This is a genomic window from Geotalea toluenoxydans JCM 15764 (genome assembly GCF_001311985.1).
GTDB classification, from domain to species: Bacteria; Desulfobacterota; Desulfuromonadia; order Geobacterales; family Geobacteraceae; genus Geotalea; species Geotalea toluenoxydans.
Genome location: NZ_BBCJ01000022.1, coordinates 1 through 57671 on the forward strand (window position 1 = coordinate 1; position 57671 = coordinate 57671).

General features: G+C 53.8%; 50 protein-coding genes, 12 pseudogenes and 1 riboswitch. Of the genes and pseudogenes, 39 read left to right on the forward strand and 23 right to left on the reverse strand.

Annotated elements, in window-relative coordinates; genetic code table 11:
- The 18 genes and pseudogenes from fliN to JCM15764_RS23940 all read left to right on the forward strand — a co-directional run.
- Positions 1 to 354, forward strand: a 354-nt coding sequence (gene fliN, locus JCM15764_RS14235) for a flagellar motor switch protein FliN (protein WP_279384468.1), incomplete at its 5' end; no start/stop codon positions are given.
- A complete protein-coding gene (locus JCM15764_RS14240) occupies positions 351 to 830 on the forward strand; it encodes a FliO/MopB family protein (protein WP_054696864.1) in 480 nt (159 codons plus the stop codon). The genes fliN and JCM15764_RS14240, both read left to right, overlap by 4 nt.
- Positions 827 to 1581: pseudogene (fliP, locus tag JCM15764_RS14245) on the forward strand (flagellar type III secretion system pore protein FliP). Before JCM15764_RS14240 ends, fliP begins: the two are co-directional and overlap by 4 nt.
- 79 nt (positions 1582 to 1660) lie before the next feature.
- On the forward strand, positions 1661 to 1930 hold the full coding sequence (gene fliQ, locus JCM15764_RS14250; RefSeq protein ID WP_012645607.1) for a flagellar biosynthesis protein FliQ: 270 nt from the start codon (positions 1661 to 1663) through the stop codon (positions 1928 to 1930).
- A 1-nt stretch (position 1931) separates the two neighbouring features.
- Positions 1932 to 2714: a flagellar biosynthetic protein FliR gene (gene fliR / locus JCM15764_RS14255; protein WP_054696867.1), complete on the forward strand. Its 783-nt coding sequence runs from the start codon at positions 1932 to 1934 to the stop codon at positions 2712 to 2714.
- Between the two features lie 4 nt (positions 2715 to 2718).
- Positions 2719 to 3783, forward strand: coding sequence for a flagellar biosynthesis protein FlhB (gene flhB, locus JCM15764_RS14260; RefSeq protein ID WP_054696870.1), 1065 nt, complete (start codon positions 2719 to 2721; stop codon positions 3781 to 3783).
- Between the two features lie 337 nt (positions 3784 to 4120).
- Entirely contained in the window at positions 4121 to 4612 is a 492-nt protein-coding gene (locus JCM15764_RS14265) for a hypothetical protein (protein ID WP_054696877.1), read from the forward strand.
- 64 nt (positions 4613 to 4676) lie between these two features.
- On the forward strand, positions 4677 to 5972 hold the full coding sequence (locus tag JCM15764_RS14270; RefSeq protein ID WP_054696879.1) for an HNH endonuclease: 1296 nt from the start codon (positions 4677 to 4679) through the stop codon (positions 5970 to 5972).
- 156 nt (positions 5973 to 6128) lie between these two features.
- Positions 6129 to 7157 carry a methylamine utilization protein MauJ gene (mauJ, locus tag JCM15764_RS14275; RefSeq protein WP_054696881.1) on the forward strand — a complete coding sequence of 343 codons (1029 nt, stop codon included), beginning with the start codon at positions 6129 to 6131 and terminating at the stop codon, positions 7155 to 7157.
- Positions 7158 to 7280: 123 nt separating this feature from the next.
- Positions 7281 to 8285, forward strand: coding sequence for a phospholipase D-like domain-containing protein (locus JCM15764_RS14280; protein ID WP_054696882.1), 1005 nt, complete (start codon positions 7281 to 7283; stop codon positions 8283 to 8285).
- A 186-nt stretch (positions 8286 to 8471) separates the two neighbouring features.
- A complete protein-coding gene (locus tag JCM15764_RS14285; protein WP_054696884.1) occupies positions 8472 to 8669 on the forward strand; it encodes a hypothetical protein in 198 nt (65 codons plus the stop codon).
- 432 nt (positions 8670 to 9101) lie between these two features.
- Positions 9102 to 9704, forward strand: a complete 603-nt coding sequence (locus JCM15764_RS14295) for a hypothetical protein (protein ID WP_054696892.1) — start codon at positions 9102 to 9104, stop codon at positions 9702 to 9704.
- Between the two features lie 105 nt (positions 9705 to 9809).
- Positions 9810 to 10553, forward strand: a complete 744-nt coding sequence (locus JCM15764_RS14300) for a hypothetical protein (RefSeq protein ID WP_054696895.1) — start codon at positions 9810 to 9812, stop codon at positions 10551 to 10553.
- Between the two features lie 53 nt (positions 10554 to 10606).
- Positions 10607 to 11185, forward strand: a complete 579-nt coding sequence (locus JCM15764_RS14305; protein WP_054696898.1) for a hypothetical protein — start codon at positions 10607 to 10609, stop codon at positions 11183 to 11185.
- A gap of 97 nt (positions 11186 to 11282) precedes the next feature.
- A complete protein-coding gene (locus JCM15764_RS14310; protein ID WP_054696902.1) occupies positions 11283 to 11639 on the forward strand; it encodes a hypothetical protein in 357 nt (118 codons plus the stop codon).
- A gap of 761 nt (positions 11640 to 12400) precedes the next feature.
- A complete protein-coding gene (locus JCM15764_RS14320; RefSeq protein ID WP_054696907.1) occupies positions 12401 to 13732 on the forward strand; it encodes an ATP-binding protein in 1332 nt (443 codons plus the stop codon).
- Between the two features lie 108 nt (positions 13733 to 13840).
- Positions 13841 to 14056: a VF530 family protein gene (locus JCM15764_RS14325; protein ID WP_054696910.1), complete on the forward strand. Its 216-nt coding sequence runs from the start codon at positions 13841 to 13843 to the stop codon at positions 14054 to 14056.
- A gap of 272 nt (positions 14057 to 14328) precedes the next feature.
- Positions 14329 to 14448: pseudogene (locus tag JCM15764_RS23940) on the forward strand (EscU/YscU/HrcU family type III secretion system export apparatus switch protein); the annotation flags it as partial.
- A 91-nt stretch (positions 14449 to 14539) separates the two neighbouring features.
- On the opposite strand, the gene JCM15764_RS14330 reads toward JCM15764_RS23940, so the two are convergent.
- The 4 genes and pseudogenes from JCM15764_RS14330 to JCM15764_RS14345 all read right to left on the reverse strand — a co-directional run bounded on the left by JCM15764_RS14330 (position 14540) and on the right by JCM15764_RS14345 (position 19004).
- Entirely contained in the window at positions 14540 to 15151 is a 612-nt protein-coding gene (locus JCM15764_RS14330; RefSeq protein WP_054696917.1) for an acetate uptake transporter, read from the reverse strand.
- A gap of 58 nt (positions 15152 to 15209) precedes the next feature.
- Positions 15210 to 16802, reverse strand: a pseudogene (gene scpC, locus JCM15764_RS14335) (succinyl-CoA:acetate CoA-transferase ScpC).
- 77 nt (positions 16803 to 16879) lie between these two features.
- A complete protein-coding gene (locus JCM15764_RS14340; RefSeq protein WP_054696920.1) occupies positions 16880 to 18193 on the reverse strand; it encodes a citrate (Si)-synthase in 1314 nt (437 codons plus the stop codon).
- 106 nt (positions 18194 to 18299) lie between these two features.
- Positions 18300 to 19004: a GntR family transcriptional regulator gene (locus tag JCM15764_RS14345; protein ID WP_054696923.1), complete on the reverse strand. Its 705-nt coding sequence runs from the start codon at positions 19002 to 19004 to the stop codon at positions 18300 to 18302.
- A 281-nt stretch (positions 19005 to 19285) separates the two neighbouring features.
- Here JCM15764_RS14345 and JCM15764_RS23945 point away from each other — a divergent pair, with 281 nt between their 5' ends.
- From JCM15764_RS23945 to JCM15764_RS14375, 7 genes are read left to right on the forward strand one after another with little or no spacing between them, the layout of a single operon-like run.
- Entirely contained in the window at positions 19286 to 19444 is a 159-nt protein-coding gene (locus JCM15764_RS23945; protein WP_243689045.1) for an AfsA-related hotdog domain-containing protein, read from the forward strand.
- A 14-nt stretch (positions 19445 to 19458) separates the two neighbouring features.
- Entirely contained in the window at positions 19459 to 19827 is a 369-nt protein-coding gene (locus tag JCM15764_RS14350; protein WP_243689053.1) for an AfsA-related hotdog domain-containing protein, read from the forward strand.
- A complete protein-coding gene (locus tag JCM15764_RS14355; RefSeq protein WP_054696938.1) occupies positions 19824 to 21593 on the forward strand; it encodes a hypothetical protein in 1770 nt (589 codons plus the stop codon). The genes JCM15764_RS14350 and JCM15764_RS14355 overlap by 4 nt, the downstream gene beginning before the upstream one ends.
- Before the next feature lie 8 nt (positions 21594 to 21601).
- Positions 21602 to 22075 (forward strand): NAD-dependent epimerase/dehydratase family protein, encoded by a 474-nt coding sequence (locus JCM15764_RS14360; RefSeq protein WP_054696940.1) that lies wholly within the window; start codon positions 21602 to 21604, stop codon positions 22073 to 22075.
- Positions 22045 to 22527 carry an NAD-dependent epimerase/dehydratase family protein gene (locus JCM15764_RS28575; RefSeq protein ID WP_369412340.1) on the forward strand — a complete coding sequence of 161 codons (483 nt, stop codon included), beginning with the start codon at positions 22045 to 22047 and terminating at the stop codon, positions 22525 to 22527. The genes JCM15764_RS14360 and JCM15764_RS28575 overlap by 31 nt, the downstream gene beginning before the upstream one ends.
- A gap of 45 nt (positions 22528 to 22572) precedes the next feature.
- Positions 22573 to 23334, forward strand: a complete 762-nt coding sequence (locus JCM15764_RS14370) for an MBL fold metallo-hydrolase (protein WP_054696944.1) — start codon at positions 22573 to 22575, stop codon at positions 23332 to 23334.
- Complete coding sequence (locus JCM15764_RS14375) at positions 23331 to 24044, forward strand: HAD family hydrolase (RefSeq protein ID WP_054696946.1); 714 nt, start codon at positions 23331 to 23333, stop codon at positions 24042 to 24044. Before JCM15764_RS14370 ends, JCM15764_RS14375 begins: the two co-directional genes overlap by 4 nt.
- A gap of 21 nt (positions 24045 to 24065) precedes the next feature.
- Here the strand turns inward: JCM15764_RS14375 and JCM15764_RS14380 are convergent, their stop codons facing one another.
- The 5 genes and pseudogenes from JCM15764_RS14380 to JCM15764_RS14400 form a co-directional block, all read right to left on the reverse strand.
- The gene (locus JCM15764_RS14380) at positions 24066 to 24398 is read right to left on the reverse strand and encodes a helix-turn-helix transcriptional regulator (protein WP_279384469.1); all 333 of its coding nucleotides are present in this window, start codon (positions 24396 to 24398) and stop codon (positions 24066 to 24068) included.
- A complete protein-coding gene (locus JCM15764_RS14385) occupies positions 24338 to 24694 on the reverse strand; it encodes a hypothetical protein (protein ID WP_054696954.1) in 357 nt (118 codons plus the stop codon). The genes JCM15764_RS14380 and JCM15764_RS14385 overlap by 61 nt, the downstream gene beginning before the upstream one ends.
- Positions 24695 to 25255: 561 nt before the next feature.
- Positions 25256 to 27817: pseudogene (locus JCM15764_RS28580) on the reverse strand (glycosyltransferase family 1 protein).
- 37 nt (positions 27818 to 27854) lie between these two features.
- Positions 27855 to 29219: a sigma-54-dependent transcriptional regulator gene (locus JCM15764_RS14395; RefSeq protein WP_054696956.1), complete on the reverse strand. Its 1365-nt coding sequence runs from the start codon at positions 29217 to 29219 to the stop codon at positions 27855 to 27857.
- Positions 29220 to 29245: 26 nt separating this feature from the next.
- Positions 29246 to 30690: pseudogene (locus tag JCM15764_RS14400) on the reverse strand (sensor histidine kinase).
- 190 nt (positions 30691 to 30880) lie between these two features.
- On the opposite strand from JCM15764_RS14400, the gene JCM15764_RS14405 reads away from it, so the two are divergent.
- Entirely contained in the window at positions 30881 to 31087 is a 207-nt protein-coding gene (locus JCM15764_RS14405; protein WP_012645631.1) for a hypothetical protein, read from the forward strand.
- Here the strand turns inward: JCM15764_RS14405 and JCM15764_RS14410 are convergent.
- Entirely contained in the window at positions 31072 to 31923 is an 852-nt protein-coding gene (locus JCM15764_RS14410) for an HDOD domain-containing protein (protein ID WP_012645632.1), read from the reverse strand. The genes JCM15764_RS14405 and JCM15764_RS14410 overlap by 16 nt on opposite strands.
- Before the next feature lie 172 nt (positions 31924 to 32095).
- On the opposite strand from JCM15764_RS14410, the gene yihA reads away from it, so the two are divergent.
- From yihA to JCM15764_RS14470, 11 genes and pseudogenes are all read left to right on the forward strand, one after another.
- Positions 32096 to 32719, forward strand: a complete 624-nt coding sequence (gene yihA, locus JCM15764_RS14415; protein ID WP_054696959.1) for a ribosome biogenesis GTP-binding protein YihA/YsxC — start codon at positions 32096 to 32098, stop codon at positions 32717 to 32719.
- Positions 32720 to 32760: 41 nt separating this feature from the next.
- Positions 32761 to 32951: riboswitch (cobalamin riboswitch) on the forward strand.
- Positions 32952 to 33032: 81 nt separating this feature from the next.
- Positions 33033 to 33554 carry a bifunctional adenosylcobinamide kinase/adenosylcobinamide-phosphate guanylyltransferase gene (cobU, locus tag JCM15764_RS14425; protein WP_054696964.1) on the forward strand — a complete coding sequence of 174 codons (522 nt, stop codon included), beginning with the start codon at positions 33033 to 33035 and terminating at the stop codon, positions 33552 to 33554.
- Positions 33555 to 33605: 51 nt separating this feature from the next.
- Positions 33606 to 34669, forward strand: a pseudogene (gene cobT / locus JCM15764_RS14430) (nicotinate-nucleotide--dimethylbenzimidazole phosphoribosyltransferase).
- Positions 34669 to 35411: pseudogene (gene cobS, locus JCM15764_RS14435) on the forward strand (adenosylcobinamide-GDP ribazoletransferase). Before cobT ends, cobS begins: the two co-directional pseudogenes overlap by 1 nt.
- Positions 35408 to 36010 carry an alpha-ribazole phosphatase gene (gene cobC, locus JCM15764_RS14440; RefSeq protein WP_054696967.1) on the forward strand — a complete coding sequence of 201 codons (603 nt, stop codon included), beginning with the start codon at positions 35408 to 35410 and terminating at the stop codon, positions 36008 to 36010. Before cobS ends, cobC begins: the two are co-directional and overlap by 4 nt.
- 1 nt (position 36011) lies before the next feature.
- The gene (locus JCM15764_RS29990; RefSeq protein WP_439645302.1) at positions 36012 to 36800 is read left to right on the forward strand and encodes a cobyrinic acid a,c-diamide synthase CobB; all 789 of its coding nucleotides are present in this window, start codon (positions 36012 to 36014) and stop codon (positions 36798 to 36800) included.
- Positions 36751 to 37404, forward strand: a complete 654-nt coding sequence (locus JCM15764_RS29995) for a hypothetical protein (protein WP_439645303.1) — start codon at positions 36751 to 36753, stop codon at positions 37402 to 37404. Before JCM15764_RS29990 ends, JCM15764_RS29995 begins: the two co-directional genes overlap by 50 nt.
- 18 nt (positions 37405 to 37422) lie before the next feature.
- Positions 37423 to 38729 (forward strand): annotated as a pseudogene (gene thiC / locus JCM15764_RS14450) (phosphomethylpyrimidine synthase ThiC).
- Positions 38730 to 38866: 137 nt separating this feature from the next.
- Positions 38867 to 39931: pseudogene (locus JCM15764_RS14455) on the forward strand (energy-coupling factor ABC transporter permease).
- Positions 39897 to 40652: a cobalt ECF transporter T component CbiQ gene (cbiQ, locus tag JCM15764_RS14465; protein ID WP_054696972.1), complete on the forward strand. Its 756-nt coding sequence runs from the start codon at positions 39897 to 39899 to the stop codon at positions 40650 to 40652. The pseudogene JCM15764_RS14455 and the gene cbiQ overlap by 35 nt, the downstream one beginning before the upstream one ends.
- Positions 40645 to 41493 (forward strand): energy-coupling factor ABC transporter ATP-binding protein, encoded by an 849-nt coding sequence (locus JCM15764_RS14470; RefSeq protein ID WP_054696975.1) that lies wholly within the window; start codon positions 40645 to 40647, stop codon positions 41491 to 41493. The genes cbiQ and JCM15764_RS14470 overlap by 8 nt, the downstream gene beginning before the upstream one ends.
- On the opposite strand, the gene JCM15764_RS14475 is transcribed toward JCM15764_RS14470, so the two are convergent.
- Positions 41494 to 42945 carry a transglutaminase-like domain-containing protein gene (locus tag JCM15764_RS14475; protein WP_054696979.1) on the reverse strand — a complete coding sequence of 484 codons (1452 nt, stop codon included), beginning with the start codon at positions 42943 to 42945 and terminating at the stop codon, positions 41494 to 41496.
- A 360-nt stretch (positions 42946 to 43305) separates the two neighbouring features.
- Here JCM15764_RS14475 and JCM15764_RS14480 point away from each other — a divergent pair.
- A pseudogene (locus JCM15764_RS14480) lies at positions 43306 to 45567 on the forward strand (sigma 54-interacting transcriptional regulator).
- A gap of 302 nt (positions 45568 to 45869) precedes the next feature.
- Positions 45870 to 46055 (forward strand): hydrogenase expression protein HypE, encoded by a 186-nt coding sequence (locus JCM15764_RS14485; RefSeq protein ID WP_041267297.1) that lies wholly within the window; start codon positions 45870 to 45872, stop codon positions 46053 to 46055.
- A gap of 82 nt (positions 46056 to 46137) precedes the next feature.
- On the opposite strand, the pseudogene cysS reads toward JCM15764_RS14485, so the two are convergent.
- From cysS to ispF, 12 genes and pseudogenes are all read right to left on the reverse strand, one after another.
- Positions 46138 to 47619 (reverse strand): annotated as a pseudogene (gene cysS, locus JCM15764_RS14490) (cysteine--tRNA ligase).
- An 87-nt stretch (positions 47620 to 47706) separates the two neighbouring features.
- Positions 47707 to 48078: a response regulator transcription factor gene (locus tag JCM15764_RS14495; RefSeq protein WP_054696982.1), complete on the reverse strand. Its 372-nt coding sequence runs from the start codon at positions 48076 to 48078 to the stop codon at positions 47707 to 47709.
- A gap of 5 nt (positions 48079 to 48083) precedes the next feature.
- On the reverse strand, positions 48084 to 48797 hold the full coding sequence (locus tag JCM15764_RS14500) for a CheB methylesterase domain-containing protein (RefSeq protein WP_243689047.1): 714 nt from the start codon (positions 48795 to 48797) through the stop codon (positions 48084 to 48086).
- Positions 48734 to 49072 carry a response regulator gene (locus JCM15764_RS23955; protein WP_369412341.1) on the reverse strand — a complete coding sequence of 113 codons (339 nt, stop codon included), beginning with the start codon at positions 49070 to 49072 and terminating at the stop codon, positions 48734 to 48736. The genes JCM15764_RS14500 and JCM15764_RS23955 overlap by 64 nt, the downstream gene beginning before the upstream one ends.
- A 71-nt stretch (positions 49073 to 49143) precedes the next feature.
- Positions 49144 to 49623, reverse strand: a complete 480-nt coding sequence (locus JCM15764_RS23960; RefSeq protein ID WP_243689048.1) for a response regulator — start codon at positions 49621 to 49623, stop codon at positions 49144 to 49146.
- The gene (locus tag JCM15764_RS23965; protein WP_243689055.1) at positions 49568 to 49936 is read right to left on the reverse strand and encodes a chemotaxis protein CheW; all 369 of its coding nucleotides are present in this window, start codon (positions 49934 to 49936) and stop codon (positions 49568 to 49570) included. The genes JCM15764_RS23960 and JCM15764_RS23965 overlap by 56 nt, the downstream gene beginning before the upstream one ends.
- 53 nt (positions 49937 to 49989) lie before the next feature.
- Positions 49990 to 51198 (reverse strand): annotated as a pseudogene (locus JCM15764_RS23970) (chemotaxis protein CheA); the annotation flags it as partial.
- Positions 51199 to 52935 (reverse strand): methyl-accepting chemotaxis protein, encoded by a 1737-nt coding sequence (locus JCM15764_RS14510; RefSeq protein ID WP_054696985.1) that lies wholly within the window; start codon positions 52933 to 52935, stop codon positions 51199 to 51201.
- 44 nt (positions 52936 to 52979) lie between these two features.
- Positions 52980 to 53525, reverse strand: coding sequence for a chemotaxis protein CheW (locus tag JCM15764_RS14515; RefSeq protein ID WP_054696988.1), 546 nt, complete (start codon positions 53523 to 53525; stop codon positions 52980 to 52982).
- A gap of 13 nt (positions 53526 to 53538) precedes the next feature.
- A complete protein-coding gene (locus tag JCM15764_RS14520) occupies positions 53539 to 55389 on the reverse strand; it encodes a CheR family methyltransferase (RefSeq protein WP_054696991.1) in 1851 nt (616 codons plus the stop codon).
- Positions 55390 to 55431: 42 nt separating this feature from the next.
- Positions 55432 to 57132 carry a glutamine--tRNA ligase/YqeY domain fusion protein gene (locus tag JCM15764_RS14525; protein ID WP_054696997.1) on the reverse strand — a complete coding sequence of 567 codons (1701 nt, stop codon included), beginning with the start codon at positions 57130 to 57132 and terminating at the stop codon, positions 55432 to 55434.
- A gap of 6 nt (positions 57133 to 57138) precedes the next feature.
- Positions 57139 to 57654 (reverse strand): 2-C-methyl-D-erythritol 2,4-cyclodiphosphate synthase, encoded by a 516-nt coding sequence (gene ispF, locus JCM15764_RS14530; RefSeq protein WP_054696999.1) that lies wholly within the window; start codon positions 57652 to 57654, stop codon positions 57139 to 57141.
- Positions 57655 to 57671 lie beyond the last annotated feature (17 nt).

A 57671-nucleotide genomic window follows, 5' to 3' on the forward strand; every position in this document is an offset into this window, starting at 1 on the left:
GGGGCAACAAGGCGGTGCAGATCAGTCGGATTTTTCAGGGAGGGACGCGTGGTGACTGAAACAGGCGAATTGGAAGAGCAGAAGAATGCTGAAATGAAGAATCTGGATTTCATTCTTGATATTCCATTGCAGCTGACCGTGGAACTTGGGCGGACCAAGTTGCTGGTCAAGGACATATTGCAGCTGAACCAGGGGGCGGTGGTCGAGTTGTCGAAACTGGCGGGAGAACCGCTGGACGTTTTCGTCAACTCAAAGCTGGTTGCCCGCGGTGAAGCGGTGGTCATCAACGACAAGTTCGGCATCAGGCTGGTGGATATCGTCAGCCCCAACGAGCGGGTGGAAAAGGCGCTATGAGAGCCCTGGTGTTGTCAGCCCTTTTTTTGTTTCCGGCCAGTGCAGTTGCCGCTGACAGCGGCAGCGGCGAATTCAGCCTGGTGGCGGGCTTTTTCCAGATGCTGGGATCGTTGGCCCTGGTGCTGGGCCTCATTTTTCTCTTTTATCACCTGTCCAGCAAGTGGCTGAAGATCGCTCCGGCCGGAAAAGGGGTCGCACGCTATATCCGCGTGGTTGAGAGCCGCTTTCTGGCGCCGAAAAAATCCCTGATGCTGGTGGAGGTGGGGGGCGAGTATCTGCTGCTCAGCAACTGCGGTGACCGACTGCAACTGGTCAAACAGATCGACATGGTGGAAGAGATAGAGGTGGTGGAGGAGCGCCGGGATGTGGCCCAATTCTCCGCCCAGATGCGCGAGCGGTTGGCCGCCATCAAGGAAGGAGTCCCCGGCCTGATGCGCCTGGCTGCCCTGCCGAAAAAACGGAGTGAAGCACTGTGAGTGGCGGCAAAATTCTTAAACCCTTATTGGTGATCGCCTTTCTTCTCACTGCGGCTTCGGCCTTTGCCGAGCCGGTCGCTCTGCCCACGGTGAGTGTCGGCATGGGCAAGGTGTCGAAACCCGGCGACGTGGCTGTCGTTCTGCAGATCTTCTTCCTCATGACAGTGCTGTCCCTGGCTCCCGGACTTTTGATGATGACCACCTCCTTTACCCGCATCGTCGTCGTCCTCTCCTTTCTGCGCAATGCCCTGGGTACCCAGCAGGCTCCCTCTAATCAGATCATCATCGGTCTGTCGCTGTTTCTGACCTTCTTCATCATGGCGCCCGTGTGGCAACAGATCAACGTTCAGGCTCTCCAGCCCTACCGTGCCCAGACCATCACCCAGGACGAGGCCCTGAAGCGGGCGGTGGCGCCGGTGAGGAAGTTCATGCTCTCCCAGGTGAGGGAGAAGGACCTGGCGCTGTTCATCAACCTGTCCAAACTGCCCCGGCCGAAAAATGCCGATGACATTCCGACCATGACCATCATTCCTGCTTACATGATCAGCGAGTTGAAAACCGCCTTTCAGATCGGCTTCCTGGTTTACATACCGTTCCTGGTGCTGGACATGGTCGTCGCCTCGGTGCTCATGTCCATGGGGATGATGATGCTGCCTCCGGTGATGATCTCCCTGCCGTTCAAGATCCTGCTCTTCGTCCTGGTTGACGGCTGGGGCTGATTATCGGATCACTGGTGAAAAGCTTTGGGTGAAAACGGTGATTGGTGATTGGTGACGGGTGACTTCGAACCTCGAACCTCGAACTTCGAACATAGAATTTAAGGAGTATTTATGACTTCCGACCTGGTTGTCCAGTTGGCGCGCCGCAGTTTCGAGACGACGCTCCTTTTATCCGCTCCGCTTCTTACCTTCAGCCTGGTGGTGGGGCTTCTGATCAGCATCTTTCAGGCAATCACCTCCATCAACGAGGCGACCCTCGCCTTTGCACCGAAGATTGCTGCGGTAATGGTCGCTCTCATCATCTTTTTCCCCTGGATGATGAGTTACATGAGCGACTTTACCCGTGAGATATACAACATGATCCCCAACATGAGGCACTGACGTGTTCGCCATCCCCTTTGCCACCATCAGCGACTTCACCCTCTTTAGCCTGGTGGTGGGGAGGATGGCCGGTCTCTTTTCGGCAATTCCGCTCTTTGGTGGCAAGTCGGTGCCGATGCGGATCAAAATGGCCGTCATCATGTCAATGGCGCTTCTGCTCTTTCCCATCATCAAAATGCAGGTGCCGCCGCTGCCCGGAGACTCCATTTCCATCGGCCTGCTGGTGATTCGTGAAACCCTGATCGGTCTGACCCTGGGAATCATTTCCCAGGCGATCTTCGCCGCCGTAGAAATGTGCGGGCAGATAGTCGGCATGCAGATGGGCATATCCATTGCCGCTCTCTTCGACCCCAACACCCAGTCCAATGTGCCGACCATGTCCCTCTTCCAGGGGATACTGGCCATGCTCCTCTTTGTAGCCCTGGGGGTGCATCACATTTTTATACGGGCCATAGTCGAGAGTTACCAGGTAATCCCGGTGGGGGCCTGGCACATGAGCGGCGAACTGATGCAATTCTTCATTACCAGCATCGGCGCTGTCTTCATCCTGGGGGTCAAACTGGCGGCGCCGGTCATGGTCGCCCTGTTGGCGACCAGTGTCGCCCTGGGGATCATGGCCAGGGCATTTCCCCAGATGAACATCTTCATGGTCAGCATGCCCCTCAATATCGGCATCGGTTTTCTCGCCTTGGGCCTCTCCCTGCTCGCCTTTCTCCGCACCCTGGAGAACTCCTTCGGCGGCATCGACAGGCAGATAAAAACTCTCTTCAAGCTCCTGGCCTAGCACCATGTCCGAAGAAGACAAACATTCCAAAACAGAACAGCCAACCAGTAAAAAGGTCTCGGAAGCCAAGGAGAAAGGTAACATACCCCGTAGCCGGGACCTTACCTCGACCCTCTCCCTGACCAGCGGTATCATTGCCCTCTATGTGACCGGCGGCTTCATGGCCTCCAAGCTGAAAAGCAGCAGCGCCGAAATTTTTGCCAGCCTCAGTACCAAGGAATTCACCGAGGCAGGCATCTATATGCTGATGCTCAAGCTTTTCCTGACCATGACCCTGGTGCTGGCGCCTTTCCTGCTGATCGTCATCGTTGCCAGCCTTGCGGCTGAAGTCAGCCAGGGGGGCATCTCCACCTCCTTCGAAAAAATCGGCTTCGATCTGGACAAGCTGAATCCGGTCCACGGCATCAAAAGGCTCTTCAACAAGGATGCCGTGGTGGAGATGCTGAAATCCTTCCTCAAGATCATCATTGTCGGTTACATGGCCTACAAGGTCATGCGGGACGAGGTGGACAGCGTCATTTACCTGGTGGACATGGATATACCGGCCATTGCCGAATTTGTCAGCCACATCTCCTTCAAACTGGTCATCCATACCTGCGGCGTTCTGTTCATCCTGGCGGTGCTGGACCTGGCCTTCGTCAAGTGGCGCTTCATCGAGAACCTGAAGATGACCAAGCAGGAGGTTAAGGATGAGAACAAGGATGCGGAAGGTGACCCCCATATCAAGGGGAAGATCAAGCAGAAGCAGTACGATCAGGCAAGAAGAAGAATGCGGCTCATCATTCCCACTGCCGACGTGGTTGTGACCAACCCGACCCACTTTGCCGTGGCCCTGAAATACGACCGGCAGAAGATGGCCGCGCCGGTGGTGCTGGCCAAGGGGGCCGATTTTCTTGCCCAGAAAATCAAGGAAATCGCCCGGGAGAGCAATATCACCCTGGTGGAGAACCGCCCCCTGGCAAGGGAGCTTTTTGCCCAGGTGAAAGAGGGAGAGGAGATCCCCGAGGCTCTCTATGCGGCGGTGGCGGAGATTCTCGCCTATGTTTACAAGCTGAAGGGGAAGGTGTGAAGATGTGATATGTCAGGAGGGAATGTACTTTTTCAAGCCGCGATAAGCGGCTTTTTTTGTTTCAGGCAGCGAAACTCACCTTTTCTTGCGGATTTTCGATTGAACTTGCTGGTTTTCAGGAGTAAAAAGGGGTAGCGTTCATTAATTGAAGAAGGTGAATCGGAAGGCCAATAGGGTGAAAGTTTATAGATGTATAAACCCTCGAAAATGGCACGCGGAGCAAAGTTTATAATAGTAGAAACCTGCTGGGTTTGTAGATGTAGAAACTTTTTGTGGATTTGTTTATAGATGTATAAACTTTTTAACTGCTCAATAAGTAGTTGAGCAGGGAAAATAAATGAAAACAACAAAAAATTTCTCCAATTTTGGACTGGTGTTAATAGCATATTTGCTTGGCTGCCTTACGTTTTATGTTTTTGTATGTTTTACAGGAGTTGTTAAAGCGTTTTTGTGGGACAAAGGCTTTGAATCTGCGATTGTTCGGACACTGATTAAGCATCTGCCTAAGGGAGATGCCAGGTCACAAGCATACATTGCTTATTCAGACTTTGAATACATCGTAGTCAATTTTTTGGTGGTATTTTTGTTCGTATATTTTCTATCAAAACTATTTGAAAACAGGCTCTTAATTTACTCCGTTATCTTAACGATTGGAGCTGTAACAGCAGACTTTTATTACTTTAAAAAATTCCCTTTTGATCTCTCACTTCTTCTCGGAACATCAGATAAGACTTTTCAATCTGCCATATGGTTTATCTGCACCATATTGTCTATAAAAATTTCGTCATACTTAAAAGCAAAGAGAGCTCAACCAGCGCTCAGACCATGACCGGGCAAAAAACGCCCGGCAGGTCAAGCGCGGCCTCGTTGAGCAAAATATAAGGGAGGACAAGATGTTGCCCGATAAAAACATTCTTACAAGACTGATAGAATCGAAGAAACCAACCGATTACAAACATAATCTAACTGAGTCCGTCTTGTCTTTTTGTAATGTACTCAGCGAATCTATTCTCTCCATTAGTCCAGATGTCCAAGAGCATTTTGCAAAAGCGACAATAAAATACAAAATTGGAAAGAATAATTTTGCCTCCATAGAACCTCAAGTTAAGAAAGTGGTCGTAAGTCCTTTGCATATTCAGTATAGCGAAGAGCGAGACCCGAAAAAATTATGCAGAAACATATCCGAAAGAATATATAGCCAAAGTAAGCCGTCAGAAAAGGATGAGGTCCGAATGGACTTTCAGGCACCCAGTGATTTCGAAGATCCTCAATACGCTATGAAATTTATAAAAATCGCTTACGATAATTTAAGAAAAAAGCTCAAAATACCCAATCAGCATATCGGAATAATCATGAAACTGTCATTCGGGGAAAAGAGTGACCTTTATCCTGAAACTTATTTACAACATCTGCTTAATCTTGAGAAAACTGATGAGTCTTGGAACTTGCCAAGAAATCCAAAGGCATTGACCAATGGTGGGAAAAAAATCCTCATATATGACCCAGAACGCAAGGGAATAACTGCAGAATTTGTTGTTGAAAAAATAATAAAAACTGATCGTGAAAAAGATTTTCCATGGAGTTGTTACATTCAGCCTTACAGCCTGAAGATATTTGATCCCCACATTGGCGTTGATTTGATCGAAGGCATTGAAGGACTCGAAAATCTAGCAAGTGCAAGGCAGGCATACAGAAATGTTTCAGAGATTCAATACGCTCAATTGCAGAGCGTTCGAACACCGGATCAAGCATTAGATGAAGTTCTTGAGGATATTTCTGAGATTGAACAAGATAAAAATATCAATTCAACAGAAAAAGAAGCACTGATTAAAGCAAGATTAGGTCAAGGTAAATTTAGAGAATATTTAGTTTCATATTGGAAAGAGTGTGCAATTACCAAATGTAACGAACTGACATTGCTGAGAGCTTCGCATATTAAACCATGGCGCTGTTGTGACAACATTGAGAGACTTGACAAGTTTAACGGTTTACTTCTGACGCCAAACCTAGATGCCGCATTCGACAAGGGGTATGTTACCTTCAAAGATGATGGGCATATAGTAATAAGTTCTGCCTTGAATAATACAAATATAAAAGCGTTAGGAATTGATGACACAATAATGATTCCCTTCCATGCGAACCACAAAAAATATATTGAATTTCATCGAGAAAACATTTTTAAACGCTAGACATAGCAGGGGGAATAGAGGGTCAACTTCCCTTTTTCCACTTGTTCAAACAAATGATCGTGAAACAACAAATGTTCAACCAAGCGCAGCAGCGGTGAACCCGCTGTGCTCTCAGCCGTTGGTCGACAAAAATAGGACAAAAAACAGAGGAATAACATGAACTGTATCGCAGATTTTGAGGTGTTATCTGATCTTTGCGTTGAAAATGATACTAAGAAATTGAAAATTGTTCACCCAGCAGGGCGCTATGAGTTACACATCAAAAATGGTCCTAAACAAGCAACTCCTCAATCACCATTCCTTTCAGTACAGGTAATTTTTGAATCACCAGATTTGAATACAGCAAAGGAATTATCCAAAGAATTTCTCACCGATGGATTGAATGCTCTGGCGTTTGTGACAAACTCTCGATTCGAATACAGTCGTATCCTAAAAATAGTTGACTGGACTCCAGGCGAATCAAAAAGAGGAGCATTGCTCTTTACTGAATTCGATCCGGCAAACGAACCAGTATCCATGCTCAATGACTCATTTATTGAATCAACACAGAAACTTCTTGAAATAGAAATGTCACCCCAGATCAAACGTGCCCTTCACTGGTTTAGGCTGGGACTAGCAGGGGAGTCAGTGGAAGATACTTTTCAGTTTTTCTGGTTTGCGTTTGAAATACTAGCCGAAGCACAAAAGAAGCCCTTGAAGATTCATGACCGATGCCCAAAATGTCGAACTGACCTGTATTGTGAGTCATGCAAAGAATATCCTACTCATAAACCATATCCGAAACAGGCCATTTGCCAATTGGTCAATGATCTTGTAGCTAATAACGCTGATGAGCTGTTTGGTTTTCTAGACATGGCTCGTAATGCTTTGATGCATGGTGATTGGCTTGAAGATATAGAAGCTGATATACCATTTTCGAGCGATTATCTTGTTGATATTTTAGGTAAGCTGACTTGCAACGCTATATTGAGAATATTACCGAACGAGTCACTCACTGCTGATCTAGTAATAGGTGAGCCAGACAGTTATGTGAGAAGAAAGATGTCGGCTGTCGCTCATATAAATACCGTTGTCCCGTTGGATTCTGATGGTAAATTGCACATCGAGAATTTTCCAAAATTCGACGTCAGTATCAAACCAGTAGGGAGATCACCGGTTGCAGAAACTGATGAAGATTTCAGTTAGGCTAGTGGATCAAGTCATGCATTATAACAGCCACTCCCAACACCGGCGTGGACTCTGTCGCGGCAAACCCCGCCGCGCAGGTCACGCCGCGCCCCGTTATGCGCAAAGGAGTGAAAAAGCCAAATGGCAGAAGTATCCATCATTTCAAATACCACCGGAAATCATCTTGATAAGCTGAAAGCACTTTATAAGTCTGCGACAGACCGGGTTGTAATCGTATCACCATTCCTTGCTGCCAATATTTCTGGCCTGCTGCAGGAATTTGATTTTAGTGGCGTCAACACCCTTGAACTAGTTACTACCTTCAAACCAGCAGATGCTGAACAACTTACAAAACCAAGGGTGCTAAAAGAGTTTATAGATTTCTTTAAAAGCAAATACTCCAAAGTGAAGGTAAAGGTGCATGTGGACAATCATCTTCACGGCAAGCTGTATCTTTCGCTATCCGGCCTCAACAAATCACTAATCTTAAGTTCCGCAAATTTTACAAGAAGTGGCCTTTCTGACAATCACGAATGGGGCTTAAGTTTAGACGACAATGCAATCATCGACACTTTAGTTGAGGAAATATTTGATTCGATAGAATATTTCGATGTAACGTATAATCAAATAGCAAGAGCCTGCTTGTTTGCTGAACAATATGCAAAGGATTTTCCAGATTGGACGCGAAAACCTAATATTAACAGCGATATATTGGAGTCTGTCTATTCGGTAGATGACACAAAAAATACAGAACCCAAATATTTTCTTAAACCTATAGGGCATTCAGACTCGCCTATTCTTCTGGAGGAGATGCGCGACTTTTCCGATTTGCACCAAAATCTTCATTTCTCAAAACGGAAGCCGCAAGGTGTCAGAAAAGGTGATTATGTCATCACCACTGCCGTTGGACCGGGTTCACTCCTGTCATATTTTAAAGTTACTGGTGGCCTTCAACACGTCACAGATGAAGAAATCAAGCGGGATGGCTGGAAAGAACGCTGGCCTTGGTACATGGAAGGTCGGAACCAATCTCCAGAGTTTGGTGGTCAATGGTGGGTCCACAACATTAGAAGGCAGGATGCCCTAAACGAGTTTTGCAAAAACATCAAAAGACTCCCGTCACTTACGCTGGCGGTTATGGTTTAGGCACCATCAACAGAGGTAATGACAAAGTCCGTATCACAAAGGAATTTGGGGACTTTTTAATCTCAAAGATTGAGGGTGCGATTAAAGAAAGTCCAGCATAACCAGCGCCAAGACCGGCCCAAAAGCAGGCCGGTCAGGCTTTTGGCGTTGGTCCAACAGATTGATGCAATTCAAAGGATGATCTAAATGCGGAGAAATGTCGTCGTAGTTCTAATATTGATGGCTGTTCTGGTGGCCTTTCTGACATTGAGAATCACCTTAAAATATTTCAGCTTCAAAGACGCGACCGCAACCAAAGATGGAGTTGAAGTAAAGGTGCGGATGATCGGAAAAGACAACACTGCTGGAAAAACAACAATAATTGCTCGCCATATTCGCTCATAGTTGGGCTAAGACCGGAAGACGTTAGACCATTCAAAGCCATACTAAAAGAAGTGATAATCACTGATAAAAAGGAACAGCAATTATATAAGAATAATAACGAGACAGTTGAAGAAGGAACAATGTTTAGCGATGGAACTATCAATGCGGTATTCACCATCAATCCTGTTAACCTTGAGTATCTTGACCATAAAACCTGCATCAAATACAGAATCATTACTGACGTGACAACAGATAAAGCTGTTTGCCTCGACATTGAGAAGAGTTATTCCGAACGGCGAAGCTTCACCTTCTTGGAAATAATGAGTGGAGCTTGAACAGGGCTCCTTGTTTGAAGCTTCGAAGGACCAACAAGCGGCGGCACACGGTCTTCGCTACGCTCCGCCGGTGCGCCTTGAGACGTTGGCAAATGATTAACCCAAGGGAGGATGGTATATGCAGCGGTATTGGAGAATGTTTATAGCCTTGTGGCCTTTTTATGCGATTCTGCTGCTGATCTCGGGTTTCATATGGGCCTTGAAATCCCCTCCTCCTTTGCCTTCTTCTGCTCCACAACATCAAACCACTAAACAGGTTGAGTCCGTCAAAACACACAATGAAACGCCTCAAGAAATTTTGAAGCAGTGCAAAATGGCCGTCAAGTTGGGTGACTTAGGTAGATATAATAATGAATTAAGGAAGTTACCTGCTGGAAGTCCGGAGTACAAGGAAGCACGAGAATTTTATGCTGATTTCAAGAGCGACCAGGCGAAGCGCGAGAAACAGGCGGAATTAGCTAGAGTTGCCTCACTAAAACCTAAAAGAATCCAGTTTGCGAAACAATATGAGCAGTTGATGCTCGAAAAAGGTCTCGATGTCTATGCCAGTGCTGTTGGCAATAACAATACAACATTCCGAATCAAGTTCATTCTCACCAGCAGACCCCTTGTCTACAAGCTCATCAATGATGCTTCTTTCACCGGGCAACTGAAAGATATTGGCTTCAAAAAGTTCATTATGACAGATGGTTATAATGATACCTGGAATACAGATCTATAAGGGAAATGGTGTCCCAACCCTTATAAGGCCCTTGGACACCGACCGGGCTGAGAAGCACCCCGGTGCGGGTCAAGGGCGCAAGCCGTTAGACGAAGGAGAGAGATCATGGATTGTACATTGTCGCAGCAGTGGAGAAATATATCGCTTAAGGAAAAAATTGAGCTGTTTTTAATTGTTTCCGGCCTCTTCTTGACGTTGGTTGGAGTCTTTATCGCTGGCATAGCCTTAAAAGAATACAAAATGACCAATAAAGTGGCCCGACTCGCACAATTACAAAGTATTGATCGTGACTTGATCATCATGAATATGGATAAACCGTTTTTGGACAGCATATGGGCAATAATCCCTGATACAATAAGTGGTAAAAAACGCGCAGATATGCAACTTTCCGCATTATGGACTGCCGGAAAAGATAAAACCTCGTTATCAGTTCCTCACTGGTCAACAGTTGAAGATCTAGAAAAGGAGTTATATCGTGCCGGAACATTTACCAATGCTAACATGGAACGACTACGGCAGGCATATCTCTATCTTGAGTCAGTTCTATACCTCGTAGCTGACACTTACGATGCACAGAAGCAGAATTTGATAAGTGAAGATGAAGCGAAAATTAACTATGCATACTTGACTGACTTAGGTGATCATCCCTTGTTTCTGCATGCAATTTGGTTTGGACATAAAGGTGGCTACATTCGAGCTGAATTTGCCGATATGTTGAAAGCTAATTTAATAAGTGACCCTGACAAAAAAGCGACCATATCAGAAATATATCCCGATTTATTAAAGGATGAATGGGTTGCAACAATTGGCAAAAAGAAAGAGGGTCCAACCAGGACGGTGGAGCGGTGAACCCCGCTCACCGCCCACGATGTTGAACGACAGATAAAGGGAAAGGGGAATTTATGGAAACAGGCATTGTCTGTCTTGACGAAATATATAGCTACATAAGTAAAAACCCTGAGGTCCCACATCGAACTAATGACAGAGAAATTTACCGGCCTTTCAAGTCCATAATCGAACAGGCAGTAAAAAGTGTGCCTAAGAAAACGGGCTGGTACTATTGGGTCGACGTTAGCGAGCGTGTCAGGCCTGTGTACATAGGAAAGTCAGATAACAGCACAACGTGGAACCTTTACACAAGAATCGAGGAAGAACTATCAGAAGAATATGTTGCGCTCTGGGCAACCGTCCACGACGAGCAGAAGATGCTTGAAATGTTTAGTAAAAAGTACAACAACAAATACGATAACAACCATAAACGCGCCGTAAAGAAAAAAGGTGTTACTCATGTTCTTTGGGCGGCCGTTCCACATCCACTTGATAAAATCGAAATCAAATTCGTGGAGAACAAGCTTATAGAATTTTTTGAACCCATCGCTAACATTCAGAGGCGATCTGCACCTTTCTGCAATACTGACCTTCATGAAAAGGTGAAGAACCAGTTCACATGCTTGATTCAGAAACTTTTGAAGAGTAGGTAAGCCGGACGTTCAACCAGCGGCGGCACGCGGTCTTCGCTTCGCTCCGCCGGTGCGCCTTGAGACGTTGAAATACCAAATTATAACAAAGGGGAAGTCTATGGCTAATATGCTTGATTGGAATACACTTGATCACAAAGTGAAAGCTTATCTCGATCACGAAAATGGAATCGACATCCCTCAGAAAGCCTTTCCAATATTGATGGTTGCTTCCATACTCGGTGTTTCCGATGAAGAAGCGGAGGACGCTATCACTGATGGAGGAATGGACAGAGGATGTGATGCTGTTTTCGTCGATGATCGTGAAGGTAGAAATTCAATACACGTGTTTCAGTTCAAATACGTAACCACATTTGAGAACACAAAGAATAATTTCCCTGGGGGAGAGATAGACAAGCTCGTTTCGTTTTTTGACGACGTTTTGGGGAAAATCACCGGGGTCATGTTTGACATTTAAACATTTTGCAAGACAATTCCTGCATGACGTATTCATATTCCAGGATGTTTTTATCACGTCATAATTCGAGGCAATGCGGGCGATCCTCTGTTCTTAGGGGAAGGCAATTGGGACATAGTTTATTTGTTTACTAAGTCTCCCTGAGACATTGAGTTAGTCAACAAATAAACAGCGTCCCTGAAGACCCCACTGAAGACCCCAACAGCGTCCCTGAAGACCCCTGAAGACCCTGAAGACCCTGTGAAGACCTCCCCTGAAGACCCTGAAGACCCTGAAGACCCTGTGAAGACCTCCCCTGAAGACCTCCCCTGAAGACCTCCCCTGAAGACCTCCCCCAGAACTTTCTCTTCGGCAGCTGCCCGGAGATGGCAGCGGGGTTTGTAGAGAGCTGCCTGGAGTATGGCGGCAAAAGCAAGGGGTAACTGTTGCATCTATACGGGGCTCCCATAGTATCGCGATTGAATTGATTAATGATCTTGATATTTGCCTTGTATTTCTAAATCAAAACATACAAAATAACCTTGTATTTTCAAATGATAGTTTTGCAGGGTGCGGATGCATAGGTTAATTGATAAAGAGCTCAAGCGATGGAAAGACGGGACTCGTCGCAGGAAAATCACCGGGGTCATGTTTGACATTTAAATATTTTGGGAGATTATCGCGATTGAATTGATTAATTATCTTGATATTTGCCTTGTATTTCTAACTCAAAACATACAAAATAACCTTGTATTTTCAAATGATGGTTTTGCAGGGTGCGGATGCATAGGTTAATTGATAAAGAGCTCAAGCGATGGAAAGACGGGACTCGTCGCAAGCCTTTGATTCTGCGGGGTGCGCGACAGGTCGGTAAAACCTGGTCGCTTAAGGATTTCGGGAAAAAATGCTTTGAGTCTCTGGCTCTGGTTGACCTGGAGCGCAATCCGCAATTGCGCGGGCTGTTCGATGCCGATCTGAGCGCGTCACGCATCTGTGCCGATCTTGAGGTGCTGCTCAGGCAGAAAATTACGCCGGGACAAACCCTGCTTTTTTTCGATGAAATCCAGGCATGCCCACGCGCCATAACTGCCTTGCGCTACTTTTACGAAGAGATGCCAGAACTGCATGTCGTTGCGGCGGGATCGCTGCTGGAATTTGCCCTCAAAGAGGCGTCGTTCCCGGTCGGCAGGATTCAGTTTCTAAATCTCTACCCCCTTTGTTTCGCCGAGTATCTGGAGGCCATAGGCAATGCTCCGGCAGCGGCGGCCGTTTTGAGTGATCCGGCCGGGATTACTCCGGCTGTCCACGAGCTGCTTCGTGAAGAGCTGAAGCGTTACTTCTTCATCGGCGGCATGCCGGCTGCGGTCAAGGCTTATGCGGAACGGGGCTCACTGAAGGAGGCCTTTGAGGTACAAGGGGAAATCGCCGAATCATTCCGGCTGGATTTCGCCAAGTACACCCCGCAGGTTGACCGTTACTGTCTTGACGCGGTATTTACCGCTCTGGCCCAGGCTGTCGGGCAGCAGATCAAATATGCGCGTCTGGCAACGGGGTATGCGCAACCGACAATGAAAAAAGCGTTTGATGCACTTTGTCTGGCTCAAGTGGCGCGCAGGGTGCCGTCGGTCGATCCCTCCGGTCTGCCGCTGGGTGCAAGCGCCTCGGCAAAACTGTTCAAGGCGCTCATGCTGGATCTTGGATTGATGCGTTACCTGTCCGGAATGCCGGATGATATAGAATATGCCAGAGGAGACCTGCTTGCCATGTATCGCGGCGCTATGGCAGAGCAATTCGTCGGGCAGGAGATGCTGGTTTCGCAAAACGGCAGTCTCTATTACTGGGATCGGCCAGCGAAAAGCAGTTCCGCCGAAATTGATTATCTCGCAGTTTTGGACGGCAGGATCCATCCGGTCGAGGTGAAAAGCGGCGCTGCCGGCAGTCTGAGGAGCCTGCACCTGTTTCTGGCTACCTACCCGGAGTGTGGCAATGCACTGGTATTTTCCGACCGCCCCTATGCCAATCTTCCGGAGCAAAGGATCACCTTCCTGCCGCTTTACAGCGCCTTTGCCACCACCGGAGGGAAGGTCGTCAGTGATGGCGCCAATGGGCATTGAAAAACCGGGAAGTGTCCCCAATTTCCCCCCCCAATTTCCCCCCGTAAACTGAAAGGCGCTGTTGAACTAGATGTAAAACTGAATTTGAAGGAAATATACGTTAACCATATGACTGAAAAATCGAATGATCCCCTCCATGGCACCACCCTTAAAATGATTCTGACCGAGCTGGTAGCTGCATATGGCTGGGAAGGGATCGGCAAACGCATCGATATCCGTTGTTTTACCCATGACCCTAGCTTGGAATCCAGTCTGAAATTTTTGAGGCGAACGCCGTGGGCCAGGGAAAAGGTCGAAAAGATGTACCTGAGAGGAAAGAGGTAACTAAGCAATAATGGTGAAAATTATCGGGGCACCCAAACTTGTGGTATGGGCGGAGAAGATCCGCAAGGAACGAATGAAAGTCTGGCAGGAGACCTCACCGGAAGTATTCAAGCAATCGAGCCGATACTGAGTGGACAGTCAAGCGCAGATTGGTGGATAAGCAACAAGGACAAAGGGCTTGATGCAATCTGCAAGCAGCTGTTGGGGAAATTCAAATAATGGAGGGCAGTTGGTCAGGCCTTGAAGATTTGAAGATTCTCGATGGTATACCGCGCCCCCTGGCAAGGGAGCTTTTTGCCCAGGTGAAAGAGGGAGAAGAGATCCCCGAGGCACTCTATGCGGCGGTGGGGGAGATTCTTGCCTATGTGTACAAGCTGAAGGGGAAGGTGTGACCTCCGGCAGGCATTGCGTTGTAAAAGCCCTCTCGTCAAGGCACGGGAGGGCTTTTTTATGCGGCGGGGATAAAAGCGTGAATGTACCTTGCTACCCCGGGTCTCGGACCAACCCCAGGGGGGCGACCGTCCGACCATAGACCTCGTTGAGCACCTGGGCCAGTCCGGCATAGATGGCCGAGAATCCGCAGAAAATTCCTTCGTAACCGGCGATGGTCTTTATGGCTTGATTCCCGGTAAAATCACCCCCTGCCAGGAGGAAAAAGAGCACCACAAGTGAGCCGAACACCACCTGCAGCGCCTTGTTCATCTTGAAGGTGCCGATGAAGAGCGCTCCCGTGAAGATGCCCCACATGACCAGATAGGCGGTCATGGCCGAGTCGCCGGGTGCCTGGATATAACCGGTCTTGGGGAGCATGATGAGCGCCACCAGAGAGAGCCAGAACAGGCCGTAGGAGGTGAAGGCGGTGGCGCCGAAGGTATTGTTTTTCTTCCACTCCATGATGCCGACAATGATCTGGCCCAGGCCGCCGTAGAAGATCCCCATGCTGAGGATCATGGCGTCCAGGGGAAACATGCCGGCGTTGTGCAGGTTTAAAAGGACGGTGGTCATGCCGAAGCCCAGCAGCCCCAAGGGGGCCGGATTAGCCGTGGTGTCGTTGATGGCGAAGGCGGTGGCGGCATCGTGCGATTGTGTGGCCATATCTGTATTCTCCTTATCATGTAATTGTGCCAACTTTTCATGTCCGGCATTAGCCGGTTCAATTGCACAGATCTATCTTTATGTCCCAGTTCTTGATCTTCATGGTGCCGTGCTGGGCAAGGTTCAGCTGCATCTTGAAAGCTCGATCCCACAGCTGGGGCTCGTGTCCTACTTTCCGAGCGATACAGTCCCTGGTGGCGATCTCCAGGTAGGCGGCGAGGATCGGTTTGTAGTCGGGGTGGGCGCATTTTTCGATAATGCGGCGCGCTCGCTCTTTGGGAGCCAGTCCTCGCAGGTCGGCCAGACCCTGTTCGGTCACCACCACGTCCAGGTCGTGCTCAGTGTGGTCGATGTGGGAGCAGTGGGGCACGACGCAGGTGATACCGTTCGGGTCAACCTTGGAAGGACGGCTGGAAGGGGTGTGCATGATTTTCAGGTAGCCGTTGCGCAGGAAATCGCCCGAGCCTCCGATACCGTTGATCATCCGGGTGCCTCCCACCAGGTTGAGTTGGCGTGGGCATAGATGTCGATCTCCACCGGCGTGTTCATGGCGATGACCCCCAGCCGCCGGATCGGTTCCGGGGCATTGGAGATGGAGAGGGGGCGGATGAGGATCTTGCCGGCATATTTGTCCATGTTGGCGAAAAACCGTGGGAAGCCCTCGTCCTTGGAGAGGGAGAGGGAGCAGGAAGAGGCGCAGTCAAGCTTGCCCGAATCGATCAGGTCGAGCATGGTGTCCTGGAGTACTTCGGTGTAGACACTCAGGTCGCTGAACGGTCCTTTAGCCAGGCCGCCGATGACCGCGTTGGCGATGGAACCGACCCCGGACTGGAGGGGCAGAAGATTTTTCGGCAGGCGCCCCGCCTTCACTTCATGGGAGAAGAAATCGATAATATGGTTGGCGATTGCTTCGGAGGTTTCGTCCTGTTCGGAAAAGGCCCGGCCGTTGTCCCGGTGCCGGGATTCTACCACGGCAATGATCTTTGCCGGATCGCAGGGGACAGCGCCGGTACCGATCCGTGAATCGGCCTGGTGATGTTCAGCACTTGCCTATGGGGGGGATTGTCACAGATAATGGTGTCGTGCATCCCTTCGAAGGATGGTTGTCCCACATTGACCTCGACGATGACCCGGTCGCAGATCATGAGGATCTCCGGGATTACCCCGCCCGACGAAGTTGGCACCAGCCCCCCGTCTTCGGTGATGGCCGAAACCTCGATGATGGCCAGGTCCAGCTTGCCGCTTTCAGTGTCCTTGGTGTAGAACCCGTAACCCAGGTCCTGGGCGAAGAGGGAGAGGTGCTTGTCTCCCATGCGGATGCGCCCTTCATTGATACCGGCGGCGATGTTTTTGCCGGTCTGGTAGGGCCAGCGCCGGTCGATCATGTCCAGTTCAGCCCACCGGTCTTCCGTTTCCGCGCCTACCGATGCGCCGGTGAAAATGTTGAAGCGCAGTTTTCCCTGCAGGTTGTTCCTTTCCACATGGTCCGCCAGGGCAATGGGCACTGCCTTGGGATATCCGGCCGGAGTGAAACCCGACCAGCCAGGTTCATGCCGTTTTTAAAGAAGGGAATAGTTTCTTCCGGTCCCATTACTTTCTTCAACAATGCTTTGCAGCGTACCCGCTCTTCCAGAGTGCCATATTCAGACATGGTGATCTCTCCTGTTCTATTTTAATGTTTACATAAAAGTGCTGAAAAAAATCGTCTTGTGCCGGCAATCCTGGCGGTTACCGCCCACCCTTGACGGCCCATTCTTCGAGCATGGCCGTGGTGACCGATTTCGGTCGTTCGATGGCGTAGCCCAGCCCCCGGTCCCAGGTGATATTTGCCATGCATCCCAGTGCCCGGCCGACGCCGAACAGCACCGTGTAAAAGTCCCACTCCTTTACGCCGTAATGCCACTGAATGACCCCCGATTGGGCGTCCACGTTGGGCCAGGGGTTCTTGGTCTTGCCATGTTCGGTGAGCACCCCGGGCGCCACTTCGAAGATCATGGAAACGAGCTTGAAGAGAGGGTCGTTTGGCAGATGCTTTTGGCAGAATTCGCGCTGGGAGGTATAGCGGGGGTCGGTCTTGCGCAGAACTGCATGCCCGTAGCCGGGAATCACCTGGCCGGAATTGAGGGTGTCCCACAACGCCTTGGTAATGAGCTCTTTGGTTGGTTCCTGGTCCTTGCAGTACTTCTCCTGGAATTTGATGGTCCAGTCCAGCACCTCCTGGTTGGCGCGGCCGTGGAGTGGTCCGGCAAGGCCGTTCAGCCCGGCCGCATAGGCGTAATACGGGTCGGAGAGGGCCGAATGGACCAGGTGGGTGGTGTGGGCTGAGACATTGCCCGACTCGTGGTCGGAGTGGAGGATGAAGTACATGCGGGCCACATCCTGATATGCCTTGCCCTGGCCGATCATGTGGGCGAAGTTGGCCCCCATGTCCAGGTTGGGGTCAATGGCGATCTGCCGGTCTTCCCGGTACTTCAGATTGTATATGAATGCCGCAATAACCGGGATCCGGGCGACAATGTCGCAGGCATCCTCGTAGACCGTTTCCCAGGCGGTCAGTTTGCTGAATTTACCCGCGTTGTAAAGGGATGCGAACTTGGAATCCCGCTGCATGGCGGTGATGCCGATGGAAAGCATCGCCATGGGATGGCTGTCCCTGGGCAGGGTGCGAATGGTGTCGAAAACGTATGATGGGACATTCTGGCGGCGTTTCCACTCGGTCAAAACCTCTTCCATATCCGCCTGCGTGGGGATGTCCCCCGTCAACAGGAAGTACCAGAACGCCTCCACGGTCGGATAGTCGGAACCGGCCGCTTTGGGGAGGCAGGCGAACGTTTCCGGAATGGTCTTGCCGCGAAAACGGATCCCCTCCTGGGGGTCCAGGTAGGAAATGTCGGTTACCAGCGAGCGGATGTCACGGGCGCCGCCGATGCACTGTTCGATGGTGACCTCGTCGATCTTGACCTTGCCATATTCCTTGACCAGCTTTGTCGTGCGCGGGCGGAATGCCTCGATCTTCTGTCTGAGTGTTTCTTTTAAAGCCATGGTGTCACTCTCCTTTTAAGATGAATGCAATGGTGCGTGTGCAGCGGTGAAACAGCAATCGACTCCTCCTTTCCATGTATCTGTGGCGCTGGCAGGATCCAGCATATCAGCCGTTCCTTCCCACCTGCTCTGTGGCATTGCGATGCCGTTCTTCGACGCTGAGGCGTGCGGTCCGTATGTGGCGGCGCATGAGCAGGTCTGCAAGTTCCCCATCCCGTTCCTCCAGGGCATCAACGATACGATGATGCTCTTTTAAGGCCAGATAAGGGCGAGGGCTGGCAGCGCTGAACTGGTACCGGTACATGCGGATCAGCTGATAGAGCCCCCCATCCAGGATGGCTAGCAGCTTCTTGTTGCGGCTTCCCTGCAATATCCGGTAATGGAAATCAAGCTCCCCCTCCTGCTGGTAATAGGAAAGCCCCTCATCCTCGGCAATGCTCTTTTCATGTTCGCGGAGCAGGTTCCTCAGCCCGGCGATCTCTTCGTCGGTCATGTTCTGGGCGGCCAGGGCGCAGCCTAGCCCCCCCAGTGCCTCACGGACCTGGTAGGTTTCAATCAGTTCCTCGTAGGAGAGGGATATGACACGCGCCCCATGGTTGGGTGAGCGAAGGATGAGATGCCGTTCCTCCAGGCGGCTCAACGCCTCCCGCAGAGTGCCGCGGCTGATGCCGTAGTTCCTGGCCAGTTCGGGTTCTGAAATCTTGCTGCCGGCAGGAATATCACCCTTGATGATGGCATCCTGCAGCAGTTCAAAGACCCGGTCGGTCAAGGGGGCAGCCCCTTGGGTCGTATCGTTGGGGAGAGAAGGCAAGTGTCGACACCTTTCGTAGCGAAGAAAGCTTTTAAAGAGATTATATCGTGAAAATTTTAATTTCAAGAAAAAAGTGTCGACATTTTTATTTATAGTAAAAATTTAGGATGTAAATAAAAAAACGCACGAATCCAAGATCCTTCGAAATTCTTGCAGAAAATTAATCACACGGGACACAAGGCGGTTTCCACCAAAAGAATGGCGGTTAAATACAAGAATTTATAATAATCTTAATTTAATATCACCCGACGGTAGGCAGAAGGTTTATTTGGAGGTATGGCATGGCGGTGAACAAAGCGGAATTGCAGAAGGAATTTGTTGACGACTTCATAAGAAAAATCGACAGGCGGTTCGTACACAAGGCAAAGGACGAAAACGTGGTAATCAGCGATATCTGTCGGCGGGAAGACCTGGGCCCCATATCTACCAGTGTTTTCTGACCTATGACGACCAGCTGCCCTTCTTTTTCGAACACTATCTGGACCATGTACCGGGACTTCTCGTCATCGAGGCCGCACGGCAGATGGGTACGGCGACGGTGCATAAATTCTACGACGTGGATTTCGACACGATCTTCATTCTGGATGTGGTCAACTGCAGTTTTACCAATTTTCTCGAATGTCAGGAACCGGTGGTCATCCAGATGGCCATAATCGCACCAGACGGCCCGCACAGGGTGCGGAAAGCATTCGGCTCCGTCGTCACCATCTTCCAGCATAACGAAAGCAAAGGGACCATCGAGTTCAATTGCACCTGCATTCCGAAAAAACTCTTCGCGCGGATGAGACGGACGGCGGCGGCATGCACAGGAGGGGGACAATGAGACTGAAAGCACTGATTGCTTGCTTCGGTATCCTCTGGTCGTGTTCCCTGTCCCATGCCTTCGACCATGGCAGCCTCTACGGCGATTTTGTTGCCGTCGATGCCAAGGATGGGAAAATCGATGGTTCGGCCGACCTGCTCACCACCGCCCTGTGCGGCAAGTGTCATAACGATAAGATCAGCGAGGTGATGTCCACGGTCCACTATACCTTCCGTTCGGAAAACAAGATGATCGACTTCCCCGGCGGTGGGATGCACGGCCATTACGATAGGAGCAGCGGCCTGACCGGCGGCAATACGGTGGTCAATTACTATTTCGATAGCGAGCGGGGCTGTGGCCGGTGCCATGTGGGGAAATACCTTCCCGGTACCATGGGAGAAATCGATCTGCTCACCGGGTTGCCCACGGCGAACATGGAAAAGGTCCGGAACGGGATCGACTGTCTGATTTGCCACGCGACCACCTACAGCGGGAGAGACAAGCTGGTGGAGGAGATCAATGCCGACGGTACGAAGGCTAAGTACTGGCACCAGGATCGGACCTGGAGTGCGGTATCGAGCATCGGCAGGACGAACACTGCCGCCTGCTTGCGCTGCCACAGCGAGGCAGCATCCCCCAATGAACGGGGAACCCCCTTCGCCACATGGAACGACGTGCACATTGCCTCTGCTGCCTTTTCCGGCAACGCCTGCACCAGGTGTCACAATGTGGGCAAGCATAAAATGGTGCGGGGCAACAACATTGCCGAGATATTCGCTTCGGATTACCCGGTAGGGTCGGCAGAAAACGAGCTGAAATGCGAGAAATGCCATTCGGCAAAGCCCCATGATAAGGAAACCCTCAATGGGCATGTGAGCAGGGTGGCCTGCCAGACGTGTCACATTCCCTGGACCTCCGGGGCCACCTATTCCCGCTGGGAGCTGGATGGGACCCAGACGGAATTTGCCCGGGGGGGAATCTTCTCCGCCGAGAACAGTAAGCCCTATACGACAGCGGGGATGAGTGAACGGGAAGTTTGGGAGACCTACAAAATTCGGCCACGGTACCTGTGGTTCAACGGGAAAGCAAGTTACCTCGCCCAGCCTATCGGCAGCAAAGGGGTGGACGGCAGCAGGATATGGCCGTTCAAGCCGCTTTCGTCTGGTCTTCCCGTTGATACGAGCGGTCTGCGCATGGCGGATATTCTCGATGACGCTACCCTGCAATTGGGAATGGTAAAGACCGGTTCCATGGTGCCCGGTGATGCCCCCGGGGCTACGGCGGTCGCGGGAATGGGAACCCTCGCCAATCGTACTGCCGATTCGAGCCTGAGCTGGAAACTTCAGCAGGAGATGATGAGTGCGCCGCTGCTCCTGAACCTGGATCTGGACCTGCTGCGTATGGGCTCCATGACACCGGCCATCGACTCGGCCATGACGAAGACCTACAATTCCCTCAATTTCCTCGGAAAATTATTCGGCGCGGCAACTGATGCCCCCGTTCTTTCCGTCTTCAACGGTAACTACCGGAGCGACCGCTTTGTCGTGACAACGCTGCCCACCGGCCAGAATATGCAGGCCTACAATGCCAATTATCCCAGCGGCTCGTTCCTTACCCTGACACATGGTGTCAGGCCGTCGGGCGAAGCGCTCAAATGCTATGACTGTCATAGCACCAGGGGTATCATGGCAGGCAACCGTTTCAAGGTCTTCGATCGTCTGGATGGGAGCATGAGCCCCGTCTATCGTGAAGTCAACAACTTCGACATCTTGGGAATTCGGCCATAGGGGGGCGCATGAAGATCTTTGTGACCGGCGCGACCGGTTTAGTTGGTAAGCGTCTTGTGGATACATTGTCGGAACAGCAGCACGAGGTCGTCTGCCTGGTGCGGGATCCTTCCCGGTCTCCACTGGACAGGAACAAGGTCACCGTGGCATGCGGCGATCTTCTGGATATGGGAAGCTACCGAAGGTGCCTCAGGGGCATCGACCTGGTGTACAATTGCGCGGCCCTCACCGGCTTTTGGGGCATAAAATGGCAGGAATATTACAGCAACAACGTTGAAGCCACCATGAACCTGCTGAAGGCCTGTTCCGAAGCTGACGTGCCGAATGTGGTCCACGCCAGCACCACCCTGCTCCACGGCGCGTGCGACGATGCCGTTCCGAGAAAGGAGACGGACCCTCCGGGCAGGTCCCTGCGGGGTACGAGAAATCCAAGCTGGCAGCGGAGTCGGCCGTGGCCGAGTTTGGGCGGCAGAGCGGCATGAATGCCAAGATTGTGCGCCTGACGTCGGTATACTGCGCCGGAGGGCGTCTGATCCCTTCCCTGGTGGAGGGGTTGCTGCAGAACAAATTGAAGCAGATCGGTTCGGGGAGCAACATGAAGCACATCACCCATGTGGATGATTGTGTGGAGGGCATGATGCTGGCAGCGACAAAAGGGACTCCCGGTGCTATCTACAATATCGGCGCCAAGGAAGTTCCCACCATGGGGGAGATTATGGAGCAGGTATCTTCGGCCATCGGCAGGGGCGCCCCGTGCAATTCCCCCAGGGGTTGCCCGGCTCGCTGCAGCAGGAATGGAGGCCTTCGCCCTGGTCAGCGGCAAGCCTCCGCTACTCACCCGCTATACGGTCGATTATCTTGCCAAGAACCACATTTACGATACTTCCCGCGCCGCCAGAGAGCTGGGATTCGTAGCGAAAATAGGCTATCGTGAAGGGATCGCCCAATCCGTGCGGCAATATTTGCAGCACCGGCAGGCATGACCCCGGATCGTCTCTCCATCACGTTCATTGGCCACTCCACGGTCTTGCTGCAGAGCCGTGGGGTGGCCATTGCCACCGATCCCAATTATGATGCGGCGTTCGGTCCTTTCGTCCCGAGACGGGAGGCGCCGGGAATCAACATCGCCGATCTTCCCCGGTTGGCGATGGTATTGATCAGCCATGACCATTTCGATCACCTGTCCAGACCGACCTTGCGGGCGCTGCCCGGGGGATACCGGCTGGTGATCCCGAAAGGAACCCGGCACCTTTTCCAGGGGCTGAATAAAGGGGCTCAGCACGAGCTGGCGCACGGTCAGGCATACCAGGACTGGCAGGTAAAGGTGACGGCCCTGCCCGCAGTGCATGTTTCAAAGCGGCTGCTTTTGGGCAGGAGCAGGCCGGCAAACAATTACCTCATCGAACTGCACGGCAAGACGATTTTTTTCGCGGGGGATACGGGCTATGGCCCCCAGTTTCGTGAAATCGGCGCCGCTTGGGATATTGACGCGGCTCTGCTGCCGGTTGGACTGGCAACGCCGGATTTCCTCTTCGGCAAGACCCATTTGAACCCGGAAAAGGCGCTCCGGGCATTTATGGATCTGCGCGCCCGCATCATGATCCCCATCCATTACGGAACCTTTCGCACGGTTCTGGAAAAGCCGGACTACCCGTTGTCCGAGCTGAGAAAGCAGATTACCCGGTATGACCTGGGAGATAAGGTGAAAATAATGCGACCAGGAGAAAGCATCCATTTATGACGAAAGGAAGCGGCAACCACATCGGAGCGTTCTTCGACGTGGACAAGACAATCATCGACTACAATACCATGAGCGGCTATTACTGGTATTTCCACCGGAACCGGTACAACGGTGAGCCCCCCCTGAAAAGGGCAGTTGCCGGATTGGCCGATATGGTGCGTGCAACCGGCACCTATCTTACCCTCCTCATGTGTGCCATGAAAAAAGACGACCGGATGACGGTGAACAGACGGTACTATGCTTCCCTGAGTGGGGTCGACGTCGGCCTTTACGGTAGCCTGATCGACGAATGGTATGGGACGTGCGGCATTCTGGAGAAGATATACAGCCAGATCCATGCGGTGATCGGTGTGCACCAGCGACAGGGACACCGGGTGGTCCTGGTGACCGGGTCCCATCTCCCCCTGATCGAACCCTTGGGAAAGACGCTGCAGGTCGACAGGATTCTGGCCACGGAGGTTGAGGTAATAGGCAATGTCTTTACGGGGAAAATCAGGAATGAAACGCCCATGGTCGGCGAGGGGAAGGCGCAGGCCATACGGCAGTTCGCGCGCCAAAACGGCATAGACCTTTCAGCGAGCTACGCCTATTCGGATCATATATCCGACCTGAAAATGCTGGAAACGGTGGGCAACCCCTGTGCGGTCATCGGTGACATGAAGCTTGACGCGTATGCCCGGAAGAGGTCATGGCAGATCATTACCACCTGATGGGCTCCACCTGCCGCAGGGCTACGCTCCTACAGGCAAACCCATGTCCGTTCCCTTGCGATACTTGGAAGGGTTGGTGCCGCTGTATCGCTTGAATTCCTTCGAGAAATGGGAATAATCGGAAAAGCCGGTCAGGTAGCCGATTTCCGTCAGGGAAAGCCGACTGTTGAGGAGATAGTTCTCCGCCATCTTGATGCGGGCATCGTTGAGCAGCTTTCTGAAGGATCTGCCCTCGTCGCGTAATTTCCGCTGCAGGCTTCTCTCGGACATGTTCAGGGACTGGGCAACGTTTTTCAGCGTCCACTTGTGATTAAGTCTTGCTTGATAATTGCTTCGACACTGTCGCCGAGGCATTCCCTCTGGACGATCTTCGATTTCTGCAGGAGGAAGTCGTCAAGCCCGGAGATCCTTTCGGGAGGGGAAAAAGATTCCCACCGGAATTTCCATTGACTTGCCGGTGCCGAGATGGCTCCCTTGAGGGCCTTACCATCCAGGTAGCTGAAAATTTCCGGGTTTCCCACCCTATGCCAGGCATAGGAAAGATTCCGGCACCCTATCAATCCCAACAGTGTTTTCAGTACGCCGCAAGCAAAAAAATCCTCCGCGGCAGAGATGGGCTGTGGCAGCGCAGTGACATGGCTGACCGTCACACTGTCTGTTTCCGTCGCATCCAGCCTGATTCTCTTTGCCGAGTGGATGTAGCTGTAATAATGCTCCAGTTTATTAACCAGGGTCTGGGGGGAATCGGAGTTCAGCAGAAAATAAAATAAAGGGAAATCGCAGGACGAGCCGCTGTTGTCGCCGATATTGAGAATCGGCTCCGCACCGCATTCGGAAAGCAGGTCGTCCAGGAGGGCGACCTTTTTTTCTGCAGGAATTATCTGGATATCTCCCCGATTGATCTGCTCGATAAGCGGCGCGCTTGCCCATGGTTTTGGGGGCCAGGTGTGACACTCCGTTTAGAATCAGTTTGACGATGCCGACATGAACAAATTGTTGCATTGAGTACCCGCTTCGGATTGCTGTTTCATGGTGATTCCCAGGGTGTTGTCGACGAGAAAAAGCCCATTAAGCCCGGCACATTACCGTTAAATACCTGCAATGTCAAGAACATAGGCAATTCAAGGCCCTGAGGGGGCAATGACTGACGTGGAAGCGGGAGACGGCGGAACAGGAGACCGGCATGCTTCTCATTGTTTCCGGGGGCAGGGTTATCCCCACACGAGCAGGCTTGGCTCGTAAATCGGCCCCAACACTGGGTGTTTCGGCATGACCCGGAGCATGAAGCCGTGCCGGCCGCAGAACCGGCAATCCAGTTGGCCGCTGAAGTAGTGGGCGCCTGCACCGTCGGGCTCCGAGGGGGCAAGGGGTACCAGCTCGCCGCCGATGATGGAGCCGCGGGAATCGAGGACGCCGAAATAGGCATCGACCGCCAGCTGATCCAGGGGAATCTCGTCGACGAAAATCTTCGCCCGCAGCGGAATGTTGCTCCCGGCCAGGATATCCTGGCTCATCTCCGCCTCCACCTGTTCGATGCGCACATGGTGCCAGAGACGGTGCATCTTTTCCTTCCACCTTGCCAGGTCCTTGGCCAGGGCCGAGTCCTGTTCATTCAATTTCTGCCACTGCTCGAAGGCGGTAAAGTAGAAGGTTTCCGAGTACTGCTGCACCATCCGATCGGTGCTGAAGGCCGGGCAGAGCGACTGCAGCGATGCTTCATGCAGGCGATCCAGCCACGGGGAATGCCGTCGCTGCCCCGATCGTAAAAGAGAGGCACGATCTCTTTCTCCAGCAGATCGTAGATGGCCCTGCTTTCCACCTCGTTCTGGTATTCAAGGTCGTCGTAGACCTCTCCCTTGCCGATGGCCCAGCCGTTGTTGCCCCGGTATCCTTCACACCACCAGCCATCGAGAACGCTCATGTTGAGGCCGCCGTTGAAGGCAACCTTCATGCCGCTGGTGCCGCTTGCCTCCAGGGGACGCAACGGGGTATTCAGCCAGACATCCACCCCCTGTACCAGGTGGCGGGCCACCGACATGTCATAATCCTCCAGAAAGACGATGCGGTGGCGGAAGCGCTCCTGATGGGAAAGCTGAACGATCTGCCGGATGAGTTCCTTCCCCTGGTGATCGGCCGGGTGCGCCTTGCCGGCAAAGACGATCTGTACCGGCTTCGCCTGTTCATTGACGATGCGGGCCAGTCTCTCCACGTCGTGGAGGAGCAGAGTTCCCCTCTTATAGGTGGCGAAGCGGCGGGCAAAACCGATAGTGAGGATGTCCGGGTCGAGGACCTCGTCGGCGACGGCGATTTCCTTGGCGGTGGCGCCCACCTGGCAGAGCTGTTCCTTGAGTCTTTTGCGGGCGTAATCCACCAGATGCTCCCGACCATGTTTATGGGTACGCCAGAGCTCGCCGTCGGGTATGCGCGAAACACGGCGCCAGACCGAGGCGTCGGTGGGGTCTTCCAACCAGCGGGTGCCCAGATAACGGATCAGCAGCCGGGCCATCTCCCGGGAAAGCCATGTTTTGTTATGGACGCCGTTGGTGATGGAGGTAAGCGGCAGATGTTCTTCGGGGAGATCCGGCCAGACGTTTTTCCACATTTTCCGCGAGACTTCGCCATGGAGTTGGCTGACGCCGTTGGCGTGACCGGTGAGTTTCAGGGCCAGAACTGCCATACAGAACATTTCGTGGGGATTGCGGGCGTTTTGCGTCCGAGGGAGAGAAACTCTTCCCTGGACAGGCCCAGGCCACGGTAGTAGCGTCCCAGGTATTTATCGATCAGGTCGGCGGGAAAGTGGTCGATTCCGGCTTCCACCGGGGTGTGGGTGGTGAAGACAGTGCCGGCCTTTACCGCTTCACTGGCCTCGCTGAATTTGAGGCGGCGTTCCTCCATGAGCAGGCGGGTCCGCTCCAGGGAGAGAAAGGCGGCATGGCCTTCATTCATGTGGCAGACATGTGGTTCTATCCCCAGAAGGTGCAGTGCCCTGACGCCGCCGATGGAGAGCAGAATCTCCTGCCTGATGCGCATTTCCTGGTCGCCGCCGTAGAGACGGGTGGTGATGTTCCGGTCATCCGGGGAATTTTCCTCCAGGTTGGTATCAAGGAGGTAAAGGGGGATGCGCCCCACCTGAGCCCTCCAGATCTGGATCTTTACCCGGTTGCCCGCCAGGTCCAGCTCAAGCAGGAGCGGTGTGCCGTCGGCCTTGCGTTCAAGGTGCAGGGGCAGGTTGTAGAAATCGTTTTCCGGGTAGTATTCCTGCTGCCATCCCTCGATGTTCAGGTACTGGCGGAAGTAGCCCTGGCGGTAGAGGAGCCCGACCCCCACCAGGGGAAGCCCCAGATCGCTGGCGGACTTGAGGTGGTCGCCGGCGAGAATGCCCAGTCCTCCCGAATAGATGGGAAGGGATTCGTGGAGGCCGAATTCCATGGAAAAATAGGCGACCCTGAAACCGTCATCCTCCCGGTGCAGCTTGCTGTACCAGGTTTTCGCCGCCAGGTATTCCTTGAGTTTGTCCTCCACCATGGCCAGATGGGAAATGAAGCCTTCGTCGGCTTCAGCACTTCCAGGGTCGTCTGCTGTAGGATGCCCAACATCTCCACCGGATTGTGACGGGTTTCCCGCCACAGTTCAGGATCGAGTCGGGTGAAAAGCTCGATGGCATCGGGTTCCCAGCACCACCACAGGTTATAGGCGATGCGCTGGAGTCCGGCCAGTTCCTTTGGTAACGAGGGGGTAACAGTAAAACGGTGAAGGATTTTGCTGAAATTCATGGTGGTTACTCCTTCAAAGCCCTTTTTCAACAACCTGTCAGGATCTTTCGATGCCAAACTTCTCCAGGCGGTACTGGAGTGTCTTATAGCTCATTCCCAGAAGCGGCGCCGCCTTGCTGATGATGCCGTCGGCCCGTTCCATGGCCTTGATGATCAGATCTCGCTCCAGTTCCTCGATGGAAATCCCCTGTGGCGGAAATTCAAAGGGAAGTTTGGTAATATTGGCCATCTCTTCGTGGACTTCGGCAGGCAGGTCCTCCGGCAGGATCTGGTCCGATTCCGCCATGAGCACCCCCCTCTCGATAACCGATTCAAGCTGCCTGACGTTTCCCGGCCAGCTGTAATTCATGAGTATCTTCAGGGCCGGCTTCGATATGCCATTCAAGGCAATGCCGGAAGCGGCGCTGTACTTCTCGAGGAAGAAATCTGCCAGGGTGGCGATATCGTTACCCCGCTCCCGGAGCGGCGGCAGTGTCACCCGAATGACGTTCAGACGGTAGAACAGGTCTTCCCGGAAGGTCCCCTTCTTGATCTCCACTTCCAGATCCCGGTTGGTGGCCGAAATGATACGGACATCGATGGGAATATTGACTTTTCCTCCCACCCGCCGGATCTCCTTTTCCTGGATGGCGCGCAGGAGCTTTGCCTGCATGGCCACATTCATCTCGCCGATTTCGTCGAGAAATATGGTGCCCCCTTGGGAAGCCTCCAACAGACCGATTTCACGGCTGGCAGCGCCGGTAAAGGAGCCTTTTTCATGGCCGAAAAGTTCGCTTTCAATGAGGGTGTCGGGAATGGCGGCGCAGTTGATGGCAAAAAATGGTTTATCCCGGCGTGGGCTGCCATCGTGAACGGCCTTGGCCACCAGCTCCTTACCGGTTCCTGATTCGCCATAGATAAGGACGGTGGAACTGGTGGGAGCGATTTTGCCGATGATGCGGGCCACTTCCTTTATTTTCGGATGCTCCCCGATCATGTTGGAGATGGCCATGGTTTCCTTCAGCTTTCTGTGAAGCACGGCGTTTTCGTGGAGAAGACCGATATGTTCGAAGGCCCGCTTGACGGTCAGAAGCAGGTCCTCGCGTTCCAGCGGCTTTTCCAGGTAATCGAATGCTCCCTTCTTCATCGCTTCCACGGCAGAGTCGATGGTGCCGTGGGCGGTCATCATGACCACGCACTGTCGATTGTTATCTGTAAGCAGAGTTTCCATGAGTTCCATGCCCGACATCCCTTGCATCTTCAGGTCGGTAAGAATAAGGTCGAATTCCTTGTCGGCAAGCTTTGCCAGCGCTTCCCTTGCACCTGGCACCGCTGCAGTTGCATATCCCTGCTTTTGCAGGATGGCGGTAAGAATATCTCGCTGTCCCTTTTCGTCGTCTACTATCAAAATGCTACCCGACATATGTTCTCCTGAAAAGAGCCCGACTCTTAAATTTGTTCATAGCCCGCAGTCTGGTTTTTTTTCACCGGCAGGACCATGGTAAAGGTGGTGCCGCTGCCCACGGTGCTTTTCACCCTGAGTTCGCCGCCGTGTTCCCTGACGATTCTTTCGGTAATGGCGAGCCCCAGGCCTATCCCCGCTTCCTTGGTGGTGAAATAGGCTGAAATATCTTGCCGATGTCACCGACGGCGATGCCTGCCCCTTGGTCGGCAAAGGTGAGGATGAACCGCTTTTCCTCTGGGGCAAATGCTGCTCCAATGGTGATGGTGCCCCCTTCGGGCATGGCTTGGGCTGCATTGGTGATGAAATTGAAAAGGCAGTTGCGCATCAGTTCGGCATCCACCTGCATGGCGGGCAGGTCTGCTGGGATATCCATCGCCACCCGGATACGCTGTTCGTCAAGTTTGTCCTGCAGCAGAGGCAGCGCCTTGCCGATCAAATCGGCATAACGTACCTCGCTGATGCGCAGTTTCAGCGGCCGGCCGTAATTCATGAAATTCAGGACCATGTAATTGGCTTTGCGCACCTCTTCCTTGATGTTGTCGGTGATCGCCTCCAGCTCTTTGCTTCGCTCCGGGCAGGTGGGGAGCAGTTCGCTTTTCAGGTGGTCGATGGCAAGGCTGATATAGTTGAGGGGATTTCTGATTTCGTGGGCGATGCCTGAGGCCAGCTGTCCTACCTTGGAGAGATGCTCCGCTTCGTAGAGACGTTTTTCCAGGTTTTCCCGTTCCCGCAATTTTTCCACCATTTCATTGAAACTTTTGGCCAGTTCGCCGATCTCATCCTTGCTTTCCACGGGAAAGGTCACCGACAGGTCCCCCGCAGATACCTTTTTTACCCCGGCTGCCAGCCGGTTGATGGGGGTTGTATACCTTCTGGCCAGAAAAAAGGTGAGGAGGATGCCGAAGGCAAAAACCATGCAGGTGGCAACCAGACGGCGGATGAAGTTGGCGTGCTGGATGTCGCGGATATTGTCCAGGAGCAGGTTGATCTGTACATATCCCAGTTGCTCATCACCGACAATGACCGGGACTACCAGGTCATAGGGGCGAAGGGACGGTGAAACGCCGGTGATCTTCCCTTTGTGGGAGGCCTTAAGGCCTTTCTCCAGTTTTTTTATTTCGCGCTTTTTGCCGACCTTTTCCGGATCGGAGGAGTTGATAATCTCCCCTTCGTTGCTGATGATGTTTATTTCGTTGATGCCCTTGTTTCTGGCCTGTTGAAAGTAGTCCTTGAGGCGGGAGGATTCGCTCTCTTCCTCCGAAGTGAGATCCTCGACACTGATCTGGATGGCTTTGGATACTTCGGTGGAGCTTTCCTGCATCTCTTGCACCAGATCGTTCTGGCTGAACTGATTCATGATGAAGAGAATCAGGGTGGCGATGACGAGAAGGGTGAGCATCATTGCCACCAGCTTGGTATTGAGTTTCATCATAGTGCCTTCTGTCTATGCGGTCCGTGCAGGCGGTTGGGTTAAATCGGTAAATTATACATCAGGGCATAGTGGTAAACAAGGAGTATGTCCCATGGGAAAAGTCCATAACAGGTTAAAAAGGTAAAGAATCTACGGCTTGAAACCGATATGGAGAATCAAAGGATTATTTGCTGCAGGGAGGTGTTTCATGGAATACAGCGTGGGGAAAATACCGGCAGCGTACAGCATTGATGCCGACAAACACGGGCCGGGGCGGGAGCGCAAAAAGGGGCATCTTGTTCAAAAAGTCGAGGCACATGACAGCATTTCCATATCCGATGAAGCAAGGCAGCGTAGTGCGGACGAGGAAGGTGCAGAGGAGGCGTCCGGCGAAAGTGATCAGGTTACGAAATAGCTTTTGTCCTTTTCAAACGCTTCGGTAAAGAGGTTCAGCAGCATGTCGATGCGTGTCTCATCGAGATTGAGCATGGATGCCGGGGTGGATGCTGCCAGATCAAGGGATTCCTGGGGTTCCCGTTCACCTATTCCAAGCTTGAGACAAAACATGTCGGCGAGGGCGATAACCGCTGTCAGGTTTATCTGATAGATATCGTTAGGATCATCGAACTGCAGCTTATGGTGCTGAAGAATGGCGTTGGTCATGGCCAGGGGGAAATTCCACTTCTTCACAACGTAGGCGCCGACTTCATCGTGGCAGAAGGGGAAGATGCTGGCTTCAGCGTCTTCAAAAGTGAGCCCTTCATTATAGCAGCGTTGCATCACCTGCTGGAATTTATCCTTGTCCAGGGAGTTCATGATGATCTTGCCGATATCGTGGAAAAGGCCGCCGAGAAAGGCCTCTTCCTCGTTGGCGGCCCTGGTGCTGCTGGCAATGATGCGTGCTGCCAGTCCGGCGGCAAAGGAATGCTCCCAGAGCATCTTTTCCGTCAGTCCGAAAGGTTTGTAGACCTGCTTTACGGAAGCGGCGACCACCAGGCTCTTCAAGGTGTTGAAGCCGAGAATTACTATGGCCGTCGACAAGGTCTGTATCTGCCGTTGGCACCCATAAAAGGAGGAGTTGGAAATCTTGATCACCCTGGCGGCAACGGCGGGATCGGAGGCAACTACCCTTGCCAGTTCTTCGGCGGTAGTAGTCTCGCTTTCCATCAGCTGCATGACTTTGGTGGCTACAACCGGGATGGTCGGCAGATCTCCTGCGGTCATGATGGCAGTTTCAAGCTCTTTATTCATGGCTCACTCCAGGATTAAACGTTAACTTTGCTGTCCTGGGTGTACTTTTCGGCACCAGTTGCCAATACTTTACCTCTTCAGCTTTTATTTTGACAAAGCCTCCCCTTTTACGTAACTTGTTAGCCGCAAAAAGTAGGAAAAACGCTCCCATCGAAAAAGAACAGGTGGTTCTGTGCTGATCAAATATGTTGAATTCATCAAGAGTGCCACGAGGGCTGCCCATTATCCACCAGGGGACCTGCCGGAGATAGCCTTCGCCGGCCGCTCCAACGTGGGCAAATCTTCTCTGATCAATGTCCTGGTCAACAGGAAGAGTCTGGTCCGCACCAGCTCAACGCCGGGGCGAACCCAGCTTATCAACTTCTTCGACGTCAACGGTCAGTTTACCCTGGTGGATTTGCCCGGTTACGGCTTCGCCAAGGTGCCGCTGGCAGTGAAAAAACAGTGGGGACCGATGATGGAGAACTATCTGGCGAAAAGGGCCAATCTCCGTGGTGTCATCCTTATCCTGGATATCAGGAGGACCCCCGTTGCCGAGGACATCCAGATGCTTCACTGGCTGCAGGCATACTCCATCAAACCGATACTGGTCATCACCAAGTGCGACAAGGTTTCCAAAAACGAAAGGGGAAAACAGTCGCGGATAATTGCCCAGACCCTGGGGGTGACGCCGGAAGAGCTGAATTTCTTTTCGGCACTGAACAGGGAGGGGAAGGACCTGATCTGGCGGAAGATCGAAGAGGTATTGCCTGCGGAGACGGCGGACGCCGCCGGGGAAGCCTCCAAAGCGACATAATGTTTGACTTTGTGGCAGCGCTCTGCTAAAAAATAGCCTCAAAATTGAATAGTTAACTTGGTGCGCCGGTATCGGTAGATACGGCGTTAAAAGGGAAGGAGGTGCGATTCCTCCACTGTCCCGCAACTGTGAACGGTGATGAAAGCCGCTTGATGCCACTGAGATATTCGGGAAGGCGCGGCAAGTAAAGTGACCCGTAAGTCAGGAAACCTGCCAGGTTGACCGCTGAAAAAGGATCCTCCGCAGGAGAGGAGCCGAAGCCCTTTGTCATACCACGGTTTCGACCCCGCCTCCCAGGAGACGGGGTTTTTTCATGTCCAGAATCGTACTTGTCACCGGAGGTGCCAGAAGCGGCAAGAGTAGCCTTGCCGAAGGAATGGCCCTTGCCTACGGCGATCCCCTCGGCTATGTGGCCACCGGTAGGGCCGGCGACGGCGAGATGGCGGAACGGATTGCACGTCACCGACAAAGACGCGGCTCCATGTGGCAGACGATGGAGGAGCCGCTGCTTCTCAAAGAGGTAATCATCGGCCACGACGGTTATTTCAGGGCCATATTGGTCGACTGTATCACCCTCTGGCTGAGCAACCTGCTCTTTGCCCACAACGATAGGGGGCGGGTGCTGAACGAGGTCAGTGAACTGGCGGACGTCATGCCCAATCTTGCAACCCCGCTTGTCCTTGTCACCAACGAGGTAGGGGCGGGGATCGTCCCGGAGAACGCCCTTGCCAGAACCTTTCGTGACTTGGCAGGAGAAGCCAACCAGATCCTGGCGTCTGCGGCAGACGAGGTCCACGTGGCCATGTGCGGTTTGTCACTCAAGCTGAAGGGCTGACAGCTCCGTTCAAACAATGAACAAATTAAATGCAATGTGGAGGAGATAATCATGAGTTTGATCGATGATACCCTGGAGCAGATCCAGGCGGTGGACCCAGCCCTGCTGGCGGAGGCCCAGGTAGTACTGGACAACAAGACCAAGCCTCCGGGGTCTCTGGGGCGGCTGGAAGAATTTGCCAGACGTTATGTGGCCATAATCGCCGATTCGGAGAATCCCGATTTGGAACTGCTGGGGACGAAGGTTGTTTATACTTTTGCCGCCGACCACGGTGTCGTTGAAGAGGGGATCTCGCTATATCCCAAAGAGGTGACCCAACAGATGGTGCTCAACTTTCTCAATGGCGGGGCAGGTGTCAATGTCCTTGCCCGCCATGTGGGGGCTGAGGTGCGGGTGGTTGATATCGGTGTCGATTACTATTTCGGCATGGTGCCTGGACTGGTGGTGCGCAAGGTGGCAAGGGGCACAGCCAACCTGGCTCAAGGTCCGGCCATGACCAGGGAACAAGCGGTGGCGGCCCTGGAAGTGGGGATTGAACTGGCAGCGCAGGCCAAGAAGACCGGTGTGACCATGCTCGGCACCGGCGAGATGGGGATCGGCAACACCACGCCGTCGTCGGCCATTATTGCAGCCATTTCGGGGAAGACGGTAAGGGAGGTGACCCACCGGGGCACCGGCATCAACGATGCTGCCCTGGAGAACAAGATCCGCGTCATCGAGCAGGGGCTGGCGGTGAACAAGCCCGACCCGAAGGACCCTATCGATGTGCTGGCCAAGGTGGGGGGCTTGGAGATAGCCGGCATTGCCGGGCTCATTCTGGGCGCCGCCGCCAATCGCATTCCGGTCGTGGTCGACGGATTCATCTCCACTGCCGGAGCGCTCATCGCAAGCGAACTCAACCCCCATGTCAAAGACTACATGTTCGCCGCCCATGAGTCGGTGGAGATCGGCCACAGTTTTATGCTGCAACACATCGGACTGAAGCCGATCCTTGACCTGCAGCTGAGGCTGGGAGAAGGGACCGGCGCCGCGCTGGCCATGGGGCTGATCGAAGCGGGGTGAAGATATACAAGGAAATGGCCACCTTTGCCGAGGCCGGGGTAGCTTCAGAATAATGCTGCGGCTTTATTTCGTTGCACTGCAGTTTCTGGCCATCATCCCCATCCCCTTTTCCTTCCGTTGCAGGGAGGAAGACCTGGGGCGGTCCATGTCCTTTTTTCCTCTCGTGGGCCTTACCCTGGGGTTTTTGCTGGCCGGCTGCGACTATCTCTTTGCCTTGGCACTGCCACGACCGGTTGCCGATCTTCTTTTGGTGGCCATCCTGGCATTGGTGACCGGTGCCCTGCATCTGGACGGTCTGGCGGATGTCTGCGACGGCTTGGCGGCGAGAGGGGGACGGGAACGGTTTCTGGCGGTGATGAAGGATTCACGGGTCGCGCCGTTGGGGTAGTGGGCCTGGTGCTGGCGCTGCTTCTGAAATACCAGGCACTTTCTGCCGTTACCACCGACAAATGGGAGACACTGCTGTTTTTCCCCATGGTGGCGCGCTTCAGCCAGGTGCAGCTCACGGTTGGCTCGAAAAGAGCCAGGCAGGATGGACTCGGCTCACTGTTCATCGGTGGGGCAGGCTCCATGCAGGTTGCGGTTGCGGCGTTTTTCACCGTTGTTACCGGCTGGCTGTTGCTGGGGCTGCCGGGCATCGGCTGTGCTGCAGTATGCTCTCTTTTTACCTGGCTGGCCAAAGCCTGGTTTCACCGAAAGCTTGGCGGCATTACCGGCGATGCCATTGGCTGTGTCAGCGAACTCAATGAAATCCTGTGTCTGATGACACTTGTTGCCCTGGGAGGAAGATTTTGACAGGAAGGACACGTATATACCTGATCCGGCACGGAGAGGTGGAAGGTGCCGACACCCGCCGTTACAACGGCCACGCCGATGTGGGATTGTCTGAGTTCGGTATTGCCCAGTATCAGTCGCTCAAGGAACGCTTCGATGGTGTGCAGATCTCGGCCTGCTACTGCAGCGATCTGACCCGCTGCGTCATTGGGGCGGAGATGCTCGGTACACACTTGGGGGTGACGCCGGTAAAGAACAGCAATCTGCGGGAGCTGAATATCGGCATCTGGGAGCGGATGACCTGGACCGAGCTGATGGAGAAATATCCGGTGGAATGGCAGGCGCGCCTGGACGATATTGTCAATTATCGGGTGCCCCAGGGGGAGAGCCTCCAGGACATGAATGACCGGGTGATGCCGGTAATAAAAGATATCGTGCAGCGCCATCAGGGGGAGGATGTACTGGTGGTGGCCCACGGCGGTGTCAACAGGGTGATCCTCCTCAATGCCATCGGGACACCGCTATCTTCACTTTTCAATATCGAGCAGAGCTACTGCGGTTTCAATATCATCGATTATTATGCCGACGGCAAGGCTGTCGTCAAGCTCGTCAATGGATAACATGAAATCGATCATCATTGCTGCGCCCCAAAGCGGCTCGGGCAAAACCACCATTACCCTCGGCATCATGGCATGCCTTCGGCGAAGGGGTCTGCAGATTGCCCCCTTCAAGGTCGGCCCCGATTTCATCGATCCGGGCTATCACCGGCTGGTGGCCGGCCGGCCTTCCATCAACCTGGATGGCTGGATGTGCGGGGCCGATTTTGTCCGCGAAACTTTTACCAGCCATGGGTCAGGAGCTGATATGGCCGTAATCGAGGGGGTGATGGGGCTCTTCGACGGCATCGGTGAAAACGGCGACGAGGGAAGTACGGCTCAGATCGCCCGGTTGACCGGCTCGCCGATTGTCCTGGTGGTGGACGCCGGTCGCATGGCCGGAAGCGCAGCCGCTCTGGTGAAGGGATTTGCCGAATTCGACCCCCAGGTGAATCTGGCGGCGGTCATCTTCAACAATGTGGCCGGTGACAACCATGGCCTCCTGCTGAGAAAGTCAATGGCCGCGGCCCTGCCGAGGGTCAGGGTCCTCGGTTGTATTGGCCGCGACGAAAGGCTGCATATCCCTTCCCGCCATTTGGGGCTCTTGACGGCAGAGGAAAACCCTTTGCTCCCGGCTTTCTCCAGCATTTGGTGGAGACCGTGGAACGCTGCCTGGATGTGGATTTTCTTTGCCACCTTTCCTGCACCCATTCATATGATATTGGGAGGCCAGGCAATGCAATGGAAGATCAAGGCACCGGAACATGGTCCCCATTGCCGTTGCCAGGGACGAAGCCTTCTGCTTTGTTTATGAAGACAACCTGCGGCTTCTGCGGGAGGCCGGCTGCGAAATAGTCGAGTTTTCCCCCCTGCGGGACCGTGCCCTTCCCGCCGGCATCGGCGGCATCTATTTGCCGGGGGGGTACCCGGAAATCTTTGCCGAGAGCCTCGCGGCAAATGCGCCCATGAAAGAGGCGATCCGCGCAGCGGTCGAAAAGGACATGCCGGTTTATGCCGAATGCGGCGGCTTTATCTATCTGACCAGAGGGGTCATGGATACCAACACCGAAGCCGGATCGATCCATGATTTTGTCGGCATCTATCCCGTGACCACCCGCATGCTGCCTCGCCGCAAAGCCCTTGGCTACCGCGAGATCATCACCCGGCAGGATTCCATACTGGGCAAGAAGGGACTTTCGGCCAGGGGACACGAATTCCACTATTCAGAGATGGCTGAACTGCCTGAAAGCACAGATCGCCTCTATCGGGTGCGAAAGCAGGAAACAGAGCTGGGAGCGGAAGGCTACCGCTATAAAAACTGCCTCGCCTCATACATCCATCTGCATTTCGGTAGCTGTCCGGAACTGGCGGCGGCATTTGCGGATAATTGCAGAAAATTCAATGGGAGTTGTTCCTGACCCAACCAAGGAGGTACCATGAGAACCCAGATCGAACTGGCCCGTGAGGGCATCATCAGCACCCAGATGGCCACCGTTGCAAAGGATGAAGGGTTTTTACCGGAATACGTGCGGCAGATGGTGGCGGAGGGGAAGATCGTCATCCCCTGGAACCACGGCCGGAAACCGAAAGCGGTGGGAATCGGCAAGGGACTGCGCACCAAGGTAAATGCCTCAATCGGCACTTCTTCCGACATTGTCGACTACGCGGCCGAGGTGCGTAAGGCAAAGGCAGCCCAGGAATCGGGGGCCGACACCCTGATGGAGCTGTCGGTCGGGGGAGACCTGGACCGGGTGCGCCGGGAGGTGATTGCGGCGGTGGATCTGCCGGTGGGGAATGTTCCCCTCTACCAGGCCTTTTGCGAGGCGGCTCGCAAGTACGGCGATCCCAACAAGCTGGACGAGGAGATGCTTTTCGACCTCATCGAGAAGCAATGCGCCGACGGCATGGCGTTCATGGCGGTTCACTGCGGCATCAATCTCTACACCATTGAGCGGCTGCGCAAACAAGGATACCGCTATGGCGGGCTGGTCTCCAAAGGGGGGGTCTCCATGGTTGCATGGATGCTGGCCAACAACCGGGAAAACCCCCTCTACGAAAAGTTCGATCGGGTGACCGCCATCCTGAAAAAGTACGACACGGTGCTCTCTCTGGGCAACGGTCTCAGGGCCGGAGCGATCCATGATTCGAGCGACCGGGCCCAGATCCAGGAGTTACTCATCAATTGCGAGCTGGCAGAGATTGGCCGGGATATGGCTGTCAGATGCTGGTCGAAGGGCCCGGCCATGTGCCGCTGGACGAGGTGGAGGGGAACATCCAGCTGCAGAAACGCATGAGCGGCGGCGCACCCTACTACATGCTCGGTCCCATCTCCACCGACGTGGCACCGGGTTTCGACCATATCACCGCCGCCATCGGCGCCGCCCAGTCGAGCCGTTTCGGCGCCGACCTCATCTGTTACATCACCCCTGCCGAACATTTGGCCCTCCCCAACGAAGAGGATGTGCGCCAGGGGGTGAAGGCAGCCAAGATCGCCGCCTATATCGGCGACATGAACAAGTATCCGGAGAAGGGGCGACAGCGGGACATGGAGATGTCCAAGGCCCGTCGCGACCTGAACTGGGAGAAGCAGTTCGAATTGGCTCTGTATCCGGAGGACGCCCGGGCGATCCGCGCCAGCCGTACGCCGGAAGACGAAGCCACCTGCACTATGTGCGGTGATTTCTGCGCCTCCCGCGGGGCGGGCAAGCTGTTTGCCGGAGATCTGCGCGGGGACAAGATCTGAGGTGAAAAATTCAGCCACGAATAACACGAATGTTCACGAATAAGAGCAAAGCGTGAAAGACAAACATGTGGTTGTGCTTTCGGCTTGAATCATTCGTGTTAATTCGTGACATTCGTGGTTAAAAGATTGAGATTCATATGAAAAAAATCCTGTTATTTACAATTTCGATGCAGCTTATCTCCGCTACGGCCCATGCCATGCACATCAGCGAGGGGCTACTGCCACTGAACTGGGCGCTCTTCTGGTTCATGGCCGCGGCGCCTTTTGTCGCCCTTGGCGTGCGTCAGCTGAATAACCTGGCAAAAACCGATCTGGCGATGAAACCGCTGGTGGGCTGATGGCTGCCGTTGTCTTCATCGTCTCCTGCATGCCCATCCCGGTCCCCACCGCCGGCACCTGTTCCCATCCCTGCGGAACCGGCATTGCAGCCATCCTTGTCGGACCTCTGGTCAGCATTGTCATCAGTGCCGTGGCCCTTCTGCTCCAGGCACTGTTTCTTGCCCATGGCGGCCTTTCCACCCTGGGGGCGGACATTATTTCCATGGGGGTGGCCGGCTCCTTTGCCGGCTGGCTCATCTTCCGGGGCCTGCGTAAAATCAGTGTCAACTTGGCCGTAGCCGCTTTTTTCGGTGGTCTCTTTACCGACTGGGCCACCTATCTGACCACCTCCATGGAGCTTGCTGCCGGCATCAGGGGGACGGCGCCTTTCTGGCCGCTTGCGGCAAAAATCGTCCTTGCCTTCATCCCTACCCAGTTACCGCTGGGCATTCTGGAAGGAGCCATGACCGCCGGCATGGTCACTCTGCTGCAGCGCAAGCGCCCGGACCTGCTGGTGAAGATGCGGGTACTGAAGGAAAGCGAGGTTGCCCATGCCTGAAAAAAAGCGCAGATATAGAATAATCCTGCTGCACATCATCCTGTTGCCCACACTGCTCTTTGCCTTTTATTTCTTCACCCTGGCGCCCCACCCCTATGCGGGGGTGGATGAGACGGTGGTCGAGAAAATTGCCGTGGAGCATGGCCGCAAGGTGCATGAACCCCTCATCGATCCGGGAGAGGGAGATCTGCTGCTCTTTCTTTTTCTTGGAGCCGGTGCTGCGGGAGGCTTTGTGGCCGGTTATTACTGGCGCCGGTTGGGCGAGAAACCTGACCGGCATGGGGAAGCTGATGCGTCATTCCCTGCAACAGACACAGGTCGCTGATCATCCCTTAAGCCGCTATGATGCACGGGTCAAGCTTCTGGCAGTACTGGCCCTGCTGACGATGGTGCTCAGCTACCGGGGAGCGGCTTTCCCCCTGCTGCTGAGCGCCCTTTCCGTCGCCCTGTGTCTGAGCCTCAAGGTGAGGCCGCGGCTGCTGATGCTTCGTTTTGCCCAGCCCCTTTTCTTTGCCGCGGTGATCGTCCTGCTCAAGCTGTTCACTACCGGTGCAGTTCCCCTTTTTACCCTGTCTGTCTGGGGAATTAATCTTATCGGCTACAGTGACGGATTGGGCGAAGGGTTGCTCATTGCCGGCCGGATCGTGGGGGCAGTTTCCCTGGTTGCCCTCCTCGGTTTTTCCACCTCCTTTACCGATCTGATTTCGGCTTTGGCCTGGTTTCGGGTGCCCCAAGGGTTGATCGAGGTGGCCCTGTTTGCCTGGCGTTACCTGTTCGTTCTCTTTGAAGATGCCATGGTGATATACAATGCCCAGAAGAACCGTCTGGGTTATGCGGGTTATCCCCAGGGGCTGCGTTCTTTCGGCACCCTTGCCGGCGCCATGGTCATAAAGGCCTTCGACAACAGCCAGACCATCACCACCGCCATGGTCCAGCGGGGCTACGACGGCACGTTGCCCCCCATTCGCCAGCAGCCGTTCAGGGGGCGGGAGGTGGCTGCAACATTATTGGTCGTAGCTGTTTTGGGAGTTATCTGGAATGTTTAGCACCGACGTTCGTATTTCCGTGAGCCTGGAGAGTTTCAAGTATCCCGATGGGACTGTGGCATTGGCCGATATTCATCTTGAGATCGGCCGCGGCGAGTTCTGTGGCATCCTCGGCGCCAACGGCTCGGGTAAGACGACACTGCTGAAGATCATGGATGGCCTGATCAAGGACTACCAGGGGCGGGTGCTTCTGGATGGGGATGAGGTGCCCCGGCTCCACCCACGGGATATCTACCGCAAGATGGGGCTCGTCTTCCAGAACCCGGATGATCAGCTCTTTGCCCATACCGTCTCTGAAGATGTCGCCTTTGGCCCCCGCAATATGGGCTGCGGCGAAAATGAGGTGAGAGAACGGGTCGCGGATGCATTATTGGCGGTGGAAATGTCCGAATTCGGCGGCAAGGGTATTCACCACCTGAGCTATGGCCAGAAAAAAAGGGTCTGCATCGCCGGCCTGCTGGCCATGGGACATGAAATCCTCCTGCTGGACGAGCCGACGGCGGGGCTGGACCCCATGGGCGAATACCGGATGATGGAGCTGCTGACCAGGCTGAACCGGGAAAACGGCGTGACCATTGTCATGGCCACCCACAGTGTGGACCTGGTGCCGATCTTTCTTCACCGGCTGCACATTCTCAGCAGGGGCAAGCTGGTGAGGGGCGGGGTGCCGGAGGAGGTCTTCACGGCGCCCGAGGAGATGGCCAATGTAAAGCTGAGGCTGCCGCACATCGCCGAGTTGATCCACCGGCTCAAGCACGAAGACCTGCTCCCATTCGGCCGGATACCGCTGACCATCGGCGAGGCGCGGCGGGAGATCTTGGAGACGCTGCGGGAGCGCTGATCAGTATAGCTGTTCGGTGACTACCGCCTTCAGCTTTCCAACGAGGCCGGCAAGGAGGGCAAGGTCTTCGGGGCTTTCACCCTCAACCAGCTTGATATGGCTTGCGTCCACCGGCAGCTGCCCGAAGGTGGGGTCCACAGCCAGCCATTCACCCAGATAGCTTTCCGCCCAGCTATGGTAAAGAAAGCCCTTATCCTTGATGTATACCAGCCCGGAGACGAAGCGGCTGGGAATACCCATGGCCCGTGCCATTGCCACATAGAGGCGAGCGTGGGACTGGCTGTTTCCTTCCGCTTTTTTCATCGTTTCAAGGGGCGGCAGGCTGTCCATGGCGGCGCCCTTCACCTCTGCTGCCACCCAGCGGGTAAGCTTCTCGACTACCTTCAAGCGGTCCTGCTCTCCACCGGCGATTTCTTTCGCCTTTGTCGCTATTTCCCCATTATCAACAGGAATTCTTGCAGTGGCTTCCAGAAAGGGGGCGAGCGCTGACTGATCCTGTGCCCCATTGGCATTTTTTACCGCTAACGCTTTGGTCGTCTTAAATGCAATGGTGCCGTCCTCTTCTCTGGTTGCCTGTTGTCTGGCATCCCGGTACAGGAGGAACTCAGGAGGAAACCCGGAAAGTATTGCCGTCATCCGTTGCAGCTTTTCGGGATTGCTCAGCGGAGGCTCAATCCTGATCAGGCTGAAGTCCAGGATCAGATCTTTTCTTGCCAGGGCCGCGTCGGCTATGAAATTCTGTACCGTGAGCGCATCTTCGGCCCTGGTCAGGATCATCTCGTCCCTGACCGATTCCTTGAGAGTATTTCCGGAGAGGTCGAGCCAGATATCATTGTCGACGAAGGGGTAAAGGTCGTTCTGCATGTGCAGGGCTTCGACTCCTCCCTGGAGGGTTTCCTGACCGATTACCTTGATTTCGACCCCTTTGATCTTTATCCCTTCCACATCCAGCATCTGCACATTATACGTTTTTCCCGGCGCCGCTACTTGCATTGGTGGATAAAAGTTCAAGGCCGGCGGGGGCAAAATCTTTTTTTTCATCTTGAGCGACTTTTTCTTCAGGTTACCGGCCGATTCAATGACCACCTTGATCGCCTTGCCTTCCACCACACCTTTTACTTTCATGGGACTGCCATCGATGGTTTGTTCAACCTGGAAGGACTTAAGAGCGAGATCCTTGCCCACACGGTAGTTTTCCCGGGACGATGACTCCCTTGATACCGCCATGACCTTGAGCTTCACACTTCCTTCGCTGAACAGCTCAAAACCGTCGGCTGTTTCAAGAACATTGGTGTGGGCAAAACCGACCCGTTCTCCATTCATACTGATGCTGAACCAGCGCTCGCCAAGGGGCGGGCCTTGCAACCGGGGAATGGGTGCTGCAGTGCCGACAGCCGACGGCATCATGGAAAGGATCAGCAGCAAAACAGGGATAATATAACGAATGGTCATGGTGATCCCCCTCAGGAATTTTTTAAAAAATGGGTTTGCGACCGCTTCAGGGCGTCCTCTTTAAATATCTTTATTATACCAAAGAGGTCTGACCGCAATGGTGACCGGACGAAAACGTGCCCCACGCTTGACCTTTTTTAACACTTGCAAGTATCCATGTGGGGCGTTAAACTATAATCAAAGATAAGAGTTGCGAGGGTCGTGAGACCCTCATTATGCCCTAGCTGACTTGCCCTCCTAGTCACTAGGGTGTTTTTTTGCCTGCATTCCGGATCGCCCCAAAGTGTGCCAATTCTTGCACATTTTTCTTGATTAGTCTATGCTGTTTCAGATCTAAATTCACCTACACGGAAAACCAAAATGGAACCTATCATAACCCTTACCGAGAAATGCCGAAAGTGCTACTCCTGCGTTCGCAGTTGCCCGGTAAAGGCGATCAAGGTGGAAAAGACCTTTACTGAAATCATCTTCGAGCGCTGCATTGGTTGCGGCAATTGTTTGAGTAATTGCCCTCAGCATGCAAAGGTTGTTACCGACAAGGTGGGGGTCGTGGAGAACCTTCTGGCAGGTGAGGAGCCAGTCATTGCGGTTCTGGGATGTTCTTTCCCTGCCTTCTTTCATACCTTTTCAGCCGGCCAGCTGGCAGCAGGCCTGAAAAATTGGGCTTTGCCGAAGTGCATGAGGGGGCAGCCGGGGTCGAGCTCATAGCGGCCGGATACGCCGAGGCCATGGAAAAAAGCTCCGAAGCACTCATTTCATCCCACTGTCCGGCCATTGTCGATCTCATCGAGCGTCATTACCCGACCCTGATAAAGAACCTGGTGCGGGTCATCTCGCCGATGGTGGCGATCGGCCGTTTTCTGAAAACTGCCTATGGTCCTGAAGTGAAGGTTGTCTACCTGAGTTCCTGCATTGCAGCAAAATTCGAGATTCAGGCGGAGGAAACCCAAGGCGCTATCGATATGGTTCTTACCTATCGGGAGATGGAGGAAATATTCCATAAAAGGGAAGTCGATCCGGCGCGGCTGGCGGAAGACGCCTTCGACGGTCTGGAGCCCCATCTGGGAAGGTTGTTTCCCATTGCGGAAGGTACCTTCAAGGCCTTTTCCATTGCCACCGACCCCCTTGATACTGAAATCGTCACCGCTGCCGGAGAGGTCAATGCCATGGGAATCATCAAGGACCTGGCGGCAGGGCGTATCAATCCGCGTATTGTCGATATACGTTTCTGTTATGACGCTGTATCGGTGGCCCAGGCAAGAAATCAGAGCTGACCGAATTTTACAAGCGAAACCTCATCATTGCCCATTTCAAAAACGATGCTCCCTATCGCACTGCTTCCCATTACCAGGGGGAACAAAAGCAGATTTCCCTCACCCGTTCCTTTACCGGCAAATACGTCAGGCTGAAGGTGCCGAAGGGGAGCGACGTCAAAAAGATCCTTCATGCCACCAACAAATTCACCCAGAAGGACGAACTGAACTGCCGCGCCTGCGGGTATCGGACCTGCCGCGAGTATGCCGTTGCCGTTTATCAAGGGCTGGCAGACCTGGAAATGTGTCTGCCCCATACCCTGCAGCAACTGGTGGAGGACCGGGGAAGGCTGATCGAGAAATATGAGCTGGCCAGGAGGGAGCTGGACCGGGAGTATGGCGATGAATTCATCGTCGGTGACGATGCGGGGACCATAGAAGTGCTGGATCTCATCAAGCAGGTGGGACCCACGCCGACAACGGTGCTGATCCGGGGAGAATCCGGTACCGGCAAGGAGCTGACAGCCAGGGCCATACACCGCTACAGCAAGAGAAACGACAAGCCGCTGGTGACGGTCAACTGTACCACCATTACCGATTCGCTCCTGGAAAGCGAGCTCTTCGGCCACAAAAAGGGCGCCTTTACCGGGGCTATCATCGACAAGAAGGGCCTGTTCGAGGCAGCGGACGGCGGGACCATCTTTCTCGACGAGATCGGCGACATAACGCCGAAACTGCAGGCCGAGCTTTTGCGGGTTCTCGATTCAGGGGAGGTGAGGCCGGTGGGGGGAACAATCTCAAGGAAGGTCGATGTCCGCCTCATCGCCGCCACCAATAAGGAGCTTGAAGCAGGGGTCAGGGACGGCTGGTTCAGGGAGGATCTCTACTACCGGCTCAATGTCTTCGCCATCACCATGCCGCCGCTACGCAGCCGGATCGAATCCATTCCCCTCTTGGCCCACCACTTTCTGGAAAAGGCCCGCAACAAGTTGAACAAGAGCATCGTCGGTTGGAAGACCGGGCAGTCAAGGCGATGATGCAGTACTCGTGGCCCGGCAATATCAGGGAGATGCAGAACGTTATCGAGCGGGCAGCTGTTCTCACCCATGATGAGATCATCAAGCTGGGCAATCTGCCGCTGGTTTTTGCCGAAAACTATGCAGAGGAGGCCGATGATGTGCCCGATCTGAGATCGTTCAAACTGGAGCGCGAACCGCACGTGATGCGGGTGGAGAAGAAGCTTATCCAGCGCTATCTGGCAGATGCCGGCGGCAATGTGTCAAAAGCGGCACAACTTGCCAATATCCCCCGGAGAAGCTTTTATCGACTGCTGGACAAGCATGGCCTGAAGGGACGTGGAGCTGACTAACCTGCACCAGTTGCGGTTCCACAAGTTTTAGTAATTTTCTGGTCCTGTTTGAGAACCTGCGCTTTGCTTTGGTTTTCCAGCTGGCAACGTGCAAAAATGTCCATGGTTATAATTGGTGTGCCAAGGGTGGCACAAAATGTATACAGTATGTGAGGTGAGAGTAATACCGGGTGGTTGAGAACGCGCGCAATTTCCAATAGTTAGTGGACGCATCCTGATGAATTTCTTCTTTGGCACGCATATGGCAAAGAAGAAAATAACTTCGGCAAAAAATTAAAACACTGACTATAGGAGAACACAACATGGGCAGAATGAGAGAGAATCCACGTTATAACGTAATTTCCATGAGGATCAGCGATGAAGAGAGGGAAACCCTGGAGCAGATCGTCAGCACCACCAACAGAAGCGTTTCCGATATCATGAGAGAGGCAATGGACCTTGTCAAGGAGCGTTTAGGCTCTTTGGAAATGGCCCGCAAAGCCGCCTGAATAAAAGAGAATCCGTAGAACAAAGAAGGCCGCATAAGCGGCCTTTTTTTATGGGTGGTTCCTGGGTTACCTCGTGGCTCGGCTACTTTACACTCCAGGTTGTCCCCTGTGGCGAATCGAGAAGGACGATGTTTTTGGCCGCGAGTTGGTCACGTATTTCGTCGCTTCGTTTGAAATCCTTTGCCTTTCTTGCCGCCGCCCTTTCGGCAATCAGCCGTTCTATTTCATCGACCGCCATATCAAGATTGCCTGCTTTGCGGCTTTTGAGCCTTTCCAGAAATGATGCCGGCTCAGAGGAAAAAATACCGAGAACGCCGGCGATCTTTGCCACTTCTGCCTTGACCAGGGTGCAGAGGCTGCAGATATTGTCGGATGCTCCTGCTGTTTCGCTCAGCACGCGGTTGACGCAGCGCACCAGGTCGAAAACGTGGGCAATGGCCAGGGCGGTATTGAAATCATCGTCCATGGCCTCCCGGAAACGGGCAGAAATGGAAGTGGTTTTGTCGAAAAGGTCCCCTTCGGCTTCATTCAGTGATGATGCATCGACTGGGGCTCCGGTGCAGCCATTGCCGGCTGCCAGAGTCTCCTCTACTGCGGCCAGCGCTTTGTAAATTCTTTCCAGCCCAGCCTCTGCCTCGGTCAGGTTCTGATCGGAAAAATCGATGGGCGAGCGGTAGTGGGCCGAAAGCAGGAAAAAGCGGAGCACCTCATTGTCATACCGGTCCAGCACCTCTTTGATGGTAAAGAAGTTGCCTAGTGACTTGCTCATCTTTTCCGAGTTGATGTTGACGAAGCCATTGTGCAGCCAATAGTTGACGAAGGGCTTGCCGGTGGCAGCTTCGGACTGGGCGATCTCGTTTTCATGGTGGGGAAAGATCAGGTCTTTGCCGCCGCCATGGATGTCGAAGGTTGTCCCCAGATATTTCATGCTCATGGCCGAGCATTCGATGTGCCACCCGGGGCGGCCTTTTCCCCAAGGGGACTCCCAGAAGGGTTCGCCCGGCTTCGCCTCTTTCCAGAGGGCGAAATCCATGGGGTGGCGCTTGCGCTCGTCCACTTCGATCCTGGCGCCGGCCTGCATGTCCTCCAGGGTGCGCCCGGAAAGTTTCAGGTATGAGTCGAATTTCTCCACGCAAAAGTTGACGTCACCCCCCGCCTGATAAGCAAAGCCCCTGTCGATGAGCGTCTGCGCCAAGGAGATGATTTCACCGATATGCTCGGTACCTTCGGCTGGCAGGTGGGCAACTTCAGGCCCAGCCGTTCCATATCCCGGTCAAACTCCTTGATGAACCGCTCAGAGATGACGTCATAGGTCACCCCTTCACGATTTGCCCGGTTGATGATCTTGTCGTCGATGTCGGTGTAATTGCGCACATAGGTCACATCCAGCCCAAGATGGCAGAAGTAGCGGTAGATGACGTCGAAAACCACATTCGCCCTGGCATGGCCGATGTGGCAGTGATCATAGACCGTGACTCCGCAGACATACATCTTGACCCTCCCCGGCTCGACCGGGACAAACTCTTCCTTATTTCCCGAAAGTATTATAGACGCGCAAGCCCATGAAAATCCTTTAGTTTAGCGATTTGAAGCACCGGTGAATCTAGCATAACCTGCTGTTGAAGTGAAGAAATTTTACCTCTGCCACGGGTTAGGGGAGAAAGTTCCTGACTGCCGTGACGATGCCGGCAGGGGAAAACGGCTTGCTGATGTAACCGTCGGCCCCCGATTCGTCGGTGAGGCGGCGAAGTTCGTCTTCGCTCTTCGACGAGAGGAGCAGGATAGGGATCTGACTGATGAAATCCTTTTCCTTGAGGAGCTTCACCTTTTTGTTCCCTTCGAGCATGGGCAGCATCACATCCATGATGATGAGGTCAGGCCTGTCGGCAGAAAAAATGTAGCCGTTGGCTTCAAGGCCATTGTGGGCGCAGAACACTTTGTAGCCTGCTTCTTCCAGGGCATCACGGGCCATCATCAGCACCAGTTCGCTGTCGTCGACGATAAGTATTTTATTCTTTGCCATGGAGGTCAACTCCTTGCATCAAACAAGCGTGAAATGGTCTGCGGAATATCACCCAGAGGTACGATCATATCGACGGCATCCATGGCGATAGCCGCCTTGGGCATGCCGAATACCGCACAGCTCTTTTCATCCTGGGCAATAGTCATACCTCCCTGTTTCCGGATTTGAGTCAGCCCCTCTGCCCCGTCTTTGCCCATGCCGGACAAAAGAACACCAACGACTGCGCCCCCATGTTCGAGAGCAAGGGATTTAAAGAGCACATCGATTGAAGGACGGCAGCTGTTGACCGGCTGGTCCTTTATCAGTTTTATTTTACCATCTGAAACGGTCATGTGGTAGTTGCTGGGGGCGACCAATGCCGTCCCCGGCAGGAACACATCTCCATCCTTGGCCAGGCGGACGGGAATGTTGCTTTCCCGGTTCAGCCATTGGGCAAAGCCGCTGGCGATATGCTGGACAATGAAGATGCTGGCATCGAAGCCGGCCGGAAGGGACCGGACTATCTTCATGACTGCCTGGGGGCCGCCGGTTGATGCACCGATAGCCAGTATGCGATGGGTTTCCCCCGGTTTGGATTCCGAAGCGACCATTGCTCGGCGTCGGGTCGGAGGCCTGCGGCGGATTACCTTGATCCGGGCCAGCATCCTGACTTTTTCTATGATGTCCGAGGTGAAGCAGGGGGAAATGGTGTCGGTGGTGAAGCCTTCCGGCTTGGCCATGACATCCAGAGCTCCTCTTTTGATGGCGGCAAAGGCGTTGTTGACGTCCCGATCCCCGAGACTGGCAGAAAGGACCAGGATCGCGTCGGCGAATGGGCCATGATCTCCTCTATGGCGGTCAAACCGTCCATGATCGGCATCATCAGATCCATCAGGACCAGGTCCGGCTTCAGCTTCTGTGTGAGTTCAACGGCGGCGGTGCCGTCTGCTGCTTCGCCGACGACGATGATATCGCTGGTCAGCCGGAATATGTCCTTGATTACCTCCCTGGTCAGGCGGAATCATCTGTAATAATAACTTTTATCATTTTCAATGGTAATCTTTCATGGCCACTGTCAAAACGGCGTCAGCCAACGAAGGCCTCCACCGTTGCCAGCAGATTTCCCTGGTCGAAGCTTCCCTTGACGATGTATGCCTGGGCGCCGGCGTCCATGGCCTCACGTTTGTCTGCATCGGTGGCCAGAGAGGAAACAATGATGATCGGCACCTCTCGGTACTTCTCAATGGCACGCAGACGTCTGGTCAGTTCAAAACCGGTAATGCCCGGCATCATAACGTCGGAAATGACCAGATCGTAAGTGGTGCCGGCCACCTTTTCCAGGGCATCTTCGCCGGAGATGGCTATGTCCACATCGTAACCGTGGGCCATGAGGATGCTGCGCTCCATAGTGCGTGTGGTTATGGAATCATCCACCACCAGGATGCGTGTCTTGACCGCCTTTCCCTCATCTCTGCCGAGCCTTGATGCGAAACCGGCAGTAATTCCAACTTCAGCTGCGGTGAAAAGATCGGGAACGTTCAGGATCAGCTGGATCGCCGCTACCAAGAATGGTTGCCCCAAAGACGAAATGTACGTTTTTCATTTGATTGCTCAGAGATTTGACGACAATCCCGGAGCTTTCCAGGGTTGCATCAACAGCGCAGGCCAGATATTGACTCCCCTGTCCCAGCACCACGACCGTAAGCTTTTCCTCGGGGGAAAACTTCCCGGGCTCAGGCAGACCAAGGAGAGAGGCCAATGATACCAAGGGTATGGAGCTGCCGCGCAGGGAGATGACTTCTTTGCCGGCCGCGGTGACAATGTCTTCGGCCTTATTTTCAGCGTCTCCTGGACATAGGAAAGGGGAACTGCAAAACACTCGCTGCCGCAGAGGATCAGCAGCGCCTCCATCATGGAAAGGGTAAGCGGCAGTTGCAGTGACATTTCGGTGAAGCGTCCTACCTCGCTCCTTATGGTCAGGTGACCTTTGAGCCGCTCCAGGTTTTTTTTCACCACGCTCATGCCGATGCCGCGCCCCGAGGTGTCGGTGATGAAGTCCCTGGTGGAAAATCCCTCCTCCATGATCAGCTCGATGACAGCCTTATCCTCCATGGCTGCAGCTTCTTCCTGGCCCAGAAGACCTTTGCTTACCGCGGTTTTTCTGACCAGAGCCGGATTGATGCCCCGCCCGTCGTCACGGATGACGATGTTGACACCCCCTTCTTCAAGCCTGGCGGCAATTTCTATGGACCCCTTGGGTTTTTTCCCATCCACGAGTCGCTCTTCGAGTGTTTCGATGCCATGGTCGATGCAATTCCTCAGAATGTGCAGGATCATCGGTTTGACCGCTTCCAGCAGCACCCGGTCCATTTCGATCTGGGCTCCTGTGACGGAAAACTCGATCATTTTGCCGTGCTCCCGGGACAGGTCCCGGATCATGCGTTCGAATCCGTCGGTGATGGTGTGCAAGGGAAGCATGCGCAGAGCCAGGGCGTCGTCGTGGAGTTCCTGAACCAGGTATGCCAGGTAGAGAACGTCCTCCTCCAGGTCGTTCCGGAATTGGCGCAGTCCCGGAAGGAGAGGGGACTTTGCGTTGGTGTTGCACAATTCATTCAGCCGGAGGAGACTGCTTTCAAAGCGTTTTTTATTGATGATCAGCTCGCCCAGGCGGTTGATGAGGCTGTCCAGGATCTTGACATTGGTCCTTACGGTCTCTTCACTGGCGGTTTCATGCTGCAGTTTCTTTTCTACCACCTGGGGAGGGATTTCCCCCTGGTCGAAAGCCAGCAGGAACTGGGAGACGTCGAAGGGAATCTCTTCATTGCTGCTGAAAGCCTTGATAAGACGGGATATGGCATCGGCTCCCTTGAGAAGAATATCTATGACCTGATCATCGACCCTTTTCTGTCCCTTTTCGATCTCTTCAAAGAGGTCTTCCATGCGGTGACCGATGGCGCTGATTTCCTCAAGACCAACCAGCTTTGCCGATCCCTTGAGGGTGTGGGCATTGCGCATCAGTTCCCTGAGCAGCACCTTGTCGTCCGGAGTCTTTTCCAGGGCAAGAAGCCCCTTCTGCAGCGAGTCCAGATGTTCGCGGCCCTCTTTGAAAAATATGGAGAGGTATTTGTTCCGGTTGGGCATCTATGCCTCTTTTTCGCTCAGGTCCCGCAGTTTTTCCGTCTGCTCCATGATATCGGAAATGGCCCGCTCAGTTTCATTGGCGCTGGCTGCCACCTGCTGTGCCACATCCCGCACCTCGGTCATTGTTTCGGCCATTTGCTCGCAGGCGGAGGTCTGCTGCTGGGTGGAAAGGGTTATTTCCTTGGCGGCGCGGGCAGTTTCTTCAACCATGTTGATGATGTTGGTGAATGAGAGCTGGACCTTGTCGACCAGTGCCGATGCGTCATCAACCCCTTTGGTTCCCTCTTCCGTGACCATGATGGTGCTGTTGGTCGCCTTTTGAATTTCTTCGATGAGCCCCTTGATCTGTTTGGTCGCATCCACCGTGCGTTGTGCCAGTCGTTTCACCTCCTGGGCGACGATGGCAAAGCGTTTGCCCGCCTCTCCGGCGCCGGCAGCCTCGATGGCGGCATTCAGCGCCAGCAGGTTCGTCTGGTCGCTGATCTCATCGATTATTTCCACGATACCGCCGATCTTCTGACTGTTATCCCCCAGCTGGAGCATGCTTTCGGCTATGCTCTGCACCTGTGCTTTCAGCATAGCCATACCGTCGATGGCATTTGTCACGTCGCCGGTGCCGACGGTACAACTGCGGGTAGTCTCCTCGGCCATGGATTCCACCGATTTGGCATTATCGGTGATCTGTTTGGCGGTGATGGCTATTTCTTCAGAAGTGGTGGTTACTTCCTGGACGGCGCTCGCCTGCTGGGTCGCACCGGAAGACTGCTGGGCACTGATGGCCATCATTTCGTTGGCTGAGCTGGACAAAAGAATGATTGCTTCCTTGATGGAGGCGATGAGCCGCGCGCTCTTTTCAATCTCCCCCTTGAGGTTTTTGACGATGACATTGGTCATGGTGTTGAACGCTTCGGCGAGAGTGCCTATCTCGTCGCCGGTCTCAACCGGGATCTGTTCGTCCAGATTGCCGTCGGCAATGCGCCGTGCCGCCGCCGTCAGGTTGAGGAGAGGACGCATATAATAGCGGACGACGAAAAAGATGGTGACACTGGAAACCAGCAGCATGATGAACATGGAGCCGATGATCTGAGTCCTCAACTCGGCGATGCGCTTGTCGGTTTTCTCCATGGAGAAGCCGATCCTGAACGCTCCCCAGTGCTTGCCGTTGACATAGACCGGCGCCGAAATATCCCACATCCGCTCCCCGGTGTCGCGGAAATAAACCTGCTGGAGGAGTTCCTTCTGATTCTTTGCCGCAATCATGCCCACTTCGTCATTGAAAATGCGCTTGGTCCGGTTGTTGATCAGGTCCTTGGCCCTGTCGCCGGTCAGCGGCTGAGAGTATTTTGTGTTATGGGTGGGCAGGTAACTGTTGCGATCAACTGCTGCCGCGAATACCACCTGGTCGTCTTTCAGGTACTCGTCTTCCAGCTCCTGGATGTTTTCGTCGAGATATCTGTCGAACCTGGTGTGGAACTTCTGCGGGTAGGTATTGGGAATGGGGACATAATTCTCATCGAATATGTCCGTCTCGGACAAGGTGCCTTGTTTTATCGCCAGTTCCAGGACTTGCTCAGTCATCTTTGCTCCGGCAAGGGCTTCGATCCTCCCCTTGGAGAGGAGCTCGCCTTCCATGGAGGCGCTCCTCGATCTGACGAAGTAGATGGTAAAGAAGGTCATGATGACGACCATTACCAGAATGAGAATCCCGGCAATCTTCAATGACAGGTTGTTAAACATGGCAACTCCTTGCCGGCGTTCCGTTAAACGCCGATGATCCTTTTTTATTGGTTATTGTCGGCCACAATGTCAGGGGACTGTAAAAGCTTTGCCATGTCCAGCATCATGATCAGCATGCCGTCAATGTTCAACTGACCACGGATGTACTCCCGCTGTTTCTCATTGAGAGATTTGACTGCAGGCTCAAGGGCGTTCAGTGGCAGTGCCCGCACCCCCTCCACCGTTTCGGCGATGATGCCGGTGACAAACTTTTCCGATTTGACGACGACGATCCTGGAGAAAGGAGAAAGGGGGAGCTGGGACAGGCCAAGCAGAGGCCTGATATCGATGGCTGCGGTAATCTCGCCACGGAGATTGAAAACGCCGGTTAGGAAGTCCTGAACACGTGGCAGCTTCACCAGCCTGGGGATGCGGATAACCTCGGAGGCGTAACCGGTCTCGAAGGCGAAGGTCTCACCGCCGAGGGTCAGGGTGATGAATTCCTGCTCCTCTTCCCGTGCCTCTTCCACCTCCGACAGGGCGTGCCAGTACTCTTCCCTCATTTCATCCAGGATGGAGCGGATTTCGTCGGTTCCGTTCTTCACTACCATGTCGCTTCCCTTCTTAATCTGCCTTTGCCAATTCTTTATTCAACTGATCCATGAACAGCTCCCTTGTCAGTCCGCCGGAATGGGGAATGGTCGTCTGGGCTTTCAACCCGGCCACAATCCGTAGTGAATTATTCAGCTCCCTGAGCCGTTCCTTTTTTTTGCCCAGCCGGGCATAGAGCTGTGCCAGCTGGTAATGGGCCATGACGAAGTCATGTTGCAGGAGGATCGCCTTGCGGTATTCCTCACCTGCTTCCGGCAAGCGGTCGGTCATCTCATATACAAGTCCCTTGAGGAAATATGCCTCAGGCAGCAGGTCGTCGGTCTTCAATGCAGCTTCGCACGCTGCAAGTGCCTCGGTAAAGCGCCCATCGTTGGCCAGAGTAAAACCATAGAGGATGAGGGCTCCGGTATGATCAGGACGATGTTGCAGTATATCCTGCAAAAGTCTGGCTGTCTCGGAGAAATTTTCCTCTCTGAAGAGTTCCCGGGCATGCAGATGGAGCCTCTCCCAGTCAACGGCCTGCGGGGATGCCGGTGCAGGTGCAGTGGTGTTTACCGGTGCCGGGGCTTGCTCTTGCCGGCTCTTTGCTTTTGCCGGTGCAGGTTGCCGGGGGGGTGCAGGTTCTGTTGGAATTTCGCTTTTTGCCGTTTTCTTCCGGTAGTAGAAGCTGCCGTCATGGTTTTGCCTTTCGAACCGGCTCGATATCTGGGCCATGGTCTCGGCATGGCCCAAGAAGAGGTAACCGCCGGGCTTGAGACAATTGGATATTTTCTCGATTATCTGCCTGGTGATATCAATGGTGAAATATATGGTGACATTGCGGCAGAAGACGGCATCGAACCGTTCCCGGCCCTGTTCCTCCTGGTCGGGGGGAGATGAAGTGAGATTGTGGTGGGCGAATCTGACCAGGCTTTTAACCTCGTCCCTGATCCTGAACTTCTTGCCGCTTTTTTCGAAATAGCGATCCAGGTTGCGCTTTTCCATGACGCGCATGGCCCACGGGCTGTAGATACCTTCCCGTGCCCGTTTCAGAGCCCGGTTGTCGATATCGGTGGCGAGGATGCTGATATCATGTTTCTTCCAGTCGGGAATGGCTTCCATTACTGTCATGGCCAGGGAATAGGGCTCTTCGCCTGTGGAGCAGCCAGCCGACCAAAGCCTGAGCTTCAGCCTTTCCCCCAGGGCAAGCCCGGACCGTTTCTCTGCCAATATCTTGCCCAGAGCCTCGAAGTGGGCATGGTAACGGAAAAAATAAGTCTCACCGATGGTGAGGAACGGCAGCAGTTTTTTCAGTTCCTGCCGGCTTTCCTGGTGCAACACCAGGTAATGGTAATATTCTTCGAAGGAGCTGATCTTCAGGGCAGCCATGCGGTTCAACAGACCCCGTTCCAGCAGCTTCTGGTTGCGCCGATCGAAATGGAGGCCGCTTTCTTGAAGGAGGTATTGGTAGTAAAGACGGTAGGTGTCGTCGCCAAGGGTTTCTGTTTGCCGGAGCAGGGACTGCTTTCTTCCCCTGGCGATGGCCTCCAGATCTTCGGCAAGTCTTACCGTATCCAGGGGCTGGGGGAGAAAGTCAAAGAGATTGAGGAGCTCGAATTCAAGCTCGGGAACATCAGAGATGACGATGATGGGCACATGACGGGTTTCAACCGCACGCTGCAGGCGGCTGATCATCTCGACGGCTCCCATGTCGGAGGTGGAAATTTCAAGGATAATAGCTGCCGGTCTGTTTGCTGCGGCGGCCTGCAGGGCATCTGCATAAAGCTGGACGCAGGAGACCTCATGTCCGGCCGTTGCCAGCAGGTTGACGAGGTAGTCGCAGAACGCCTTATTTTCGTTTATTACCAGGATCTGCAGCGGCATTCCATCCTTTATCCGGGCTGTTGAAGTTCCACACGCGGGCCGTCATTCTTTCTTGCCGCCGGCCCCCCACGAATCGCGCAGGGTGGCGGTGCGGTTAAATACAGGTCTTCCGTCGTCAGCCGGTGAGCTCACGTGAAAGTATCCCTGGCGCTCGAACTGGTAGCTGGAGCCCGGTGCGGCCTTTGCCAGATCCGGCTCAAGGCAGGCGGTATCCAGCACCTGCAGGGAGTCTTTATTAATGAAAGTCTTGAAGTCCTGCCCCCCCTTGTCCGGATTGGGGACAGTAAAGAGCCGGTCATAGAGGCGGACTTCGGCTTTCACGGCATGGGGCGCCGAGACCCAGTGGATGGTGCCCTTGATCTTGCGGCCATCAGGAGCTGAACCCCCTCTGGAGGCAGGATCGTAACTGCAGTGGACTTCCACGATTTTACCCGCTTCATCTTTGACGATACTTTCGCATTTGACGATGTAGGCGTAGCGCAGGCGCACCTCTCGCCCAGGCGCCAGGCGGAAGAAACCCTTCGGCGGCTCTTCGAGAAAATCGTCCTGCTCCATATAAATCTCTTTGGCAAAGGGAACCATCCGTGAGCCCATGGCCGGATCGTTGGGATGATTGGCCGCCTCGAACTCTTCGGTCATGTCTGCGGGATAGTTGTCGATCACCAGCTTGAGAGGGCGCAGGACTGCCATCGCCCGGGGAGCCCTGATATTGAGGTCGTTGCGGACACACTCTTCCAATATGCTCATGTCGATCCAGCTGTCGCTCTTGCCGACGCCGATCTGGTCGCAGAAGCTGCGGATGGACTCGGGGGTATAACCGCGCATCCGTAAGCCGGACAAGGTCGGCATGCGCGGATCGTCCCAGCCGGAGACATCGCCATCCTGCACCAGTTGCAGAAGCTTCCGCTTGCTCATCACCGTGTAGGTGAGATTGAGGCGGGCAAACTCGTACTGATGGGGCTGGTAGATGCCGAGCCGTTCCAGGAACCATTCGTAGAGGGGGCGGTGGTCGGCGAATTCCAGGGTGCAGACGGAATGGGTGATTCCTTCGATGGAGTCGCTCTGGCCGTGGGCGAAATCGTACATGGGATAGATGCACCATTTGTCGCCGGCGTGGGGATGGGGAGTGTGGAGAATGCGGTACATGACCGGGTCGCGCAGGTTGAGGTTGGGGGAGGCCATGTCGATCTTTGCCCGCAGCACCTTGGCCCCATCGGCAAACTCGCCGGCACGCATCCGGCGGAAAAGCTCAAGGTTTTCTTCCGAAGTGCGGCTGCGGCAGGGGCTCTCCTTGCCCGGTTCGGTGAGGGTGCCGCGGTGGGCGCGGATTTCCTCTGCGGTCAAGTCTTCCACGTAGGCATCACCCTGGCGGATCAGCTGTTCCGCCCACTGGTAGAGCTGCTCGAAATAGTCGGAGGCGTAGTAAAGGTGTTTCCCCCAGTCAAAGCCGAGCCAGCGGACGTTTTCCTTGATAGCTTCCGCGTATTCCACATCCTCCTTGGCCGGATTGGTGTCGTCGAAGCGAAGGTGGCAGCGGCCGCCGAAGTCCCGGGCCAGGCCGAAGTTGAGACAGATGGATTTGGCGTGGCCGATGTGCAGGTAGCCGTTGGGCTCGGGCGGAAAGCGGGTGACGATAGTTTTGTGTTTGCCGCATTTCAGGTCTTCTTCGACGATGTTGCGGATAAAGTTTGTTGTTGCCGTAGCTTCCGGCGCAGATACATTGCTGTTGACGGTAGATTCCATATATTTTTACCTCGTTTCCAGGACCTCTCTCATTTCGGGTGAAAGCTCGTGTCTGCGCTGCAGCAGAGCCACTGCATAGGCAGCTATTCCTTCGCCCCGGCCGCAAAAGCCAAGTTCTTCGGTGGTGGTCGCCTTGACATTGATCCTGCTTGCTTCCGTCTCCAGGGCTTTGGCGATGTTCTCCCGCATCAGGGGAATGTGGACTGCCAGTTTCGGTCTCTGGGCTACGATAGTCGCATCCACGTTGCCGATGGCATACCCGCGGTCGCGGGCCAGCCCCATGACATGCATCAGCAGCTTGATGCTGTCGGCCCCCTTATAGGCAGGGTCGGTGTCGGGGAAATGTTTGCCGATATCACCTTCGCCGATGGCGCCTAATATGGCGTCGGAAATGGCGTGAATGAGCACATCTGCATCCGAATGGCCGAGCAGCCCTCTTTCGTAGGGTATATCTACTCCGCCGAGGATCAGTTTCCTGCCGCTGACCAGTTTGTGCACATCATATCCATGACCTATTCTCATTGTAGCCTCTTTCAAGC

Coding starts and splice junctions, on each gene's coding strand:
- JCM15764_RS14240 (WP_054696864.1), top strand. CDS start 351: ATGAGAGCCCTGGTGTTGTCAGCCCTTTTTTTGTTTCCGGCCAGTGCA.
- fliQ (WP_012645607.1), top strand. CDS start 1,661: ATGACTTCCGACCTGGTTGTCCAGTTGGCGCGCCGCAGTTTCGAGACG.
- flhB (WP_054696870.1), top strand. CDS start 2,719: ATGTCCGAAGAAGACAAACATTCCAAAACAGAACAGCCAACCAGTAAA.
- JCM15764_RS14265 (WP_054696877.1), top strand. CDS start 4,121: ATGAAAACAACAAAAAATTTCTCCAATTTTGGACTGGTGTTAATAGCA.
- JCM15764_RS14270 (WP_054696879.1), top strand. CDS start 4,677: ATGTTGCCCGATAAAAACATTCTTACAAGACTGATAGAATCGAAGAAA.
- mauJ (WP_054696881.1), top strand. CDS start 6,129: ATGAACTGTATCGCAGATTTTGAGGTGTTATCTGATCTTTGCGTTGAA.
- JCM15764_RS14280 (WP_054696882.1), top strand. CDS start 7,281: ATGGCAGAAGTATCCATCATTTCAAATACCACCGGAAATCATCTTGAT.
- JCM15764_RS14285 (WP_054696884.1), top strand. CDS start 8,472: ATGCGGAGAAATGTCGTCGTAGTTCTAATATTGATGGCTGTTCTGGTG.
- JCM15764_RS14295 (WP_054696892.1), top strand. CDS start 9,102: ATGCAGCGGTATTGGAGAATGTTTATAGCCTTGTGGCCTTTTTATGCG.
- JCM15764_RS14300 (WP_054696895.1), top strand. CDS start 9,810: ATGGATTGTACATTGTCGCAGCAGTGGAGAAATATATCGCTTAAGGAA.
- JCM15764_RS14305 (WP_054696898.1), top strand. CDS start 10,607: ATGGAAACAGGCATTGTCTGTCTTGACGAAATATATAGCTACATAAGT.
- JCM15764_RS14310 (WP_054696902.1), top strand. CDS start 11,283: ATGGCTAATATGCTTGATTGGAATACACTTGATCACAAAGTGAAAGCT.
- JCM15764_RS14320 (WP_054696907.1), top strand. CDS start 12,401: ATGCATAGGTTAATTGATAAAGAGCTCAAGCGATGGAAAGACGGGACT.
- JCM15764_RS14325 (WP_054696910.1), top strand. CDS start 13,841: ATGACTGAAAAATCGAATGATCCCCTCCATGGCACCACCCTTAAAATG.
- JCM15764_RS14330 (WP_054696917.1), bottom strand. CDS start 15,151: ATGGCCACACAATCGCACGATGCCGCCACCGCCTTCGCCATCAACGAC.
- JCM15764_RS14340 (WP_054696920.1), bottom strand. CDS start 18,193: ATGGCTTTAAAAGAAACACTCAGACAGAAGATCGAGGCATTCCGCCCG.
- JCM15764_RS23945 (WP_243689045.1), top strand. CDS start 19,286: ATGGCGGTGAACAAAGCGGAATTGCAGAAGGAATTTGTTGACGACTTC.
- JCM15764_RS14355 (WP_054696938.1), top strand. CDS start 19,824: ATGAGACTGAAAGCACTGATTGCTTGCTTCGGTATCCTCTGGTCGTGT.
- JCM15764_RS14360 (WP_054696940.1), top strand. CDS start 21,602: ATGAAGATCTTTGTGACCGGCGCGACCGGTTTAGTTGGTAAGCGTCTT.
- JCM15764_RS14370 (WP_054696944.1), top strand. CDS start 22,573: ATGACCCCGGATCGTCTCTCCATCACGTTCATTGGCCACTCCACGGTC.
- JCM15764_RS14375 (WP_054696946.1), top strand. CDS start 23,331: ATGACGAAAGGAAGCGGCAACCACATCGGAGCGTTCTTCGACGTGGAC.
- JCM15764_RS14380 (WP_279384469.1), bottom strand. CDS start 24,398: ATGCCTCGGCGACAGTGTCGAAGCAATTATCAAGCAAGACTTAATCAC.
- JCM15764_RS14395 (WP_054696956.1), bottom strand. CDS start 29,219: ATGTCGGGTAGCATTTTGATAGTAGACGACGAAAAGGGACAGCGAGAT.
- JCM15764_RS14405 (WP_012645631.1), top strand. CDS start 30,881: ATGGAATACAGCGTGGGGAAAATACCGGCAGCGTACAGCATTGATGCC.
- JCM15764_RS14410 (WP_012645632.1), bottom strand. CDS start 31,923: ATGAATAAAGAGCTTGAAACTGCCATCATGACCGCAGGAGATCTGCCG.
- cobU (WP_054696964.1), top strand. CDS start 33,033: ATGTCCAGAATCGTACTTGTCACCGGAGGTGCCAGAAGCGGCAAGAGT.
- JCM15764_RS29990 (WP_439645302.1), top strand. CDS start 36,012: ATGAAATCGATCATCATTGCTGCGCCCCAAAGCGGCTCGGGCAAAACC.
- JCM15764_RS29995 (WP_439645303.1), top strand. CDS start 36,751: ATGGTCCCCATTGCCGTTGCCAGGGACGAAGCCTTCTGCTTTGTTTAT.
- cbiQ (WP_054696972.1), top strand. CDS start 39,897: ATGCGTCATTCCCTGCAACAGACACAGGTCGCTGATCATCCCTTAAGC.
- JCM15764_RS14470 (WP_054696975.1), top strand. CDS start 40,645: ATGTTTAGCACCGACGTTCGTATTTCCGTGAGCCTGGAGAGTTTCAAG.
- JCM15764_RS14475 (WP_054696979.1), bottom strand. CDS start 42,945: ATGACCATTCGTTATATTATCCCTGTTTTGCTGCTGATCCTTTCCATG.
- JCM15764_RS14485 (WP_041267297.1), top strand. CDS start 45,870: ATGGGCAGAATGAGAGAGAATCCACGTTATAACGTAATTTCCATGAGG.
- JCM15764_RS14495 (WP_054696982.1), bottom strand. CDS start 48,078: ATGGCAAAGAATAAAATACTTATCGTCGACGACAGCGAACTGGTGCTG.
- JCM15764_RS14500 (WP_243689047.1), bottom strand. CDS start 48,797: ATGGCCAAGCCGGAAGGCTTCACCACCGACACCATTTCCCCCTGCTTC.
- JCM15764_RS14510 (WP_054696985.1), bottom strand. CDS start 52,935: ATGTTTAACAACCTGTCATTGAAGATTGCCGGGATTCTCATTCTGGTA.
- JCM15764_RS14515 (WP_054696988.1), bottom strand. CDS start 53,525: ATGGTAGTGAAGAACGGAACCGACGAAATCCGCTCCATCCTGGATGAA.
- JCM15764_RS14520 (WP_054696991.1), bottom strand. CDS start 55,389: ATGCCGCTGCAGATCCTGGTAATAAACGAAAATAAGGCGTTCTGCGAC.
- JCM15764_RS14525 (WP_054696997.1), bottom strand. CDS start 57,132: ATGGAATCTACCGTCAACAGCAATGTATCTGCGCCGGAAGCTACGGCA.
- ispF (WP_054696999.1), bottom strand. CDS start 57,654: ATGAGAATAGGTCATGGATATGATGTGCACAAACTGGTCAGCGGCAGG.